At 51.1% G+C, this 57,671-nt stretch carries 41 protein-coding genes; 11 read left to right on the forward strand and 30 right to left on the reverse strand.

Features of this window, described 5'->3' with window-relative positions; all coding sequences use genetic code 11:
* Positions 1-93: 93 nt before the first annotated feature.
* The 3 genes from WMO41_RS07525 to rpoB all read right to left on the reverse strand — a co-directional run bounded on the left by WMO41_RS07525 (position 94) and on the right by rpoB (position 9,373).
* The gene (locus tag WMO41_RS07525; RefSeq protein WP_349229225.1) at positions 94-1,509 is read right to left on the reverse strand and encodes a polysaccharide deacetylase family protein; all 1,416 of its coding nucleotides are present in this window, start codon (positions 1,507-1,509) and stop codon (positions 94-96) included.
* 322 nt (positions 1,510-1,831) lie between these two features.
* Positions 1,832-5,497, reverse strand: a complete 3,666-nt coding sequence (gene rpoC, locus WMO41_RS07530) for a DNA-directed RNA polymerase subunit beta' (protein WP_349229226.1) — start codon at positions 5,495-5,497, stop codon at positions 1,832-1,834.
* 18 nt (positions 5,498-5,515) lie between these two features.
* Positions 5,516-9,373 carry a DNA-directed RNA polymerase subunit beta gene (gene rpoB / locus WMO41_RS07535; RefSeq protein ID WP_349229227.1) on the reverse strand — a complete coding sequence of 1,286 codons (3,858 nt, stop codon included), beginning with the start codon at positions 9,371-9,373 and terminating at the stop codon, positions 5,516-5,518.
* Positions 9,374-9,576: 203 nt separating this feature from the next.
* On the opposite strand from rpoB, the gene WMO41_RS07540 reads away from it, so the two are divergent.
* Positions 9,577-10,023 (forward strand): hypothetical protein, encoded by a 447-nt coding sequence (locus tag WMO41_RS07540; protein WP_177291551.1) that lies wholly within the window; start codon positions 9,577-9,579, stop codon positions 10,021-10,023.
* A gap of 61 nt (positions 10,024-10,084) precedes the next feature.
* Here the strand turns inward: WMO41_RS07540 and WMO41_RS07545 are convergent, their stop codons facing one another.
* The 3 genes from WMO41_RS07545 to WMO41_RS07555 are packed head-to-tail and all read right to left on the reverse strand — an operon-like array spanning position 10,085 to position 12,416.
* Positions 10,085-10,525, reverse strand: a complete 441-nt coding sequence (locus WMO41_RS07545) for a YwiB family protein (protein ID WP_349229228.1) — start codon at positions 10,523-10,525, stop codon at positions 10,085-10,087.
* Positions 10,526-10,530: 5 nt separating this feature from the next.
* A complete protein-coding gene (murI, locus tag WMO41_RS07550; protein WP_349229229.1) occupies positions 10,531-11,352 on the reverse strand; it encodes a glutamate racemase in 822 nt (273 codons plus the stop codon).
* Positions 11,353-11,357: 5 nt separating this feature from the next.
* Positions 11,358-12,416 (reverse strand): D-alanine--D-alanine ligase family protein, encoded by a 1,059-nt coding sequence (locus WMO41_RS07555; protein WP_349229230.1) that lies wholly within the window; start codon positions 12,414-12,416, stop codon positions 11,358-11,360.
* A gap of 118 nt (positions 12,417-12,534) precedes the next feature.
* On the opposite strand from WMO41_RS07555, the gene WMO41_RS07560 reads away from it, so the two are divergent.
* Positions 12,535-13,227, forward strand: coding sequence for a stage II sporulation protein R (locus tag WMO41_RS07560; protein ID WP_349229231.1), 693 nt, complete (start codon positions 12,535-12,537; stop codon positions 13,225-13,227).
* Positions 13,228-13,230: 3 nt separating this feature from the next.
* On the opposite strand, the gene WMO41_RS07565 is transcribed toward WMO41_RS07560, so the two are convergent.
* From WMO41_RS07565 to WMO41_RS07585, 5 genes are read right to left on the reverse strand one after another with little or no spacing between them, the layout of a single operon-like run.
* The gene (locus tag WMO41_RS07565; protein ID WP_349229232.1) at positions 13,231-14,421 is read right to left on the reverse strand and encodes a TolC family protein; all 1,191 of its coding nucleotides are present in this window, start codon (positions 14,419-14,421) and stop codon (positions 13,231-13,233) included.
* A 13-nt stretch (positions 14,422-14,434) separates the two neighbouring features.
* Complete coding sequence (locus WMO41_RS07570) at positions 14,435-15,601, reverse strand: TolC family protein (protein ID WP_349229233.1); 1,167 nt, start codon at positions 15,599-15,601, stop codon at positions 14,435-14,437.
* Positions 15,602-15,629: 28 nt separating this feature from the next.
* A complete protein-coding gene (locus tag WMO41_RS07575) occupies positions 15,630-18,671 on the reverse strand; it encodes an efflux RND transporter permease subunit (RefSeq protein WP_349229234.1) in 3,042 nt (1,013 codons plus the stop codon).
* 27 nt (positions 18,672-18,698) lie between these two features.
* Positions 18,699-19,868, reverse strand: coding sequence for an efflux RND transporter periplasmic adaptor subunit (locus tag WMO41_RS07580; RefSeq protein ID WP_349229235.1), 1,170 nt, complete (start codon positions 19,866-19,868; stop codon positions 18,699-18,701).
* A 52-nt stretch (positions 19,869-19,920) separates the two neighbouring features.
* The gene (locus tag WMO41_RS07585) at positions 19,921-20,550 is read right to left on the reverse strand and encodes a TetR/AcrR family transcriptional regulator (RefSeq protein ID WP_349229236.1); all 630 of its coding nucleotides are present in this window, start codon (positions 20,548-20,550) and stop codon (positions 19,921-19,923) included.
* A gap of 296 nt (positions 20,551-20,846) precedes the next feature.
* Here WMO41_RS07585 and WMO41_RS07590 point away from each other — a divergent pair, with 296 nt between their 5' ends.
* On the forward strand, positions 20,847-21,770 hold the full coding sequence (locus WMO41_RS07590) for a LysR family transcriptional regulator (protein WP_349229237.1): 924 nt from the start codon (positions 20,847-20,849) through the stop codon (positions 21,768-21,770).
* 94 nt (positions 21,771-21,864) lie between these two features.
* Here the strand turns inward: WMO41_RS07590 and WMO41_RS07595 are convergent, their stop codons facing one another.
* The 6 genes from WMO41_RS07595 to WMO41_RS07620 form a co-directional block, all read right to left on the reverse strand.
* Complete coding sequence (locus tag WMO41_RS07595) at positions 21,865-22,908, reverse strand: tripartite tricarboxylate transporter substrate binding protein (RefSeq protein WP_349229238.1); 1,044 nt, start codon at positions 22,906-22,908, stop codon at positions 21,865-21,867.
* Positions 22,909-22,977: 69 nt separating this feature from the next.
* Complete coding sequence (locus tag WMO41_RS07600; RefSeq protein WP_349229239.1) at positions 22,978-24,483, reverse strand: tripartite tricarboxylate transporter permease; 1,506 nt, start codon at positions 24,481-24,483, stop codon at positions 22,978-22,980.
* A gap of 18 nt (positions 24,484-24,501) precedes the next feature.
* Positions 24,502-24,999 (reverse strand): tripartite tricarboxylate transporter TctB family protein, encoded by a 498-nt coding sequence (locus WMO41_RS07605; RefSeq protein WP_349229240.1) that lies wholly within the window; start codon positions 24,997-24,999, stop codon positions 24,502-24,504.
* 345 nt (positions 25,000-25,344) lie between these two features.
* On the reverse strand, positions 25,345-26,601 hold the full coding sequence (locus tag WMO41_RS07610; protein ID WP_349229241.1) for an NAD(P)-dependent oxidoreductase: 1,257 nt from the start codon (positions 26,599-26,601) through the stop codon (positions 25,345-25,347).
* Positions 26,602-26,840: 239 nt separating this feature from the next.
* Positions 26,841-27,764, reverse strand: coding sequence for an alpha/beta hydrolase fold domain-containing protein (locus WMO41_RS07615; RefSeq protein WP_349229242.1), 924 nt, complete (start codon positions 27,762-27,764; stop codon positions 26,841-26,843).
* Positions 27,765-27,807: 43 nt separating this feature from the next.
* Positions 27,808-29,091, reverse strand: a complete 1,284-nt coding sequence (locus WMO41_RS07620; protein WP_349229243.1) for an SLC13 family permease — start codon at positions 29,089-29,091, stop codon at positions 27,808-27,810.
* A gap of 252 nt (positions 29,092-29,343) precedes the next feature.
* Between WMO41_RS07620 and WMO41_RS07625 the strand changes: the two genes are divergently transcribed.
* The gene (locus WMO41_RS07625; RefSeq protein WP_349229244.1) at positions 29,344-30,327 is read left to right on the forward strand and encodes a LysR family transcriptional regulator; all 984 of its coding nucleotides are present in this window, start codon (positions 29,344-29,346) and stop codon (positions 30,325-30,327) included.
* A 15-nt stretch (positions 30,328-30,342) separates the two neighbouring features.
* Complete coding sequence (locus WMO41_RS07630) at positions 30,343-31,239, forward strand: LysR family transcriptional regulator (protein ID WP_349229245.1); 897 nt, start codon at positions 30,343-30,345, stop codon at positions 31,237-31,239.
* A gap of 88 nt (positions 31,240-31,327) precedes the next feature.
* Here the strand turns inward: WMO41_RS07630 and WMO41_RS07635 are convergent, their stop codons facing one another.
* The 5 genes from WMO41_RS07635 to WMO41_RS07655 all read right to left on the reverse strand — a co-directional run bounded on the left by WMO41_RS07635 (position 31,328) and on the right by WMO41_RS07655 (position 37,784).
* Positions 31,328-32,383: a tripartite tricarboxylate transporter substrate-binding protein gene (locus tag WMO41_RS07635; RefSeq protein WP_349229246.1), complete on the reverse strand. Its 1,056-nt coding sequence runs from the start codon at positions 32,381-32,383 to the stop codon at positions 31,328-31,330.
* A 118-nt stretch (positions 32,384-32,501) separates the two neighbouring features.
* Positions 32,502-34,007 (reverse strand): tripartite tricarboxylate transporter permease, encoded by a 1,506-nt coding sequence (locus WMO41_RS07640; RefSeq protein WP_349229247.1) that lies wholly within the window; start codon positions 34,005-34,007, stop codon positions 32,502-32,504.
* A 15-nt stretch (positions 34,008-34,022) separates the two neighbouring features.
* Positions 34,023-34,520, reverse strand: coding sequence for a tripartite tricarboxylate transporter TctB family protein (locus WMO41_RS07645; protein WP_177291574.1), 498 nt, complete (start codon positions 34,518-34,520; stop codon positions 34,023-34,025).
* Between the two features lie 127 nt (positions 34,521-34,647).
* Positions 34,648-35,994, reverse strand: coding sequence for an enolase C-terminal domain-like protein (locus WMO41_RS07650; RefSeq protein WP_349229248.1), 1,347 nt, complete (start codon positions 35,992-35,994; stop codon positions 34,648-34,650).
* A 485-nt stretch (positions 35,995-36,479) separates the two neighbouring features.
* Positions 36,480-37,784 carry a nickel pincer cofactor-dependent isomerase, group 22 gene (locus WMO41_RS07655; protein WP_349229249.1) on the reverse strand — a complete coding sequence of 435 codons (1,305 nt, stop codon included), beginning with the start codon at positions 37,782-37,784 and terminating at the stop codon, positions 36,480-36,482.
* Between the two features lie 174 nt (positions 37,785-37,958).
* Between WMO41_RS07655 and WMO41_RS07660 the strand changes: the two genes are divergently transcribed.
* Both WMO41_RS07660 and WMO41_RS07665 read left to right on the forward strand, forming a co-directional pair.
* Entirely contained in the window at positions 37,959-38,888 is a 930-nt protein-coding gene (locus WMO41_RS07660; RefSeq protein WP_349229250.1) for a LysR family transcriptional regulator, read from the forward strand.
* Positions 38,889-38,968: 80 nt separating this feature from the next.
* Entirely contained in the window at positions 38,969-39,910 is a 942-nt protein-coding gene (locus tag WMO41_RS07665) for a LysR family transcriptional regulator (protein WP_349229251.1), read from the forward strand.
* A gap of 51 nt (positions 39,911-39,961) precedes the next feature.
* On the opposite strand, the gene WMO41_RS07670 is transcribed toward WMO41_RS07665, so the two are convergent.
* Genes WMO41_RS07670 through WMO41_RS07680 form a run of 3 tightly spaced genes read right to left on the reverse strand, consistent with a single transcriptional unit; the run spans position 39,962 to position 43,010 of the window.
* Positions 39,962-40,321, reverse strand: coding sequence for a DUF1667 domain-containing protein (locus tag WMO41_RS07670; RefSeq protein ID WP_118531625.1), 360 nt, complete (start codon positions 40,319-40,321; stop codon positions 39,962-39,964).
* The gene (locus WMO41_RS07675; protein ID WP_349229252.1) at positions 40,315-41,550 is read right to left on the reverse strand and encodes an NAD(P)/FAD-dependent oxidoreductase; all 1,236 of its coding nucleotides are present in this window, start codon (positions 41,548-41,550) and stop codon (positions 40,315-40,317) included. Before WMO41_RS07675 ends, WMO41_RS07670 begins: the two co-directional genes overlap by 7 nt.
* The gene (locus tag WMO41_RS07680) at positions 41,547-43,010 is read right to left on the reverse strand and encodes an NAD(P)/FAD-dependent oxidoreductase (protein WP_349229253.1); all 1,464 of its coding nucleotides are present in this window, start codon (positions 43,008-43,010) and stop codon (positions 41,547-41,549) included. Before WMO41_RS07680 ends, WMO41_RS07675 begins: the two co-directional genes overlap by 4 nt.
* Before the next feature lie 177 nt (positions 43,011-43,187).
* Between WMO41_RS07680 and WMO41_RS07685 the strand changes: the two genes are divergently transcribed.
* Entirely contained in the window at positions 43,188-44,090 is a 903-nt protein-coding gene (locus WMO41_RS07685; RefSeq protein ID WP_349229254.1) for a LysR family transcriptional regulator, read from the forward strand.
* Between the two features lie 119 nt (positions 44,091-44,209).
* Here the strand turns inward: WMO41_RS07685 and WMO41_RS07690 are convergent, their stop codons facing one another.
* Entirely contained in the window at positions 44,210-45,550 is a 1,341-nt protein-coding gene (locus WMO41_RS07690) for an enolase C-terminal domain-like protein (RefSeq protein ID WP_118531620.1), read from the reverse strand.
* A 222-nt stretch (positions 45,551-45,772) separates the two neighbouring features.
* On the opposite strand from WMO41_RS07690, the gene WMO41_RS07695 reads away from it, so the two are divergent.
* Together WMO41_RS07695 and WMO41_RS07700 are read left to right on the forward strand one after the other, a co-directional pair.
* Complete coding sequence (locus WMO41_RS07695; RefSeq protein WP_349229255.1) at positions 45,773-46,693, forward strand: LysR family transcriptional regulator; 921 nt, start codon at positions 45,773-45,775, stop codon at positions 46,691-46,693.
* Between the two features lie 187 nt (positions 46,694-46,880).
* Positions 46,881-48,263, forward strand: a complete 1,383-nt coding sequence (locus WMO41_RS07700) for a GntP family permease (RefSeq protein ID WP_349229256.1) — start codon at positions 46,881-46,883, stop codon at positions 48,261-48,263.
* A 167-nt stretch (positions 48,264-48,430) separates the two neighbouring features.
* Here the strand turns inward: WMO41_RS07700 and nagA are convergent, their stop codons facing one another.
* Positions 48,431-49,732: an N-acetylglucosamine-6-phosphate deacetylase gene (gene nagA, locus WMO41_RS07705; RefSeq protein WP_349229257.1), complete on the reverse strand. Its 1,302-nt coding sequence runs from the start codon at positions 49,730-49,732 to the stop codon at positions 48,431-48,433.
* A gap of 152 nt (positions 49,733-49,884) precedes the next feature.
* Between nagA and nagB the strand changes: the two genes are divergently transcribed.
* Positions 49,885-50,616 carry a glucosamine-6-phosphate deaminase gene (nagB, locus tag WMO41_RS07710; protein ID WP_349229258.1) on the forward strand — a complete coding sequence of 244 codons (732 nt, stop codon included), beginning with the start codon at positions 49,885-49,887 and terminating at the stop codon, positions 50,614-50,616.
* A gap of 536 nt (positions 50,617-51,152) precedes the next feature.
* On the opposite strand, the gene pflA is transcribed toward nagB, so the two are convergent.
* The 3 genes from pflA to WMO41_RS07725 all read right to left on the reverse strand — a co-directional run bounded on the left by pflA (position 51,153) and on the right by WMO41_RS07725 (position 57,549).
* On the reverse strand, positions 51,153-51,908 hold the full coding sequence (pflA, locus tag WMO41_RS07715) for a pyruvate formate-lyase-activating protein (protein WP_349229259.1): 756 nt from the start codon (positions 51,906-51,908) through the stop codon (positions 51,153-51,155).
* A 275-nt stretch (positions 51,909-52,183) separates the two neighbouring features.
* A complete protein-coding gene (gene pflB / locus WMO41_RS07720) occupies positions 52,184-54,436 on the reverse strand; it encodes a formate C-acetyltransferase (RefSeq protein WP_349229260.1) in 2,253 nt (750 codons plus the stop codon).
* Positions 54,437-54,825: 389 nt separating this feature from the next.
* Entirely contained in the window at positions 54,826-57,549 is a 2,724-nt protein-coding gene (locus tag WMO41_RS07725) for a cation-translocating P-type ATPase (RefSeq protein ID WP_349229261.1), read from the reverse strand.
* Positions 57,550-57,671: the final 122 nt, after the last annotated feature.

The raw sequence follows: 57,671 nt of genomic DNA on the forward strand, positions 1-57,671 counted from the left end.
CGCCGGGCTTTTCGAAGCTCGGCGTTTTGTGTTGGATATATAAAATGAGCTGCCGCACGTTAGTGCGACAGCCCCTTTTATCTGTTTTCGTATTTAATTTGCGCTTAACGGACGAAACTGGGAATAACTCTTTCCCGGGATCATACCGCCCCGGTACGAGGCCAATTCGCTGACCGTTACTAACTGGAATCCACGGCTTACCAGCTCTGGAATGATGGTCTCACTGGCATCCCCGGTCGCGTCATACAGATCATGCATCAGAATGATGTCTCCATCCTTTACGTTCTCAAGCACTGTCTGGATCGTCTGGGAAGCATCCCGGGTTTTCCAGTCCAGGGTATCAACGCTCCAGAGAATAGCCGGCATGGAAATCGCGCCTGCTATGTTCATGCCTTCCACGGTTTTCGCTCCGCCACAGGGACGCATCAGCACCGGAGAAATGCCGCAGGCATCCGAAACCGCCTGATTCGTTGCCACCAGCTGATTCGCCAGATCGGTCGGGGATACCTTGGTCATCAGCGTATGGTCAAAGGTGTGGTTTGCTACCTCGCAGCCCTGGGATACCATCTGTTTTAACACATCCGGGCTCTTAATGACCTTCTGCCCCACCATAAAGAAGGTAGCACGGCCACCGTTATCCTGCAGGCACTTTAAGATCCGCGGGGTTACCGTCGGCGACGGGCCGTCATCGTAGGTCAGTGCCACCATTGGCCGGTTCGGATCAATATTTCCCGCATAAACCTCGCTGCCGGTCCGCTTCACTACAGAAATCCGCACACCGTCTACGTGAAGTCCCACGCCAACCGCTCCGGCTTCCGTTCCGTCCGAAACCCAGTCGGTCCATTGGGAATCCTGCAATACACTGTAAAGCACCTCATAATAGGTCCCCAGGTCGCCAGTCAGTTCCATGGCAATGCCCTCCAGCGGCGCGCTGCCAGCTGAATCTCCTGCCTCATTTCCATCTTCCTGCCAGTCCAGCCAGCCGGTGCCGCTTAAGTTCACCCGGTAGCGGATGGTGCCGCTCATGCCCTCCGGCTGTCCGCTTAAGGTTGCGCGAATCGCTGTGATGTAAGAATTTGCCGGTGCCATGCTGTAGGAATTATCCGCGAAGAAATGGCTCCAGCCAACTCCGTTTGCAGCAATTCCATAAATGGCCCCCATATCCGGCAGAGATGCCAGGTATGCCTGCTTTTCCTCGGCAGCCCGGCTTTCCTCCTCTGCCGCAGAAGCGCTCATGCTTTCCTGCAAAGCCGCAGCCTCCACAGCCGCCTTCTCCGCCTTCCGCTTCCGTACCGCCCCGGAAACCGCAGCCACCAGCACTCCCGTCAGAATGCAGATCGCAAGCAGGCCCAGAAGCAGAATCCGTCTGCGGCGGCGCATCAGCTTCATCTTCCGTGCCTTCCTCGCCCGCATCTCCCGGATTTCCCGCTCACTAAGCGGACGTCCCGCCCTCTGGCCAGGGTGCTGCGGTGCGTTTCCACCTGTATTTCTTCCAGAATTCCTGTTCAAATTCGAATTCTCTCCCCCACGTAACTGACTCATACAATACCCATACTTTCTACAAACTGTTACCGATCATGCACCGTACAAACACCAACGCACATTAATCATATCAAACCTCACCACGCATCTGCGCCCCCAAAGTTCTCACACAGCCAATACCGCAGGGCAAGTAAGAAAACGACTTCCGGTATTTTCAGCATATCAAGATGCAAACAACGATATGTGAAAATATAGGAAGTCGTTTTCTTACATGCCTGGACCTTCTGATACTACTGTCAGGCTATATTAACTTTTTGTAACTGTTCAGTACCCTCACAGTTACAACTTTTTACTCTTCGCTGTCGTCGATGTCGAACACTTCCGGAGCCTCGTCCGCCATGTCGCCATCTTCTTCATTGTCTCCGGACAGCAGGATTTCATCGTCATCCTCCAGAGCAATCTCATCCTGCGGCTCTACATCTGTGTTGAGCTTTACAGAACGGTAACGCTTCATACCGGTACCAGCCGGAATCAGCTTACCAATGATGACGTTCTCCTTCAGACCGATCAGATGGTCAACCTTACCGTTGATAGCCGCCTCGGTCAGAACCTTGGTGGTCTCCTGGAAGGATGCTGCAGACAGGAAGGAATCGGTAGCCAGGGATGCCTTGGTAATACCAAGCATAACCTGCTTGCCCTCTGCCGGCTGCTTGCCCTCTGCGATCAGAGCCTCGTTCATCTCGTTGAAGTCCAGAACATCCATGGATACGCCCGGCAGCACATCGCTGTCGCCGCTCTCTTCGATGCGGATTTTCTTTAACATCTGACGAACGATCATCTCAACGTGCTTATCGTTGATTTCTACACCCTGCAGACGGTATACACGCTGTACTTCCTGGATCATGTAATCCTGTACGGCGCGGACGCCCTTGATCTTTAAGATGTCGTGCGGGTTTACGCTACCTTCGGTCAGCTCGTCACCTGCCTCGATTACCTGCTCATCCTGAACCTTGATTCTGGAACCGTACGGGATCAGATAGGTCTTTGAGTTGCCGGTCTCCGGATCAGTAACTACGATCTCACGTTTCTTCTTGGTATCTTTCAGGGTTACAACACCGCCGAACTCGGTGATGATTGCAAGACCCTTCGGCTTACGAGCCTCGAACAGCTCCTCTACTCGAGGAAGACCCTGTGTGATATCTCCACCTGCTACACCGCCGGTATGGAAGGTACGCATGGTCAGCTGGGTACCAGGCTCACCGATGGACTGTGCAGCGATGATGCCGACTGCCTCACCAACCTGTACCGGCTGGCCGGTTGCCATGTTGGCACCATAACATTTTGCGCAGACACCAATGTGAGACTTACAGCTAAGGACGGTACGGATCTTGACAGAGTCACGGCCCATCTTGTTCAGCGCCTTCATAACAGCAGCTGCACGTTTCGGAGTACACATATGGTTTGCTTTTACAACCACTTCTCCAGTCTCCGGATCGGTGATGGTCTCAGCGATGTAACGGCCGGTGATACGCTCCTCCAGGCTCTCGATGGTCTCTTTGCCATCGGTGAATGCCTTGATCTCCATGTACGGGATATCCTTGCCTTCGCAGCAGTCTACCTCACGTACGATCAGATCCTGGGATACGTCTACCAGACGACGGGTAAGGTAACCGGAGTCTGCGGTACGCAGCGCGGTATCGGACATACCCTTTCGTGCACCATGAGCGGAGATGAAGTACTCCAGTACGTCAAGACCCTCACGGAAGTTGGATTTAATAGGAAGCTCGATGGTGTGACCGGTTGTATCTGCCATAAGTCCACGCATACCTGCCAGCTGCTTGATCTGCTTATCAGATCCTCGCGCACCGGAGTCTGCCATCATGAAGATGTTGTTGTACTTATCCAGACCGCCTAACAGGTCTTTGGTCAGCTGGTCATCGGTAGTCTTCCAGGTATCGATAACCTCTTTATAACGCTCTTCCTCGGTGATCAGGCCACGGCGGAAGTTCTTTGCGATGCGGTCAACGGTTGCCTGAGCGTCTGCCAGAAGCTGCGGTTTGGATGCCGGCACGGTCATATCCGCGATGGATACGGTCATGGCTGCTCTGGTAGAATACTTGTAACCGATTGCCTTGATATCATCCAGGGTAACAGCAGTCTGGGTAGCGCCATGCACGTTGATGACTTTCTCCAGAATCTTCTTTAACTGCTTCTTACCTACATGGAAGTCAACCTCAAGTACCAGCTCGTTACCCGGAACGCTTCTGTCAACGAAGCCCAGATCCTGCGGGATGATCTCGTTGAAGATGAAACGGCCAAGGGTAGACTCTACAACACCGGTCTTCTCGGTGCCGTCCGGCATGGTCTTGGTTACTCTTACTTTGATGCGGGAGTGCAGGGTCACAGCAGCGTTCTCATATGCAAGAATTGCCTCGTTCACGCTCTTGAAGATCATGCCCTCACCAACAGCGCCTGGGCGCTCCTGGGTCAGATAGTAGATACCAAGTACCATATCCTGGGAAGGAACGGCTACCGGGCCACCATCAGACGGCTTTAACAGGTTGTTCGGAGACAGGAGCAGGAAACGGCACTCAGCCTGTGCTTCCTGGGAAAGCGGAAGATGTACTGCCATCTGGTCTCCATCGAAGTCTGCGTTGAACGCGGTACATACCAGCGGATGCAGCTTGATTGCCTTACCCTCTACCAGGATCGGCTCGAAGGCCTGAATACCCAGTCTGTGCAGGGTAGGTGCACGGTTTAACATAACCGGATGCTCTTTGATGACATCCTCAAGTACGTCCCATACCTCGGACTGCAGACGCTCTACCATCTTCTTCGCGCTCTTGATGTTGTGCGCGGTTCCGTTCTGAACAAGCTCCTTCATAACGAACGGCTTGAACAGCTCGATTGCCATCTCCTTCGGGAGACCGCACTGGTAGATCTTCAGCTCCGGTCCAACGACGATAACGGAACGTCCGGAATAGTCAACTCGTTTACCGAGCAGGTTCTGACGGAAACGTCCCTGCTTACCTTTCAGCATATCGGAAAGGGATTTCAGAGCACGGTTGCCAGGACCGGTTACCGGTCTGCCGCGGCGGCCGTTATCGATCAGGGCATCGACTGCCTCCTGCAGCATACGCTTCTCGTTGCGGACGATGATGTCCGGAGCGCCAAGCTCAAGCAGGCGGGCAAGACGGTTGTTACGGTTGATGATTCTTCTGTATAAATCGTTTAAGTCAGAGGTTGCGAAACGGCCGCCGTCCAGCTGTACCATAGGACGGATATCCGGCGGGATAACCGGAATTACGGTCATGATCATCCACTCCGGCTTGTTTCCGGAATTGCGGAATGCCTCTACAACTTCCAGTCTCTTGATGATTCTTGCACGTTTCTGGCCGCTGGACTCTTTCAGTTCGCGTTTGAGCATTTCAGACTCTTTCTCCAGATCAATGCTCTTTAAAAGCTCGAGAACAGCCTCGGCACCCATTCCGACACGGAAGTTGCCGTAGCCCCACTTCTCCACTTCTTCGCGGTACTCTTTCTCAGAGAGCACCTGCTTGTACTGCAGGCCGGTCTGACCTGCGTCCAGAACGATGTAGGACGCAAAATACAGAACCTTCTCCAGTACTCTCGGGGAGATATCCAGAATGAGACCCATACGGCTCGGGATACCCTTGAAGTACCAGATATGAGATACAGGAGCAGCCAGCTGGATGTGGCCGATACGCTCTCTGCGGACGCTGGACTTGGTTACCTCAACGCCGCAGCGGTCGCAAATTACGCCTTTGTATCTGATTTTTTTATATTTACCACAATGACATTCCCAGTCCTTACTCGGTCCGAAGATGCGCTCACAGAACAGACCGTCGCGCTCCGGCTTTAAGGTACGGTAGTTGATGGTCTCCGGCTTCTTTACCTCGCCGTGTGACCACTCCAGAATCTTCTCCGGGGAAGCCAGGCCAATTTTGATGGCATCAAATGTCAATGGCTGATAAGTTTCATTTGTCTCAGGCATGAGCGTTACTCCCTTCTATTATTCTTCATCAAAGGAATCGTCGGTGTAGTCGTCAGATTCCCCCTCGAAATCATCGCTGCTGTCATCGTCGCTCTCGACGCCAACCAGCTCGCCATCCTTGAACTCCTGCTGCTGATAGCCGTAGTCGCCAAAGGACTCGTCGCGGTTGTAGCGGCTGTCGCCCTCGATGATGTGACGCAGATCGGTCTCGCCGTAATCTACGTTCTCACCGATTTCAACCTCGGTTCCGTCGTCACGCAGTACGCTTACATCCAGACCCAGGGACTGCAGCTCTTTTAACAGTACCTTGAAGGACTCCGGAATACCCGGCTCAGGGATGTTCTCGCCCTTGATGATAGCCTCGTAAGTCTTCACACGTCCGACAACATCATCGGACTTCACGGTCAGGATCTCCTGCAGCGTGTAGGATGCGCCATACGCCTCCAGAGCCCAAACCTCCATCTCACCGAAACGCTGTCCGCCGAACTGTGCCTTACCACCCAGAGGCTGCTGGGTAACAAGGGAGTATGGGCCGGTGGAACGTGCATGGATCTTATCGTCAACCAGGTGATGCAGCTTCAGGTAGTGCATGTGACCGATGGTTACCGGGCTGTCAAAGTACTCGCCGGTACGTCCGTCACGCAGTCTTACCTTACCGTCGCGGCGGAGCGGAACGCCCTTCCACAGCTCACGGTGCTCCAGATGGGAGCCTAAGTAATCCATAACTTCCGGTTTCAGGGTATCTTTGTATTTCTCTTCAAACTCCTCCCAGGAGGTGTTTACATAATCGTTGGCAATTTCCAGGGTATCCATGATGTCTACCTCGTTCGCGCCCTCGAATACCGGGGTGGAAATGTTGAAGCCCAGTGCCTTACATGCAAGGCTTAAGTGCATCTCCAGGACCTGTCCGATGTTCATTCGGGAAGGTACGCCCAGCGGGTTCAGCACGATATCCAGCGGACGTCCGTTCGGCAGGAACGGCATATCCTCTACCGGAAGTACGCGGGAAACGACACCCTTGTTACCATGACGTCCTGCCATCTTATCACCTACAGAAATCTTACGTTTCTGAGCGATGTAGATGCGGACAGTCTGGTTTACGCCAGGAGCCAGCTCGTCGCCGTTCTCTCTGGTAAATACTTTTGCGTCGATGATGACGCCGTAAGCACCGTGCGGTACTTTTAAGGAGGTATCTCTTACCTCTCTTGCCTTCTCACCGAAGATAGCACGCAGCAGTCTCTCCTCTGCGGTCAGCTCAGTCTCACCCTTCGGGGTAACCTTACCAACCAGGATATCACCGGCACGAACCTCAGCGCCGATACGGATGATGCCTCTCTCGTCCAGGTCTTTTAACGCGTCGTCGCCGACACCCGGAACATCACGGGTAATCTCTTCCGGTCCGAGCTTGGTGTCACGGGCTTCTGCCTCATACTCCTCGATATGAACGGAGGTGTAGACATCTTCCATAACCAGTCTCTCACTTAAGAGAACCGCATCCTCGTAGTTGTAACCTTCCCAGGTCATGAATCCGATTAACGGGTTCTTACCAAGAGCGATCTCACCGTTGCTGGTGGACGGACCGTCTGCAATGACCTCGCCTGCCTCAACATGGTCGTTCTTGTAAACGAGCGGCTTCTGGTTGTAGCAGTTGGACTGGTTGCTTCGTGAGAATTTGATCAGATGGTAAACATCTTTCGCGCCGTTGTCATCTCTCTTGATGATGATCTCGTTGGAAGCGGAACGTTCAACAACGCCGGCATGCTTTGCAACAACGCAGACACCGGAGTCAACCGCAGCCTTGCCCTCGATACCGGTACCTACTGCAGGCGCCTCAGTTCTTAAAAGCGGAACAGCCTGACGCTGCATGTTGGATCCCATCAGAGCACGGTTCGCATCGTCGTTCTGAAGGAACGGGATCATGGAGGTTGCTACGGAGAATACCATCTTAGGAGATACGTCCATTAAGTCGATGGCTCTCTTCTGGAACTCGGAAGTCTCCTCACGGAAACGGCCGGCTACGTTGTTGTTTACGAAATGGCCTTCCTCGTCTAACGGGGTGTTTGCCTGTGCGACAACGAAGTTATCCTCTTCGTCTGCGGTCAGGTATACAACCTCATCGGTTACACGCGGGTTGGCCGGATCGGATTTATCTACAACACGGTACGGCGCCTCGATGAAGCCGTACTCGTTTACCTTTGCGTAGGTTGCAAGGGAGTTGATCAGACCGATGTTCGGTCCCTCAGGAGTCTCGATCGGGCACATACGTCCGTAATGGGTGTAGTGTACATCTCGAACCTCGAATCCGGCACGGTCACGGGACAGACCGCCAGGTCCCAGTGCGGAGAGACGTCTCTTGTGGGTCAGCTCAGACAGCGGGTTGTTCTGGTCCATGAACTGGGACAGCTGGGAGCTTCCGAAGAACTCCTTCACTGCTGCGGTGACCGGCTTGATGTTGATTAAGGACTGCGGAGTGATGCCGTCCATATCCTGGGTGGTCATACGCTCTCTTACCACACGTTCCATACGGGACAGACCGATGCGGTACTGGTTCTGTAACAGCTCACCAACGGCACGGATACGACGGTTGCCCAGATGGTCGATGTCGTCCGGGGTACCGATGCCGCCTTCCAGATGCATGTTGTAGTTGATGGAAGCGATGATGTCTTCCTTGGTAATGTGCTTCGGAATGAGCTCGGTGATGTTCTTATGAACCAGTTTCTTTAACTCTTCCTGGTCATCGCCAGCTTCTTCCAGAATAGTTTTTAATACCGGATAATATACTAATTCCGTAACACCGGCTTCCTTCGGATCGAAGTCCACGTAAGCTGCCAGGTCTACCATTAAGTTGGAAAGGACTTTGTAGTTGCGGTCCTCTGCCTGGATCATAACGAACGGAACAGCTGCGTTCTGCAGGGTGGTTGCCAGCTCTTTGTCGATCTTGGTGCCAGCCTCTGCCAGAATCTCTCCGGTGGTCTCATCTACCACATCCTCTGCCAGAATCTGGCCCTTGATGCGGTTTTTGAAGTGAAGCTTCTTATTGAATTTATATCTGCCGACTTTGGCCAGGTCATAACGACGCGGGTCAAAGAACATGCTGTTTAACAGGCTTTCTGCACTATCAACGGATAACGGCTCGCCCGGACGAATCTTGCGGTAGAGCTCTAACAGGCCATCCTGATAGCTCTCTGCAGTATCTTTTCCGAAGCTTGCCAGCAGTTTCGGCTCTTCGCCGAACAGATCAATGATCTCCGCGTTGGTGCCATAGCCCAGTGCACGCACCAGTACGGTTACCGGAACCTTACGGGTACGGTCTACACGAACGTAGAAGATATCATTGGAGTCGGTCTCATACTCCAGCCATGCACCACGGTTCGGGATTACGGTACAGGTATACAGTTCCTTACCGATCTTGTCGTGTCCGATTCCGTAGTAGATACCCGGGGAACGAACCAGCTGGCTTACGATAACTCGTTCAGCGCCGTTGATTACGAATGAGCCGGTATCGGTCATGAGCGGAAGATCTCCCATAAAGATCTCGTGCTCGTTGATCTCTTCTTTGTCCTTATTGTAAAGTCTTACCTTTACCTTTAAAGGTGCAGCGTAAGTTGCGTCGCGTTCTTTGCATTCTTCGATGTTGTATTTGACTTCATCCTTACATAATGTAAAATCAACGAATTCGAGGCTTAAATGACCTGCGAAATCGGAGATTGGGGAGATATCTTCAAATACTTCCTTTAATCCTTCATCGAGGAACCACTGATAGGAGTCTTTCTGAATCTCAATCAGGTTTGGCATCTCAAGAACTTCTTTCTGTCTTGAGTAGCTCATTCTAACGCTCTTTCCCGATGTTACCGGGCGCATTCTGCTTTTCTCCATTGACGTTTCACCCCTGTTTTCTAATCTAATTTCTGGCATATTTTTGGGCGCAAAAGGCCCAGAACGCCACAATAGTGCACACTCCATAATATCATACGTCTGTCAAGGTGTCAAGTTTTTCCTTGATTTTTTTTGCTGAAAATGCTATACTTTTCGTACAGGTGTGTCCTGTTACACAAAAGAACCTAATGGAGGTATGCCCCATGCAGACTTTTTTAAACGTTTTGCTGGTGATTCTGGTAATCGCAGTGATCGCTCTTGCGGTTCTGTACTTCTTAGGAAGAAAGCTCGAAAAGCGTCAGGTTGAGCAGCAGCAGCTTCTGGAGATGTCCAAACAGACTGTTTCCATGCTGGTCATCGACAAAAAGAAAATGAAGATCAAAGATTCCGGTCTTCCAAAGATCGTTTACGAGCAGACCCCGAAGTACATGCGCTGGGCAAAGGTTCCGGTTGTAAAGGCGAAGGTAGGTCCGAAGGTTATGACCCTGATGGCAGACGAGCGTGTATTTGCATCACTCCCGGTTAAGACCGAGGCAAAAGTGGTTGTAAGCGGTCTTTACATTACCGAGATCAAGAGTGTCCGCGGTGGAGCAATCCCGCAGGCACCGAAGAAAAAAGGTTTCTTTGCGAGATTTAAAAAAGAAAATTAAATCATGAAAGCAAAAAAGAAGAGGTAAGCGCGAAAGCGCCTGCCTCTTCTTTTTTAAGTTTTTATAATTCCAGCTTTGCGCAGCCCTTCGATGTCACATCCAGGACAATGCGGCAGTCGGAAACGTGATCGTAGTTGATATCGAGGGAATACTCCACTTCAACCTTTAAGTGATCATCCTCTTCCTCAAAGCCGATCCGGCTGGTGGTCATCTCCACCAGCATCTCTCCCATGGGGGTGGCATAGTGGGTCTGGGTCTTTTTGTCCACCTCAAACACCATATTGGCAGACACCGGTCCGCTCTTTTTAATCTCCAGCTTCCCAGGAGTCAGCTTCATGGTATTGCGGATGGTTCCGTCCATTCCTTCCATCACCTCATCGTAAATCAGGTAATGCTTGTTATTCTTCCAGAAGTAATCCCCTGCGGTGATCACCTCCACCACGCCCTCGTCGTCCTCCATGGCCTGGAGGCCGCTTAAGCGGATCAGTACGTCTCTTGTCATAACCCTCAGTATTCCTCAATGTTAATCTTCTTGGTTTCCTTTACATCCTCCGGCAGGATGGAGCTTGCGAAATCCGTAAATTTTTCTGCCAGGTCGCTGACGAAAAACTGGTGTTTTTCTCCGGCAAATGGCGCAAACGGATCACGGCTCAGGCCATTCTCCGCAAGAAGTCCCCGAAGTTCAATGGCCGTTTCGTAAGCCGGATTTACCAGCGTCACATCTTCTCCCATCAGGCGCCGCATGGTAGAGCGCAGAAGCGGATAATGCGTGCAGCCCAGCACCAGCGTGTCAATGTATTTTTCCTTCAGCACGCTTAAATAGCGGGACGCAACCTCATCCGTCACCGGATCGTGAAGCCATCCCTCTTCCACCAGCGGGCAGAACAGCGGACAGGACTTTCCAAATACCTGGATACCCGGTTTCATCTTTTTCATAACTTCGGTATAGATGCCGCTGCCAATGGTAGCCTCCGTTCCGATAACACCGATCCGCCCATTACGGGTAGACTCTACCGCAGTCCGGGCGCCGGCATTGATCACGCCGATGATCGGAATGTCCGATTCTGCTGCCACGGTATCCAGCGTCAGTGCCGTTGCCGTGTTGCAGGCAATGACGATGGCCTTGACCTCTTTGGTGCGCAGGAAGCGGATGATCTGGCGGGAATAACGCAGGATGGTGTCTCTTGACTTGCTTCCGTAGGGAACCCGGGCGGTATCTCCGAAATAGATGATCCGCTCATCCGGCAGCTGCCGCATGATTTCTCTCGCTACCGTCAGGCCGCCCACGCCGGAATCAAATACGCCAACCGGCGCGTTTCTGTCAATCATACTGCTTACCTCTCAAATGCCAGGTCGATGAGGCGGTCTACCAGCTCCGGCTTCGGGATGCCTGCTGCCTCCCAGAGCATCGGATACATGCTGATGGCGGTAAAGCCCGGCATGGTGTTGATCTCGTTGAAGATCACCTCGCCGTCGTTGGTGACAAAGAAGTCTACGCGGGACAGGCCGTAGCCGTCTACCGCGTTGAAGATCTTTGCTGCCGCCTCGCGGACCGCTTCCGCGGAATTGCCCGGAAGCTCCGGTCCAATGACGGTACGGGACTCTGCGTTGTTATACTTTGCGTCAAAATCATAGAACTCTGCTGCTGCCAGGATCTCACCGACGCCGGAAGCCTTTACCGGTTTCTGGCCGCCGCCAAGAACCGCGCACTCTACTTCATGGCCCACAATGGTCTCCTCCACCAGAATCTTGCGGTCATGCTTTGCAGCCTCTTTTAAGGCCGCGATCAGCTCCTTCCGGTTTTCTGCCTTATTGACGCCGCGGGAAGAGCCTGCGTTGGACGGCTTTACAAATACCGGGTACTGGAAGTGAGTCTCTACCGCTGCCACCGGGATATCCATATCTTTTTCCATCTCCCAGCGCATCACCGGAACGTATTTTGCCTGACGGATGCCCAGGGTATCTACGATGATCTTGGTGTACAGCTTATCCATGGATACTGCGGAAGCCAGCACGCCGCAGCCTACATACGGGATCTTTGCCAGCTCGAACAGGCCCTGAACGGTGCCGTCCTCGCCATAAAGGCCGTGGAGTACCGGGAATGCCACATCAATCTTCTCTTCTCTGGTCACGCCATTCTCGGTGATCAGGGCGCACTTCCTGGTTGCGTCCGGGGAGATAACGACATCCACCTTGCTCTCTCTCCAGGCACCGGAGCGGATATCCTCCACGCTGTCTGCCTTCACCCAGTGGCCTTCCTCGGTAATGCCGATGAGGAGCAGGTCGTATTTTTCTTTATCTATCTGGTCAATCACATTTGCCGCAGACACACAGGATACTACATGTTCCGAAGACTGCCCGCCAAACAGGACTGCAATTTTCTTTTTACCCATAACAGATTCCCTCTCTTTTCCAAAATATCTGATTAATTATAACATATCTGTCAACACTTAAGAAGTGACAGGGTACACAAGAATACAAAGAATTCCCTGGCAGAAGGAGGCTTTTTCCATGAAACCAAAATTCCGTGCACCTTCAGGTCCGCTCACACCGGATTACGCTCCTGCTGCACGCCGAATCCTGTTCTTATCTCTCCTTCTTCTTTTCCTGCTGCTTACCATGGGAAACCTGCAGAAAAGCCGGGAAGCACTGGCAGACCGCATTGCCCCTTCCATCCTGCGCTTCCACATTCTCGCCAACAGTGATTCCCGGGAGGATCAGGCCGTGAAGCTGGAGGTGCGCAGCTTTCTTCTCGACTATATTCACGACCGGCTGCTGGAAACCGCCGACAGCAAGGAAGCTGTCACCACCTGGCTTTCCGAAAACAAACGCAGTCTGGAAACCGCCGCCGACAGCTTTCTCACAGAGAAACAGGCTCCCTATCAGGCCCGCCTTGATCTGGAGCGCACCTGGTTTCCTACCCGCGTCTACGACGGCCTGGTCGTTCCCTGCGGCACTTACGATGCCGTCCGCGTGATTCTCGGAGACGGAAAAGGGCACAACTGGTGGTGTGTGCTCTACCCGCAGTTCTGCTTTCTGGATGAAGTCTGCAAAGAGATTCCGGAGGAGAGCCGAAAAGAGCTTCAGGAGAAACTGAATCAGGGCGATTATCCCCTGCTTGAGGATCACCGCCCTGATTTAAAAATTCAATTTTTCTTTTTCCCTTATCTGCAGCCGGCGCTGCCATCACACAATGCCGGCTGAATTTTATTCGACTGCTGCCAGGCCCTGAACACCCCAGTTGTAGGTTTCAATAGCCAGGCGCAGCGCGGTATCCGCGCTCTCATAGGAACTCTTTGCCTGATAATAGGAAATTTCGGTTCCAATATAATCAGACTCTCCGAGAAGTCCCATCTGGTACATGCGGGTATACTTGTCATGGGTCTTCTGGGCTGCCTGGAATCCGGCTTTTGCGCCTTCAAAGGCTTCTTTCTGTGTATACACATCGTTATACAGACGTTTCATCTCAATGGTCAGTTTCTGCTCGCCTTCCTCAATAATGCCAAGGCGGCCCTCAATGCTGGCATTGCTGGTACCCTTGGCAGAGGTACGCTGGCTGATCAGCGTAGTATTATTGCCGATGGCCTTCTTCGTGTCCTCTTCCAGGTTCATCTGGTCGATCAGCGACACATCGGTCTCCGGGATCGGAGCCAGCTCCGGGGAAGCATCCGCTGCCCATCCAGTCAAGGTGCAGAGGTTCGGCTTTAACTGCAGCAGTCCGCCATCCAGTGATGCCACGGAGCTCGCCGCGGAAAGCTGATTCGTCTGGGCCGTCAGGACCTCCTGATCGGTAGCCATGCCGAGGGCATGTTTGTTCACCGCAATCTGATACTGCTTTGCGTAAAGCTCCTGCAGTTTTTCCAGTGTGTTGCGCTGCTTTAACAAGGAATCATAGGTGATCATCAGGGACTGAGCCGCTTTCGTAATCTGCTTTTCGCCTTTCTGAATGCTGGCCACAGTTTTCTGGCTGTACAGATCCGTACTGCGCAGACCCGACGCAACCTTTCCAAGGATGATTTCCTGCATGGTGTAATTACCATAATTCATCATATTTCCCTGGTCTTTCGCGTCATCCTTCAGGCGTTTCATATTGCCGCTCAGGCTGTCCAGTTCCTGAATATTGCGGTCGAGCTTTTCTTTCGTTTCCCTCAGGTTTTTCCAGATTTCTGAAATGTTGCTGTTGTAGACATGCACCAGATCCGGGATTTCATCGTATTCCAGCACATTGTCCTGAAGTTTTGCCCAGGTTTCTGCATCATAGGTGTCCTCCGGGTTGCCGGTGACCGGGGCATACGCCGCAAACGCAGTCCCCGGCATTGCCGCAAGAAGCATGGTGCCGGCAAGCACCGCTGCTCCCACGCGTTTCAGATACGCCTTCCGGCTGCAATTTTTTCTCATCCTTCTCACCGCCTTATGATGCATTTGCCAGTCCGTTCAGTACCCACTCATAGGACTGGATTGCCTGAAGCAGGTTATACTTTGCAATCTGAGTCTGGATCACGGCAGAATCGTACGCATACTTTCTGTTCAGATAATCCAGTCTTCCGATCATGCCAAGATGATACTGGCGCTCCGTTGTCTGCATGCTCTTTTCCTGCAGCTGTGCCTGTGCCTCCTTCAGCTCCATGGATGCCTTCGCTGCCAGTACATTCTGATAGCTGCTGGTCACGGAAGCCCCGATGCTCTGGGTATCCTCGCGGATTGTCTTTTCCAGAGTTTCTTTTGTATCGCTGCTCTTTGCGTTTTCCAGTTTCCGCTTGTTTACCTTCATGGTATAGCTGTTCTCCACTGCCTGCTCTTTATCCACTGCAGGATTCATGGATGCGATCCGGTTCAGATCCGGATCCGGCAGCTCGCCGACCTCCGGCCGGTCATCGTGTTTCCAGCCCAGGGCAACAAACAGTTTTTCCTGATTGTTTTCAATGGTATTCTGGTCATCCAGAATTGCCTTGTTGGCATTTCTTAAGTTTTCCTCCGCAGACAGCACATCCACATCGGTTGCCATGCCAAGAGACTGCTGGGTCTGAACACTCTGATAGGTTTCATTTAACAGTTCCTGATTTTTCTGGTCCAGCTCCAGCTGCAGCTGATTTACATAATACGCGATCATCTGCTGCTGCGCATTGGAGGTCAGCATCGCCTCGGCGGAAGCATAATTATAGTAATAAGTCATATAATCATCCACTGCCTCATCGGCTGCTTTTCTCCAGTTATCAATCTGCATCTCGCTGGTTACAATGGCTGTCATGATCGTTGCGTAGGACGAATCATCCACATCCGGGTAGCTCAGGCTCGACTGCAGATCATCTGCCAGTTCCCGGTAACGGTTTGCCCACTCATCATTGCTTTCGCCGTAATCCTTGCGGAACTTGCTTAAGTCAATGGCATTTTTCTGGACGGTCGCATTGTATTCGTGGATCAGGTCCGCAATCTCATCATACTCGATCTTGTTATCCTGTAATCTGGCCCATTCCTCTGCGCTGCGGGAGAACTCCGGGCTGGCAAGCGCCGTCATCGGCGCCGCCGTCATCATCACTCCGGCCAGTCCCAGAGACAATGCCTGTTTTAATCGTTTCATCTAACATCCTCCGAAGCCGTCTGGCTTATTAATCATAATGGGGTTCCGGTTTGCGTTTTGGGCTCATGACCTCATAGTAGATCGGCAGCATTAACAGTGCCAGGATCGTGGAAGCCACCAGGCCGCCCACATCTACCAGGGCCAGACCCTGCATGCTCTTACCGCTGTCGCCGTAGGCCAGCGCCATCGGGATCATGGATACGACCGTGGTCAGGGTGGTCATCAGGATCGGGCGCAGACGGGTCGCGCCGGCCTCGATCAGGGCGGTGTCACGGTCCATCTCCGTACGGTACTGGTTTACGGTATCGACATAAAGAATACCGTTGTTAACTACCGTTCCGACTAACATCAGGAATCCCAGCAGGGATACCATACTGATCGGGCAGTCGGCCAGATACAGAAGTCCGAAGGAACCGATCAGGGAGAACGGGATGGTGGTCATAACCATCAGGGAGAACTTCGGAGACTCAAACTGTGCTGCCATGACTACGAAAATCAGGAAGATTGCCGTAATGATGGCAGTTCCCAGGTTTCCGAACTCCTCCTTCATGCTCTCATCCTGAGAGTTCAATCCACGGGTGATGGTCGGGGTCAGGTGCTTGCTTACTACTTCATTGTATAACTTGTTCTCAATCGCGTCGATCTGGCGGGCATCATCGGTCGGAACATCACCGGTAATGGTCACCTGATACTGCTTATCTTTTCTGGTGATAGTGTTCGGGCTATCCTGGAAGACAATGTCTGCCACATCTGCCAGAGCCACGGAGCCGCCTGCATTGTTTGCAAGGACGATGCCTTTTAATTTATCAATGGTGTCATACTCATCATCCGGGTACTCGACCATAACGCTGACATCCTCACCGTCTACGTTTAAGGTCGTTGCCTCTTTGCCGCCCAGCATGCTGCTGACGGTGCCGGCGATCTGGATCGGGGTGATATTCTCGGCATTGGCCTTCACCGCATCAATGTTCAGCTTGACAACCGGTGCCGCATTCTCCAGGGTACTGTGTACCTTGGAAACCTCCGGGCGCTCTAACAGCTCTTTGGTGATCTGGTCGGATACACTCTTCAGCTCATCGTACTGGGTACCCTGTAAAATGTACTCAATACCGGAGGTGCTGCTGGTCATGGTAGAAGAGGATGCCACATCCATAGAGATGTTCGCGCCTGCGATCTGGTTTAACAGCGGCTTCCACTCTTTGATGACCTCATTGGTCTCGCGCTTTCTGTCATCCTTTAAGTAGGCAGTCAGCGTTGCGCCGGAGCTGGTCATGGCAGACATACCGCTTCCGCCGGACGTTAACATGTAAGAATCCAGGTCTTCATCTGCAGTAACAATCTTCTCAACCTGCTCGTAAATCTTATCTTCCTCTTCCAGAGTCAGGCCCGGACGGGTCTCGATGGTAACGGAAATCTCGCCGGTATCATCGGAAACCATCAGCTCCATACGCAGCTGGGATGCCATCCAGAAGGCAGCCACCAGCAATGCGATGGAAGTGAAGATAACCGTTTTCTTTTTCGGAAGCAGCACCTTCATGATGCTGCGGTAGCCATTCTGCATGGCACGGATAATGCCTCCTACCGGAGAGTCTTCTTTCTCCTGCGGACGGTAGAAGCAGTAACACAGCGGAACGATGGTCATTGCGCTGATCAAGGATGCCACCATACAGAAGATGATGGTAAATCCTAACGGTTTAAACATCTGGCCGGTCAGACCCTGTAACAGAGCCAGCGGCAGGAATACAACACAGGTGGTCACGGTACCGCCGATGATGGACTGCAGCACAATGCCGCTTCCCTCCAGGGCAGCTTCCCGGTAACCCACAATGCCTTTTCCTTTGGTGGAACGGAAACAGCTCTCCAGCACTACGATGGAGTTATCTACCATCATACCAACACCGAGTACCAGGCTCGACAAGGTAACGACGTTTAAGGAGAAGCCCATGGCCTGGATCAGGATCAGGGCAGCCAGGATGGAGATCGGGATGGAAGTACCAACGATCAGGGATGCCTTGAGCTCACCGAAGAACAGGAAGATGATCAGCATGGAAACCACAACTGCCATCACCATGGTCTGCATAACGCTCTTTAAGGAAGAGTTGATCTCATCACTGGTATCACTTACGGTGATGATCTCCAGGTTTTCATCTGCATCCATCAGGTTCTTGATGGTTTTCTTTACTTCTTTGGAAACATCCACCGCAGATGCGCTCTGCTGTTTCTTGATACCGATGGAAATGGTATCCTCGCCGTTATAGCGGGCAATACTGCTTGCGTCCTCTTTCGCCATCTGTACGTTTGCGATATCGGACAGGTAAATGACATTGCCATTTCCCAAAGTCAGAGGAATGGACTTTAATAATTCTTCCGTATCATACTGGGTTCCGGCACTGACGGAAAGCTTCTGTCCGCCCACGATGGTATCGCCGGCCGGATAAGTGAAATCCGCGCTGCCGATGGCAGTAGCTACGGAAGCCAGATTTAAATGATACTGCTCCAGTTTTTCCGGAACCAGCTGTACTTGAATATACTCTTTCTGTCCACCGCTGATGCTGACATCGGTAACGGTGGTGATTTTCTCAAATTCCGGAACAATCTTGTTGTCTACATAGTTATAAAGGTCGGACTCAGCCTTGTTGTTGACCGCCAGGGACACGGTATCCATCTCATCGATGTTTAACTCCATGATCACCGGGGAGTTACAGTCATCCGGGAGATCTCCCTCCAGGGCGTCCATCTTCTTCTTTAAATCATCGTATGCTTCATCGATATCTTTACCGTAATCATACTGGATGATAACCAGAGATACGTTCTCCATGGAACGGGACTGAATGGTATCAACACCGCTCAGAGAACCAATCTCATTCTCGATCTTCGTACTTACCAGATCGTTTACATCCTCCGGGCTGGCTCCCGGATATACGGAATACACGATAAGTACCGGCATTTCCATGGTCGGCATCAGCTCCAGCTTCGCGCCAAGAACAGACTGAAGACCGAACACGATCAGGCACAGGATTACCATGACCACGGTAACCGGCCGCTTCAGGACTGATTTTGTTAATCCCATTGATGTTTTCCTCCTTCTGCTCTCACACTAGTTGCCGCTTGCTGCTGAGGTTTCTGCTGCCTCTGTACCCTCTGCCTGGTCTGCGCCCTGCGCGTCAGCAGAAGTCTCTGCTGCGTTTTCTCCTGCTGCCTGGGTATCTGCCGCAGCGTTCGGATCTGCCTTCTGTACCTGGGAACCCTCATACAGCTCGGAACTCCAGGTGGTGATCACTTCATCGGAAGCGTTGATACCGGAAAGGATCTGTGCCTTCTGAGAATCATATAAACCAACCTCGACCGGAACATAATGAACAGTTCCGTTGTCGTATGTATACACATAAGCATCGCCGCCGGAATAGTAAACGGCGTCAACCGGAATAGTCAGTACATTATCCGCACGGTCAGAAATGACGGAAAGCTTGGTGGTGGAACCAGTCGGAAGCGCGTCACCGTTTTCCACAGAAGCCTTTACCTTAAAGAGTCCGGTGGAATCATCGATCATGCTGCTGACCTCGTTGATGGTACCCTGGTAATCCGTGCCGTTCTTATCTACAGAAATCGGATCGCCCACATGCAGCTCGGCTACCACTTTCTCCGGAACCGAGAAGGTGATGGACTTGCTGCCCTCGCCGGAAATCACGGCCAGAAGCACCTGGGAAGCCACGTTGTCGTGAACCTCAACGTTGCAGGTCTCTACCTTACCGGAAATCGGTGCGGTCACGTTTGCAAACTCCACCTGATAATCATAATTCAGCTTTGCGGAATCGTATGCAATCTGGGCGTTCTTCGCCTGGGTCTGGGCCTGCTCAAATGCCACGCTGGCGATATCGCCTGCCGCAAACAGTGCCTGCTGACGGCCCAGGTTGGTGTTGGCATCGTTCATGGCCTGCTGCGCGGATTCCATCTGGAGTCTCGCTGCCTCCACCTGCTTGGTATCAATCTTGCAAATTGGCTGTCCCTCCTGCACCATATCACCGGCTTTTACGAACACGTCAGTAATCTCACCGGCTGCCTTCGGGTAAATGTAAACCACGTCAGACGGCTCTACCTTGCCCACCAGGCTGCGGTACAGCTCAATGCTTCCCATCTGCGGGTTCTCTACGTTTACTACCGGAATCAGGGTTTCCTCTTCCACCGGCTTCTTGCGCATTGCGCTGATGCCAGCCACAACCGCAATCGCCGCTACTACCACTCCTGCAATTACTACTTTCTTTTTCATAGCTGTCTCCTCTTATTTTCCACTTTTTATGATCGTGATTCTTTCATACTTATTACGAAATCAGGGCTCCATGCTTAATCACTTCCAGGGAATCCAGATAACGTTTCCGGATCTGATCCAGCTGATCCGGCTGCTCATAGTAAAAGCGCACCGCTAAGATCAGGGATGTAACCCCCAGCTGCAACACAACATTCAGTCCCTCCTCCGAACGTCTTGTAAACTGTTCCATGCGGATCCGCTTTGCGAGCCACTGGGTCATTTCTTCTTTTCCCGGGCTTCCCATGGGGGGTCTGTATCCGATTTCAAAGCCCATGGCCCTGGTATTCTCCTGGTAGGAGCAGACATTGCGCACCAGCTCGATCATCTCCTTCGACTCTTCCAGCTTGTGGATCGTAAACTCAAACAGCCACTCCAGCATGCCAAAGAGATCACCGCCATTTCTTTCCAGCTCCCTTTCGCAGCATTCCTGCATCTGTCTTGCATTGTCCTCAAAAATATAGCGGACCACATCCTGCTTATCTTCAAAATAGGTGTAAAAGCTTCCGCGGGAAATATCCGCGTTCTGGATGATCTGGTTGATGGAGGCCTTCTCAAAGGGAACTCGCGCAAATTCCTTGATGGCGGCCTGCCGGATCACCTGCTTTTTCGCTTCCGGAAGACGATAAAATCGTTCCGTAGGCATGTTAAGCACCTCCTCCCCGTTTCTCTTTTGTAAAAATAGTTCATATTGTTTATTTTATGACAATCTGTCACTTTTCAGTGTGACAATGTGTCATATTATAATGACAGCCTGTCACATTGTCAAGAGCTCCGGAAATATTTTATAAATTCTTTACGGTTTTCTAACGTTCTCCGTTAGAGTTCCGTTAAGACCTTTTTGAGAGCCGGCGCATTTTCTCATTTTGCTGTTACAATAAACTTGGAAATCCGTTTCTGAACTATGTGCAACGGTATGAAACAAAAATACGGAGGATGTCTATGGACACCAGACAAATTGAATATATCCTGAAAATTGCAGAAGAAAACAACATCACCAAAGCAGCAGAAAAACTGTTCATCACCCAGTCTGCCTTAAACCAGCAGCTCCTAAAACTGGAACGGGAACTGGGCACCCCGCTCTTCCAGCGCACCAAAAACAAATGGTGTCTGACGGATGCAGGGCGCATCTATGTGGAGGGCGCCAAAAAAATGATGCAGATCAAAAAAGATACCTACAACCAGCTCTACGACGTTTCCCGCCTGCGCAAGGGTCTTTTAAATATTGGCCTCTGCCCCGGCCGGGGGCTTGATATGTTCACTGCCATCTACCCGGAGCTTCACTGCACCATGCCAAACCTCACCGTGCGGCCTCTGGAAATGCGGGTATCCGCCCAGCAGGCTGCCATTGCCTCCGGGGAACTGGATGTAGGCTTTCAGGTTCTTTCCAGATCCGACTGGCAGAAGAACCAGTATGAAGTGCTCGGAAGCGAAGAGCTGATCGCCATCATCCCGGCTGGCCACCCGGTGGCGCAAAAAGCCGCCCCGCCGGGAGAACTCCTGGCCACACTGGATTTAAACGAGCTCCGTTACGAGCCCTTTGTACTGATGGACCGCAATTCCACGCTGCGCAGCCTCTGTGACCAGATCTTTGCCCGGAGCGATTTCCAGCCAAACGTCCTGTTTGAAAGCAACAACACCGCCGGTATTGTATCCCTGGTAAAATCCACCATCTGCTGCGGCATTGTTCCCTGGTACTATACAAGGATTCCATCAGATGAGCTGGCCTGTTTCCGTCTGCCGGGACATCCCACCTGGGACATTACCGTCAGTTACCCCACCACCGGCTACTTAAGCACCGGTGCCCGGGAATTCATCCGGCTCGCCAGTGAGTGGTGGAAAACGATCCAGCCGGATCAGATCTGAACATGATTCTCCTTTAACCCTAAAGGCCCCGCAAAAGCCGCCATCTCCGGCGGGCTTTCACGGGGCCTTTGCTTCTGTTTTGCTGGATCAGCTGTTATTGGTCGATGCTGTCCGCAATTTCCTTGATGGTATTGTAGATCTGCTCATCGTTCTTTGCGGAATCCTCTGCATTTAAGTAGTATGGCATCATATCTACATTTGCAACCGCCTCAGAAGCCGTCGGATCAGCCAGGATCTTCTGTACCAGATCTTCATAGTAGGCAATCACATCGTCTGAGGTATCTGCCGGGAAGTAGAAGGAGAAATCACAGTCCGGATATACCAGATCTATACCCTGCTCCTTTAAGGTCGGGATATCTTTGATCATATCATACCGCTCTTCGGTCGGAGCACCCAGGCAGGTAAACTGGCCTGCAGTCAGATAATCCTTACAGTTGATGTATGCGCCCGGCATCAGGTCAACCTGGCCGGAAAGCATTGCCGCAATCTTATCCGAGTTGGAGCCTACATCCACCAGATCCAGATCAATATCTGCCGCCTTCTCGAAGGCAAGCAGCTCGTAGTAGGTATATGCGCCAACCTCGGTGCATGCCTTTAACTGTCCCGGTGCTGCCTTTGCCGCAGCAATGAACTCGTCTAAGTCTTTATATTTCTCAGAGTTTACATACAGCTGCTGTGCCGGATCCTTTGCAAAGGTCGGGCCCAGCTTGAATGCCGTATAGTTGTAATCGGTAACGCCTGCGATATTGGCAACATTTACCAGATTGTGTCCATACAGAAAGGTCTGTCCGTCCGGAGCAGCTGCCAGGACCTGGTTTGCCGCTACAGAACCAGCTGCACCATTCGCGTTCACAACGATGAAGTCATGGCCGGTCAGCTCCTTTGCATATTGCGCGAATACACGGGCAGAAAGATCTGTGTTTCCGCCTGCGCCTGCAGGAACCACGATGGAAACCGTAGTGCTCGGTTCCCATGCAGAGCCGCCGGTGCTGCCGGAAGCATCTGCCTGACTGCCGTCCGCCGTTGTCGTATTTCCGGCTGCTGCCGCAGTTGTATCCGATGTGCTGCTGCCTCCGCATGCTGCAAGACTAAAAGCCATGGTTCCTGCCATAACGGCCATAACAAGTTTTTTCTTCATAATAAGTAAACCTTCCTCTTTCCGGGGTGCCTGCGCACCCCTTTTTCTTTTATCAGGATTTTTCTGACACTACATGCTCTGTTTTTTGATCTTGTACGCTTTTAATTCCTTCATGACGGTCCATACCAGAACTCCGATGGCAACAAAGAAGAATGCATCAAAGATCGGTCTTGCAAAGAATGCGCCAAAGGACTTGTACTGCATGATGCCTCGTCTTAAGTAGGTTTCCAGCATCTCACCGATCAGGAAGCACAGAACAAACGGAGTAGTCGGCAGGCTGAATTTATGGTATACATAACCTACGATACCGAAGATCAGGATGGACTGTACATCAAAGATCCGGTTGTTGGTCGCATACGCGCCGACACAGCAAAGAACCAGGATCAGCGGAAGCAGGATGTGCTTCGGAACCTTTAATACCTGAACGAAGCCCTTGATACAGGTCCACTCAACCACCAGCATGATCACGGTACACAGCATGCAGGCTGCGAAGATTCCATATACAACATCTGCATTTTTCACGAAAAGCAGCGGGCCTGCAGACAGTCCATGGATCAGGAAGCCGCCTAACATCATTGCGGTAACGCCGTCACCCGGGATACCAAGTACCAAAAGCGGGATCATAGCGCCTCCGATGGTCGCGTTGTTGGCAGACTCAGTTGCTACAACACCGTCCGGGCAGCCCTTACCAAACTCCTCCGGATGCTTGGACATGTTCTTTGCGGTTACGTAAGACAGCATACCAGAGGTAGAACCGCCGATACCTGGCAGAATACCGATACCGGTACCAATCAGGGAAGAACGGAAGAAGTTTGGCAGATGATACACAAATTCCTGCCAGCTAAAGCCAAAGCCTTTTACCTTCTTAATCGGGATGGTTTCTACACGTCCGCCCTTCATGCTCTCCGCGGTAACCAGGATATCCGCGATCGCAAAGATACCGATCAGGGTCGGAAGGGTGTCAAAGCCTGCCATCAGACTGGAAGAACCAAAGGTGAATCGCGGTGTTCCGTCAATCGGAGCCATACCGACCAGGGTAAACATCAGGCCGAACAGACCGGCCAGCAGACCGCGGATCATATTACCGGAAGAAAGGATCGCTACCATCGTCAGTGCGAAGAAGCAGATACCGAAGTTCTCAGCCGGAGTAAATTTCAGAGCGACATCCGCCAGAAGCGGTGCGCAGAAGGTTAAAATAATGAAGGAGAAAATGGAACCCAGAGCCGAGAACACAATGCCAAGTCCCAGAGCCTTCATGGCTTCACCACGTTTTGCCATCGGATGACCGTCAAAACAGGTCGCAATGGAAGATGCCGTACCCGGCATATTTAACAGAATCGCGGAGATCAGTCCACCGGAGATACCTCCGATATAAACCGCTACCAGCGTGTTCATACCCAAAGACGGCGTCATGCTGAAGGTTAACGGCAGCATCAGTGCTACTGCCATGGACGCGGACAGTCCCGGGATAGAACCAAATACAATACCAATCGCAACACCGGCAATCATCATAAGGATGGATACCGGATGTAAAATACCGACAAACGCACTTCCTAAAAGTCCCAATGCCTGCATAATCTTTTGTCCTCCTTATTATAATCGAATCGTAAAAACACCTGCCGGCAGCACGATCTTGAAACCATAACGGAACAGGAAAAAGACTGCCAGGGTAAACACTACATTGATCACGGCCAGACGGATGATATGCTTTCCGTCACGCTCATCATCCGGTGACAGCACCACCATCTGGAACATCAGGTACAGCAGAGTCGAAATGATAAATCCGATCGGCTGCAGGATAAACACATAACACAGAACCAGAATAATACTGGAAATTACACGCTTGTAATCACAGTCCGGAATTTCCGCATGCTCCAGCTCCTTCGCATGCATTTTAAAATTTTTGATGCTTAAAAATGTCAGGATTGCTGCCAGAATAAAGGTAACTGAACCGATTACCGTAGGCATGAAATCCGGTCCGATCTCCATAACTTTGGATTTCGGAAGCATCTGAGCCATGATTACCAGCAGGGCTCCCAATGCCATGAAAAATACGCCAACTACGATGTCTCCGTACTTTTTAAAGAACATACCTCTCATCTCCTTTTTGTTTTTCGGTGCTTTCTTCGCACCTCTTACCTGGATTATAACAACGCATTTTTCAAAATGGAAATTCGCCAAACTGCGATTTCAGAAAGTTTTTCTAAGAGTTTAGATGACGTTAAAAACCAGAATTTTCCATATATTTTCTGTTATGGAAGCATAAAGAAGCCATATAGAAGCCGAAAAAAACCGTACATTTTTCTATACACGCAAAAAACGGCGTATAAATTCAGAATATTCTGAATTTATACGCCGTTCTCTCATTCATGCCTCAACTGCCTGCATCCTTTTGCGTATTTCTGTTATTTCCCGCAATCTCCGCATTTCCTGCTGTTATGCTTCTGTTTTTGCTGCTTCGCTTTCCTCTTCTTTCAACTCGCCGCGCATATACTTATCCATGGCATCTGCCACCATCTTTGCGTAAGCTGTTGCCTGCACAACCGTCTTGGCTCCTAATACCACATCGCCTGCCGCAAAAATGCCCGGATGAGTCGTCTCGCCAAAGCTGTTGGTTACCAGAAGACCGTTCGCCGAAGCCTTTAAACCCTCGGTTGTGTTGACCAGCTTGCTCTTCGGGCCCTGGCTAATGGAAATGATGACGCTGTCGGCCTTCACCTGAACCGGGGTCTTGTCGTAACCGGTCTGATTGCCTTCCTCATCGAACAGGATCTTTTTGAATACCGGACCATCGTCGTTGATTTCCACCGGCTGCCAGCCAAATTCCAGCTGGGCTCCGTCTAACTTCGCATAGGTTGTCTCATGATCACTTGCATTGCTGGTCAGCCCTCTTGCGTACAGAGTTACATGACGGCTGCCTTTGCGCAGGGCTGTTCTTGCCACATCCATTGCGGAGTTGCCCATGCCAATAATGGCCACGGTATTGCCCAGATCATAGGAATCCGGGTTTGCCAGATAGTCGATTGCGAAATGGACATTACCAAGAGACTCACCCTTAATGCCCAGGGTCTTCGGTCTCCACACACCGGTTCCAATGAAGATGCTCTGATAGCCATCCCGGAACAGATCCTTGATTTCCAGCGCCCCACCAATGGTGGTATTTGGGCGGATCTTAATGCCGATCTCTCGAAGCTTCAGCTTATAACGCTCCAGAATGGACTTCGGCAGGCGGAACGCCGGAATGCCGTACTGCAGCACGCCGCCGATCTTATCTCTGGAATCAAAGATGGTCACGCCATAGCCCTTCTTCGCCAGCAGGATGGCGATGGTAATACCAGCAGGACCCGCGCCAATGACGGCAACTTTCTTGCCATTCTTCGGCTGACACGGAATCTGCATTTTATCAAAATAAGTATCGGAAACATAATTCTCAATGCTGCTGATGTGAACCGGCTCGCCCTTACGGCCCAGCACGCAATGACCTTCACACTGGTTCTCATGATTGCAGACCAGGGAACAGATCATGGACATGGGATTGTTCTCAAAGAGCATCTCCCCCGCCTCGTTTAAATTTCCTTCCTTAAATGCCTTGATCATCATAGGGATCGGGGTATGGATCGGACATCCCTGCATACACATCGGTTTCTTGCAATTCAGACAACGGTTTGCTTCATTAATTACATGTACTGCCATAGCTTACTCTCCCTTTTTGTTCTTTTATATTCAACATTTTCTCAACTACGGCTTTATTTTACACCTGCTGTATTCTGTATACAAGTTAAGTTAAAAAGCCAACGAGTATTTTTGAATTTCATACAATGTGCAGATTTCCTATACCCGGAATGCACGAAAAAACGGCTTAAATCCGTGGAATTCAAGCCGTTTTCTGTATGGATTTCAAAACATATGGGGTTGTTAATTAACGAACAGTTTTATTTCAGATACCGATCAAAGAATGCTATCTGCAGCTCCTTGGTAGCATCCTGGAAGAACTCTCTGGTTCCATGGCCTGCGCCCGGAATCACATAGTAATCCACCTTATCTTCCATGCCTGCATCCACAATTTTCTGATACAGACGCTCACTGCTGTCCTCAACCGGCACAAGCGGATCATTGTCGCCGTGAAGGATCTGGATCGGGCACATACCCGGATTCACCATATTCACCGGACTTGCCATTGCTCCACGCTCTTTCATGGTCGCCGGGTCTCCGCCCAACAGGCAGCCGCCATGGGTCTCCTCTACCTTATGCCAGCGGAAGTTCGGATCGGAAAATTTCTTTTCCTCCACTTCCATCAGCGCCGGAATATCCACCGGTCCGAACATGTCACAGCAGGCCTGAACCTTGGAAGAATAACCGCTGCACTCCTCGCTGTCAAAGCCGTCCTGGTTCATAGCTGCCGCTGCAGCCAGATGTCCGCCGGCAGAACGTCCAAAGATTCCAATCCGGTCCGGATCAATCTCAAATTCTGCCGCATGGGCACGGACAAAGCGGATTGCGGTCTTCACATCGATCAGCTGGTCCGGATAATGCCCCTCGGCACTGCTGCGGTAGTAGATAGACACAACTACATAACCGGCATTTGCGAACTCTGTCATCTCTCCCAGCATCAGGTTTTTATCGCAGCCCTTCCAGCCACCGCCCGGAATCCATACCAGCGCAGGCTTTGGGGTGTGATCCTCTTTCGGATCATCCTCACCGACAGCAGCACGCATCTCGCTGTTTCCGTTCTGGAGCAGCACGGAAAGTTTCAGCTCCAGCGGATTGCCTTCCAGATCTTTCACTGTGGAATACACGATGTTATCCATCAGGGTCAGCGCTTTTTTGCTGGTACCCGGGTTAAAAATTGCTTTCATAGTTCATTCTCCTCGTTCATTTTGCCATATCTGTAACTATTCCTTAACCATAAATTGGGAAGAAAATATTGATTCCAATGATCAGTGCCACCAGAGTCAGTGCCAGAAGCGGCAGTGTAAATTTCAATGTCTTCATCGGATTCTGGTTGCCGATACCAAATGCCATCATGGTACCGGAGCAGCCGGTCGGCATAACAAATGCCAGCCATGCGGATACGCAGCAGCAAAGAACTACCGCCTTTACGTTCATACCGCCTGCCAGTGCAGTGGATGCCGCAATCGGGCTCATCAGGGCCATGGTTCCCATGTTGGACATGAAGTTGGTCATCAGTGCGCATGCAACACAGAATACAATACTTACAAACAGTCCGCTCGGATGTCCGCCAAGAATGTTCAGAACGGTCTGACCGATCAGCTCACCGACACCGGTTTTGGAGAGTGCGGTGGAAACAACGCTCATTCCGGCAACCATCCATACCATATCACAGGTCAGGGTCTTCATAACCTCCGGAATTTCCAGTACGCCAAATACGATCAGAACCAGAAGTCCGGCAGACGGGATAACGTTGGTAATATCGCTTCCCAGCTGGTTGGTGAACATGAAGCCCAGCATGATCACGGCAAATACGCCGAAGATCATGTACTCATCTTTTTTAGAGATCGGCGCTGCGTCTTTTACATCTTTTACCTGAGTCTTGTCAAAGGAACCGTTCGGAATCAGGCGGTAGCACAGAACACAGTAAATGGTTCCTACGATCAGCGGAAGAATACCAGCTTTGAAGAAATCGGTAATACACAGATAATCCTCCGGGCCAACCAGTCCCTGATAATAGGAAGTAATGGTTCCCGGCATGGTTGCGCCCATACCGATCGGGAACTTGGAAGTTGCAAGGCAGTTGATGGTTGCAACCAGGAATAACAGTCTGGACGGAGCATACTCACTATCCTCATCAAAGGTCTGGATGAACAGGAGCATAACGGAAATACATGCAACCTGACCCATTAACTGAGACAGAAGAATGGTCATTCCACACATGCCCGCAATCAGAAGCAGGCCGCTCTTGCCCTGCAGTTTGCCCATCACGCCTCTGAGACGGTGGATCAAACTCGTTTTTCCAAGGGCACTTGCCACAACGATCATCGGTGCGATCATCAGCGTGGTACTGCTGGAAAGGCCGGAAAAGGCCGTTTTTAAATCTAACACTCCGGTAAACACAAACAAAACACAGCAGATCATTGCTGTAACGCCATACGGCAGCTTATGGGTCAGAAGCATGACAACCATAAAGACCAGGATACATAATGCCATCATCATCTGTACATTCATCTCAATTTCTCCCTCATTACATTTTCTGATAAAAAAAGATAGACTGCTGGCGCTGTTCATGATCATTGGCCTTACAGGGCACAGCTGTATCTTCTTTTATCTCTCTTGATTATGGAGAAATTGTACCATTTCGTTATAGAATGCACAATCCATCTTTCGCTATATATAATATTACAAAAAACTATACTTTATTGACATTTTGGAAATTATGAGATATTCTCAGAAAAGAAATAAAGGAAAAGGAGACCCACTGTGCAGATTAAGAATATGTCCTATATCATCGCCCTGGCAGAATGCCAGACCCTGTCCGGTGCCGGGAAACGCCTGGGAATTTCGCAGCCCACCTTAAGCGTCTTTCTATCTGACCTGGAACAGGAACTTGGCATGGACCTGTTCATCCGTGACAAAAAGAAACTGCTTCTGACACCGGCCGGACGCATCTATCTGGATGCCGCCAGACGGATTCTGGCCACCCAGGAGCGCACGCTTCAGTCCATCCGGCAGCTTGGTACCGCTGCTCCTGTCGAAATCCGCATTGGGGTTACTCCGCTGCGCGGTTCCGAAATTGCTTCCAAGATTTTCTCCCGCTTTTCTTCAAGGTACCCGCATGTTCGTCTGCGTCTGATGGATGGCTACATGAGCCATCTGAGAAAAATGGTTCTCGACGGCACCTGTTCCTTTTCCCTCGGTACCTGTTTTGATACGGAATCCCCGGAATTCGATTACATTACCCTGTTTCGTGAGGAAGTTGTCATTGTCGTTCCGTCATTCCACCCACTGGCGCTTCGCTGCACAGACACGCACGGAGATCCCACCAAAAGACTACCGCAGGCAGAACCCCTGGAGCTCTCAGACTCTCCGTTTATCCTCATGACCCCCGGCACCAGCATACGAAAAATATCGGATTATATTTTTGCTCAGGCCGGATTTACGCCTACTGTTGTCTATGAAAGCGGCAACAATACCGTTGTACAGAACATGGTTCGCGGCGGTTCCGGAATCGGATTTCAGCCCCGCTCCCTCACACGGCTGAATGACCCGGATATTGCATACCTTTCCCTGTCCCCCCGCGTTTTTCTGGACCTGTGCATCATTCTGAAAAAAGGGACCGTACTGACCGAAAGTGAACGGTACTTCATTTACCTGATGATGCTCAATGACATAGGCGATCCCTACTACACCCCGGATTTCAACGAGGCCGCCCGTGCTATCTGGAACGAATTCCATACGGAATAAGAAAGGAATATTACCATGACATTTCAAACCCTGGATTATATCATCGCGATTGCCGAAGAACGCTCCATATCCCGTGCCGCGGACCGTCTTCTGATCTCCCAGCCCGCCTTAAGCCGTCAGCTGAAACGTCTGGAAGACCGGCTGGACGCAAAGCTTTTCGTGCGGGAGCACAATGAAATGCGCCTGACCGATGCCGGAAAAATCTATGTCAATGGAGCACGCTCCATCCAGAACATCCATGAACATGCCCTGGATGATATTCGCAAGCTTTCCCAGTCCGGCCGGCGACAGATTACTTTTATTTATAATAATATCCTGCTGCCGGACTTTTCCATGGATATTCTCCCGGAATTCCGGAAGCTGCATCCGCACACCCTGATCAGTACCATTGACGGCAATGCCACCATTGCCAAGGATTATCTTTCCAATGGCATGGCAGATCTGGCAGTAGCCGCCACAGGGGAAGCCGCCCACAGCATGCTGGAATTTATCCCTCTCCGGGAAGAAGAACTGATGCTGGCCCTGCCTGAATCACATCCGGCCATCCCGGACTTTCTCCAAAATGGCGTAGATCTCTCCCAGCTGTCAGCCTTCCCTTTCATTCTCAACCAGCATAACAGCTTCTTCCGAAGCCTGGAACACAATATTCTGTCCAGTCTGCCATATGCGCCTGATATTTTGTGCGAGATCAGTGACATTCACGCTTCCGCGAATATGGTAGCCAACAACAAAGGGGCTGCCTTCCTGCCCCGCTCCGTCAGCAGCCAGGTAAGCGGATGCCAGCTGTTTTCCCTTCGCACTCCGGTCACCTTCCAGATTGTGATTGCCTATCCCAAAAGCAATATTCTGACCGGCCCGGTCCGGGACCTGATCCTCCTGCTCTTAAAAAACGCGGAACAGCAAAACAGATGAATTTCCATTTTCCTATAACAAAAATGGGCCGTGTTCCCTTTCGGAAACACGGCCCATTTTTATTTCTGAGTTTTCACGTTCTCAAAGATTACTGCTCAAGGCTGTCAGCAATCTCTTTGATGGTGTTGTAGATCTGCTCGTCGTTCTTAGCAGAATCCTCTGCGTTTAAGTAGTACGGCATCATATCTACGTTAGCAACTGCCTCTGCTGCAGCCGGATCTGCAAGGATCTGCTGTACAAGGTCCTCGTAGTAAGCGATTACATCATCAGAGGTATCTGCCGGGAAGTAGAAGGAGAAGTCGCAGTCCGGATATACCAGATCTACACCCTGCTCTTTCAGAGTCGGGATATCTTTGATGAGGTCATATCTCTCCTCGGTCGGAGCACCCAGGCAGGTGAACTGGCCAGCGGTCAGATAATCTTTACAGTTGATGTATGCGCCCGGCATTAAGTCAACCTGACCAGACAGCATAGCTGCGATCTTATCAGAGTTAGAACCTACGTCAACAAGGTCAAGATCGATGTCTGCAGCTTTCTCGAAAGCAAGCAGCTCGTAGTAGGTGTAAGCACCAACCTCGGTACAAGCCTTTAACTGTCCCGGTGCTGCCTTAGCTGCCTCGATGAATGCGTTCAGATCTGCATATTTCTCAGAGTTTACATATAACTGCTGTGCCGGATCCTTTGCGAAGGTCGGGCCCAGTTTGAATGCAGTGTAGTTGTAATCGGTAACACCAGCGATGTTAGCAACGTTTACAAGGTTGTGACCATACAGGAAGGTATGTCCGTCAGCTGCTGCTGCCAGAACCTGGTTTGCTGCTACAGAACCTGCTGCACCACTTGCATTAACAACGATGAAATCATGACCGGTCAGCTCTTTTGCGTACTGAGCAAATACACGAGCAGAAAGGTCGGTGTTTCCGCCTGCACCTGCCGGAACTACGATAGAAACAGTGGTGCTCGGCTCCCATGTGGAACCGCTCTCGCTTGCTGCTGCCTCTGCCTTGGTCTCGCCCTCAGCTGCTGCCTCGGTCTTCTCCTCTGCTGCCGGAGCTGCGGTGGTCTCAGCCGGCTTGCTGCCGCCACATGCTGCGAGGCTTAATACCATGGTTCCTGCCATTGCTGCTGCAAAAAGTTTTTTCTTCATAATAATACGTTCTCCTTCTTTCCGGGTGTTTGTCACCCTGTTTTTCCCTTTATATATACCCGCCCATACAGGGCGGGGCATATATCATAGTCATACATTACATCAGATCCAGCCTGTTTTATGCTGCCTGTTTCTTCGCTTTGTAAGCCTTTAACTCCTTGGTTACAGTCCATACCAGAACGCCGATTGCGATAAAGAAGAATACATCGAAGATCGGTCTTGCAAAGAATGCACCAAAGGACTTGTACTGCATGATACCACGTCTTAAGTAGGTCTCCAGCATCTCACCGATCAGGAAGCACAGTACGAACGGAGTAGTCGGCAGGCTGAACTTGTGATAAACATAACCTACAATACCGAAGATCAGGATGGACTGTACATCGAAGATACGGTTGTTGGTTGCGTATGCACCGACACAGCACAGAACCAGGATCAGCGGAAGCAGGATGTGTTTCGGAACTTTCAATACCTGTACAAAGCCCTTGATACAGGTCCACTCAACAACCAGCATGATCAGGGTACATACGATACATGCAGCGAAGATTCCGTATACAACGTCTGCGTTCTTAACGAACAGCAGCGGACCAGCAGACAGGCCGTGAATCAGGAAGCCGCCTAACATCATAGCGGTAACGCCATCACCCGGGATACCAAGTACCAGAAGCGGGATCATTGCACCACCGATGGTTGCATTGTTTGCAGACTCGGTTGCTACGATACCTTCCGGATTACCTTTACCAAACTCCTCCGGATGCTTGGACATGTTCTTAGCAGTTACATAAGACAGCATACCGGAAGTAGAACCGCCGATACCCGGAAGGATACCGATACCGGTACCGATTAAGGAAGAACGAAGGAAGTTCGGCAGCCAGGAAATGAACTCCTGCATGGTGAAGCCGAAGCCTTTTACCTTCTTGATCGGGATGGTGTCAAGCTTGCCGCCCTTCATGCTCTCTGCAGTGCACAGGATATCTGCGATTGCGAAGATACCGATCAGGGTCGGAAGAGTATCGAAACCTGCCATCAGGCTGGCATTGCCAAAGGTGAAACGCGGAGTACCATCAATCGGAGCCATACCGATTAAGGTGAACATCAGGCCGAACAGACCAGCCAGTAAGCCGCGGATCATGTTACCGGAGGAGAGGATTGCTACCATCGTTAAAGCGAAGAAGCAGATACCAAAGTTCTCAGCCGGGGTGAATTTCAGTGCAACGTCTGCAAGAAGCGGTGCACAGAAGGTTAAGATAATGAAAGAGAAAATGGAACCCAGTGCAGAGAATACAATACCTACGCCAAGGGCTTTCATTGCCTCACCATTTTTTGCCATCGGGTGTCCATCGAAACAGGTTGCGATGGAAGATGCGGTACCAGGCATGTTCAGCAGGATTGCGGAGATCAGACCACCGGAAATACCGCCGATATAAACTGCTACCAGAGTGTTCATACCCAAGGAAGGTGTCATGCTGAAAGTTAACGGCAGCATCAGCGCTACTGCCATGGAAGCAGACAGTCCCGGGATGGAACCAAATACAATACCAATTGCTACGCCAGCGATCATCAGAAGGATGGACGCCGGATTTAAAATACTTACAAATGCACTACCTAAATATCCTAATGCCTGCATATTCTTACGTCCTCCTTATAAAGTAATGGTAAAGATACCAGCCGGCAGTACGATCTTGAATCCGTAACGGAACAGGAAGAATACTACCATAGTGAAAATGATATCGATCACTGCCAGAATGATGATGTGTTTTTTGTCACGCTCGTCATCCGGAGACAGAACCAGCATCTGCAGCATTAAGAATACCAGAGTGGAAAGAATGAATCCAACCGGCTGCAGAGCGAATACGTAGATCAGAACCAGGATAATACTGGAAAACACACGCTTGTAATCGCATTCCGGAACCTCAGTTCCCTCCAGTTCTTTTGCACGCATCTTGAAGTTTTTAATGTTTAAGAATGTCAGGATTGCTGCCAGGATAAAGGTTACAACACCAATTACCATCGGCATGAAATCCGGTCCGATCTCCATAACCTTGGATTTCGGAAGCATCTGTGCCATTGCGATGAGGCATGCGGATAATACCATGAAAAACACACCTACGACAATGTCCCCATACTTTTTGAAGAACATACCCTTCATCTCCTTTTCTTTTTGTTTATAGCCTACCGCCAAACCCTTTCGGGATTGAGCCAACCTCAGAACCGGCACTGCCCGTTTCAGGCAGTGCCGGCAGTTTCAATCCCGTTTCGGGATTTTCTTACCGTACCAGTGCCGGTTTCTTGGAATCGAACTTCCAGTTCGGGATTAAATACTGCATAGCCATTGCGTCGTCACGGTCGTGAGTCGGCAGGGAGTTGTACAGCTTGTTTGCCTCCATGACGCGGTCCATATTGATGGTAACGCCAAGGCCCGGCTTCTTCGGAACCTGCAGATATCCGTCTACGATCTGCGGAGTATCGTTTAAGAGGTTCTGACCATCCTGCCAGATCCAGTGGGTATCCAGCGCGGTCGGGTTGCCCGGTGCTGCTGCTGCCACATGAGCGAATGCAGTCAGGGTGATATCAAAGTGGTTGTTGGAGTGGCTGCCCCAGGTCAGGCCCCAGTCATTTAAGATCTGAGCCATGCGGACGCTTCCTCCGAATCCCCAGAAGTGCGGATCTGCAAGCACGATGTCCACAGACTTCAATGCTGCTGCATGATAGAACTGTCTCCAGTCGGTTGCGATCATGTTGGTAGCTACCGGCAGGTTTACCTTGTTCTTGAACTCAGCCATGATCTCACGGCTGCTGAATCCGGACTCCGGACCACACGGATCCTCGATATATGTAAGAACGCCTTCCATCGGCTTGCACAGCTCAATGGCCTCTGCCAGGCTCCATGCGCCGTTCGGGTCGATGTTGATACGTCCGTTCGGGAATGCTTTTTTCAGTGCGCGGATTGCTTCCATCTCCTCAGAGCCCTTCAGCACACCGCCCTTTAATTTGAAGTTGCGGAAGCCGTACTTCTCATGAAGAACCTGCGCCTGCTCCACGATGCGCTCCGGTGTCAGCATTTCCTGACGACGAAGCTTGAACCATGGGTCAGAGCTGTCGCTCTCATCTAAGTAGTTCAGCTCCTTTGCTTTGTTCTTGTCGCTGACATAGAACAGATAGCCAAGGGTCTCAACCTGGTCTCTCTGCTTGCCGTCGCCTAACAGCTCGCACATCGGCAGGTCTAAGTACTGGCCCAGTAAGTCAAGCAGCGCACACTCAATCGCCCACTCTGCTTTTACGACGAATTTCAGCTTACTGATATCCAGGCTCTGGATACCCTCACCGTCATCCTCCTTTGCTCTCTTGGAAGCTTTGTGGATGCTGTCCAGGATTGCGCGGTATTTGCCGACCTGCTGGCCGACAACAAGCGGAATGCAGCTCTTTAACGCGTCGCAGGTATAGTCGCCGCCGTGGATCTCACCAATACCGGTGTGACCTGCACTGTCCTTTAAGATAACCAGGTTTCTGGTAAAGTACGGTGCGTGGCATCCGCTTAAGGTCATCAGCATGCTGTCATAGCCTGCTACCGGAATAACCTGCATCTCGGTTACTGTAGGGGTACCTTTGTTCATATTTTTTCCTCCTCTTGCCGGAGCTTAACATTTTTCTGTCATCCGTTTCTCTGTTTCATGCAATTTTTTAACGCAGGATGTAAAAAAAATAGCTCCCATGCAATTTTTCTTTGTTCATTGTTATATCCTAATGATAAAAGTTTCTGAGGAATCTGTCCAATATTTATAAATGATTGCTGCAATTATTTTTCCTAATAGCAGTTCGTGCAAAATCTTATTGGGCTCGCAATTGAGATTGTATCTCATTTAGTACGGTAAGTAAAATTAATTATATTTTGAATATTCTTACTTATATTAAGTCGTCCTCCTGTTTTTATTAAGGCAAGAGACCTCCTGTTCACGATCGTTTTGGCTCTGCAGTCAGAGACTCACCGAACTTATTATATATAATAAAAGTCGGTTTTTCAATACTTTTCACCGCAAAAAGCCTCGATTTCTCGAGGCTTTTGGGCATTTTTCACATTTTCTTTATTATTGAAATCCGATCAGATCTGAGTCAGCAGCGCTCCCTGCTCATCAAATTCCAGTTCCTGTGGCTCATCCAGTGCAGTAACCCCCGGATATCTTCCGTTTTTTACATCCTCATAGTACGCCTCCGAAAGCATGATCTCGCCGATATGAAGCGTATTCTTGATCCGGACGATCCGTGCATGCTCCCGGTCAATCTGGTTTGCGGTGCGGATGCATGCCTGGATGGCTTCTTTATCGTCATAAACAACCGGAGGCATCATACCGGAGCGCAAAACCGTGCTGGTAAAGCAATTCGTATAGATCACATCCAGATCGAGTTTATCAAAAATCCTCTTTGTAATCACATCTGCCAGTCCCATTCCATTTGCATTTCCGTGAGAACTGTCCCGCAGGTCCAGAAAGCAGGTCCGTTTCACCTTCAGACCGCCTTTTCCGAATTCCGTAGACCAGGTACCGGAAATGTTCGGGTCCACGCCGGTTCCGCTGAAATTCTTTCCGATTTCATTAACAACCAGTACATCCGCCTCTTTTACCAGGAGGCTTGGCATATTGGAAAATGCGATTTTCAGAAGCTCAGGCTCCCGCTCAAAGATTTTTTCCGTTGGAATTGCCTCAATCAGCGCAGTCTCGTCGTAGGCATTCTCGACACAGGGAATTGCGAACAAAATATTGGAATTTTCCACTACTACCTTCGCATTTGCCGGAAGATTCCGCGCCATATTTCCGAGCCCGTCACTGTGGACGCTTTCTGCGCCCTTCTGCTTGCCAAGTCCGACTACCATCATCTTGCAGACACCACTCTCATAAGGTCCACGGAAAGCATTGTGAGGCTTGATCCGGCAGGAAACAATGATTCCGTCGGCCTCATGCGCATTTTTATCCTGATAAACCGGTTTCCCATACTCAGAATATCCCAGAAGCACCGTTTCCATGGAAGATCTGATCGGGCATCCCATGGCCTCTTCTGTAATTCCGTAACCGGCAAGAAGCTCTTTCTGGCTCTCTGCCTTTGCTCCGCCATGGCTTCCCATAGCCGGAACGATAAACGGATATGCACCCTTTTCTTTCACACAATCAACGATCGCACGGGTAATCACATTTACATTGGCAATGCCCCGGCTTCCGGCCGTGATCGCGATATTCATTCCCGGCTGGATCCTGGAGCTGATTTCCGGTCTGGAAAGCTGTTCCCTCACAACTCCGGGAATCTGCTCCGGCTCAATCCGGTCTTTCTTAAAGCTCTGCTCCGCCCGGAACATTTTGGGGATTGAAATATCCTTCAACAGATTTGAGAGACTTCCGCCTTTTACTGGTCCCATATGATATTACCTCCTGTATTCATCATGATTTCTGATATCTGATTCTCTCTATTTACTATATCAGCGTCCATTTTAAAAGTAAATTTAAACTTTTTTGCCTTTCCTTTAGTTTTTCTAAATGTTATACTAAAAACATCACGAAATCCGTATCAGCCCGGATCAGAGGAGCTCCGTATGAATTTAAAAGAAATCGAATATATCGTTACCCTTGCAGAAGAAGGGAAGCTGGCTCGCGCCGCGCAAAGACTTTTTATCACCCCATCCGCACTGACCCAGCAGGTCAGCAATCTGGAGCATGAGATCGGTCTTCCGCTTTTTGAGCGTTCCCGAAGCGGCTGGTCTCCCACCAAAGCCGGTCAGATCTACTTAAGCTCTGCCCGCCAGATCCTGCAGATCCGCCAGGAAACCGACCGCAGGCTTCAGGATCTGTCCGACTCCCAGAAAGGAAATTTAAGTATTGGTGTTACTTCCGAACATGGAACCACAACCTTCACCCATATTTATCCGGCCTTTCACAAACAGTTTCCGGAAGTGACCATCAATATCTACGAGGCCAATGTACGCGCCCAGCAGCAGATGATCCGTACCGGCAAGCTGGATCTCGGGATCCTGACACTTTCAGAAGAACAGCAGACGGAGGATCTTTATATTCCTCTGGCACAGGAAGAAATCCTTCTTGCCATTCCCAGTCTGCATCCAGCCTGTAACAAGGCTGTCCCAACTGTGAAAAGTCCCTATCCGGAGCTGGATCCCAATCTGGTCCGCTATGAACCTTTTGCCATGATGTATAAAGAATCTACCATGTATGAAGTGATCTGCCAGGCATTCCGGATATACGGCTTTTATCCGGAAACCCTGTTTTTCGCACAGCGTTCTGCCACAACACTGGAAATGGTGTCTGCCGGGATCTGCTGCAGCGTTGTTCCAAGCTACTTTGCTGCCAGCAGCCATCCGCATGTTTTTGAGCATGTCTCCTACTTTTCCTTTCCCTCACATCCGGTCTGGAACATCTGTGCCAGCCGGAAAAAGGGAAGCTACCTCTCAGCTGCAGCAGACTGTTTCATCCGGCTGTCCCAGGAATACTGGGGAGAGCTTATCCTGTGAAAGCTTTTACTTTCTTTCTCATTTAGAGTATAATAAGAAGCAGCTCATGAATTGTAATACGCACAAATGGAGGTTTTCTTTTGGATGTCAAATACTTAAACTATATTCTGGCCATTGCCAACCGGCACAATATGACGAAAGCGGCAGAAGACTTGTTTGTCTCTCAGTCCTCCCTGAGCCAGTATCTTTCCAGGCTGGAGCAGGAACTCGGCACACCTCTTTTTATCCGGTCCAAAGGTGAGTTGAGCCTGACGCCTGCCGGTGTGCTGTATGTAGAAGCTGCCCAGAAGGTCGTTAAGATCCAGAAGGATCTGTATCAGAACATTGCGGCACTGAGCCAGAAAGGCCGTATCCGTGTCGGAGTCACTTCCAACTGGGGACTTCGCATGCTGACTGAGATCATCCCGTTATTCCGGGAACAGTATCCGGGAATCATCATTGAAATTACAGAAACCAGTCTGCCGGCCTTCAAAAAGGCACTGACTGAAGGCACTCTGGATGTTGGCCTGGCCTCTGACGTAAGCACTGTTCCCTACGGCAGCCTTGTGCAGGTACTTCGCGAGGAAGAAGTATTCCTTGCCATATCCATGTTTCACCCGTATGCGCTGACGCATCCGTCCGGAACTCCGATCACCGCTGAGGAAGTAAAAGCAAACTTTACAGGAGACAACCTTTTATTATCCAAAAAGGGGGCCTCCCTGCGCATGATCGGCGACCAGTTTTTCGATGCCTGCGGATTTGAGCCTGTTGCTGTGTGTGAGACCAACAACATTTCCGCCACACGCAGTATGGTCGCCCAGAATGCCGGTGTCGCATTTATATCCGAGTCCTGCTCTGTCAACCGCAACCACATTGCCTACTACCCTCTCTCCCCAGCCATGAAGCGCTTAAATCTGGTGGTACGCCAGAAGGACTGGGTGTTAAACGAGCCGGAACAGGCCTTTATGGATCAAATCTTAAATTATTTCAAACAGAACACCGAACACCCTTATCTGGCGGAGAAATATTCTATTTCTTTCTGACAGCGAAAGGAGCCGCTTTCGCGGCTCCTTTCGACAAAGCTTTCTCTTCTGTTATTCTGCTTCCACCGTTCTGGTCACAATGACATTGCTTCCCAGTCCCAGCACATTTTCAATCACGACCTCACCCTCATGAACCGGCGCGGTGCGTTTCACTTTTCGGATCTCATTCATAACGTCAAAGATCTTAGCCTTCGGGATCGGCGCACTCAGGCGGACGCTGGCCAGCGGCATCTCACCGCCCTCCACCAGAATGGAGGTTGCGATGTTCCGCATCGGGTTTACCAGCTCCTGCTCTACATATTCATGGCCGCGTTTGCACTTGTTTCCGGTGATGGAATACGGCGCTTCGCTGCCCTCCGCGGTAATCTCACAGCCCTGCGGGCACATAATACAGGTAAAGGTTCTTAACATACCACTCTCACCTCCAGGTTATCCTTCTCATTCAGTTCTTCCGGCTTTAAGGCGATCTGGATCATCTCTGCCGGGAGAGCCTTCGGAAACTTCTTCTGTTTTACCAGGTGGTCACCCTGCCACAGCTCTACGGTACAGTTTCTCACCGGTTTTCTCATACGGAAGGACACCGTTACATTTCCGGTACCGCTGAAGCGGGCTGGGGTCAGCTGTCCTACCATACCGTCTCCTGTGATGGCAAGGCCGCAATCCGGAAGCGCTCCGTCTTTGATGTAGCGGGCTGCTCCGTCTGCCAGCTCCTCTGCCTCCATGGAAACAAAGTCTACCAGGTCATGTACGTGAAGCACGTTTCCTGCCGCGAATACGCCGGGAACGGTGGTCTGGAAGTTTTCATCTACAGACGCGCCCTTGGTTCCATCATCCTGCTTCGCGCCTGCCATCCAGGTCAGCTCATTTTCCGGAATCAGGCCCACGGAAAGGATCAGGGTGTCACACGGATATTCCTTCTCGGTTCCCGGGATCGGCTGCAGCCTGTCATCCACCTCAGAGATGACTACACTCTCGAGACGGTCCACGCCGCGAATCTCCGTTACGGAATGGCTTAAATGCAGCGGAATCTGATAATCATTCAAGCACTGTTCAATGTTTCGCGGCAGTCCGCTGGCATATGGCTGAATCTCAAACACACCCAGCACCTTCGCCCCCTCCAGGGTCATACGTCTTGCCATGATCATGCCGATATCACCGGATCCAAGGATCACGACATTCTTTCCCGGCATGCGGTTCTTTAAATTAATATAAGCCTGAGCCACACCGGCAGTGTACACACCGGCCGGACGGGTTCCCGGAGTGCTGATGGCTCCGCGGGTACGCTCCCGGCAGCCCATAGCCAGAATCACAGCCTTTGCCTGGATCTCCAGCAGTCCCTCCGGAGATGCCGCAAACACCTGCTTGTCCGGTGTCAGCTCCAGCACGGTGGTATCTGTCATATACGGAATACCCAGTTCCTTCACCTGCTCTGCAAAACGTGAAGCATACTCCGGTCCGCTTAAGGTCTCACCAAAACGGGTCAGGCCAAAACCATCATGAATGCACTGGCGCAGGATTCCGCCCAGTCCCTTTTCTCTCTCCAGGATCAGAATATCATGAATACCCTTTTTCCAGAGCTCCAGCGCAGCCGCCAGTCCGGCCGGGCCGCCGCCAATAATTACAACATCTACATTTTTCATTTTACGTCCCTGACCTTTCCTGTGAAAATATAAGAATCCCGTTTGGAGTACCGTACCTCTTCCGGCGCAAGGTGCTTCTCCTGCTCGATCATCTCGGTAATGCGGGTCTCGCAGTAGCCGCCCTGGCAGCGTCCCATGGTGGCGCGGGTACGGTTCTTGATGCCGGTCACGGTGCAGACGCCCAGCGGATTGCGGATAGCATCCAGGATCTCGGCCTTAGTCACGGTCTCGCAGCGGCATACCACCTCACCGTACAGCGGATTTTCTTTGATGGCCGCCATCTGCTCCTCATGGCTCATCTCATGGAAGCGTTTCTTTACCGGACGCACCGGATCAAAGGCTTCATTCTTCTGCGGATGCTCCTCTTTCACTAATAATGCCACAGCACGGCGTGCCAGCGGCAGGGCGCAGGTCACACCCGGAGACTCAATGCCGACCAGGTTTACGGTATGCGGATGCGCACCATCGGACTCTAACAGGAAATCCAGGATTTCTCCGGTTTCCGGATTATAGCGTTTCCAGCGGATGCCTGCAAAGTTCCGGATAAAGTACTCACGTTTCATCTGCTTAAACATCTTGCTGCCGTCACGGAACAGACCATCCATATGCTCCTTGGTTACAACATAATCCTCGCGGTCTTCTGTTACATAGGAATCCGGTCCTACCAGCACATTACCGTCCACAGTCGGGGTTGCATGGGTGGAGAAACCGCCCTTATCATTCGGAGCCGGGTAAACCGGGATGGAAAGGAACTTTCCTGCCTTTTTATCCAGCACATAGTACTCACCCTTAAAGCCCTTTACCGGGTAGTTCGGGTAGCCGAGCATCTCGGAAATCTCCGATGCATACATACCGGCACAGTTGATGACCCATTTTGTCTCAAAGGTATCCTGCTCCGTCTTTACTACCCAGACATCCTTCGCCTCATCCCGGGTAATGCCGGTCACTCTCTGTCCAAAGTGGAACCTGACGCCATTCTGGCAGGCATTCTCTGCAAGACCGATGGTGTACTGCATCGGATCCAGAATGCCGGAGGATGGCACATACATGGCAAACTCACCGCCTGCATTCGGATCAATGCGGTTGATCTCATCTTTGTCGATCATGCGCATGCCCTTGACACCGTTCTGCTCGCCAATGGCCTTGTATTTTAAAATGTTTTCCCGGTCATGGTCGGTAAAACCAACTACCAGCTTTCCGGTACGCTTAAACGGAACGCCAAGCTCCTTTGCCACCTGGTCAAACTCCTGGTTTCCCTCTACGGCGCACTCTGCCTTTAAGCTTCCCGGTTTATAAGTAAATCCGGCGTGGAGCATGCCGGTATTGCGGCTGCTGTTTCCGCATGCCACATCCAGCTCCTTCTCCAGCACCGCAGTCTTCAACTGGTAACGGGATAATTCCCGCGCCACGGCCGATCCGACAACGCCGGCGCCGATCACGATCACATCATAGGACATCATTTTGACCCATCCTCCTCATTTCTCCTGTGAAACTTGTCTTATTGATAATCACATTGTATAATAGCTCTGGACGTCAGTCAAATTTATATAAATAATATTTATGTTAGTTTTTCTAACATTCATTTCAAAGCACGATTCCGGTATTACATATTATTTTTATGTCAGGAGGATTTTCGGTTGGATACCAGACAAATGGAATATATCATACAGATCAGTGAAGAACGCAGCATTACCAAAGCTGCAGAGAAACTTTTTATCACCCAGTCTGCCTTAAACCAACAGCTGCAGAAGCTGGAAAAGGAGCTGGGGCTCCCGCTCTTTGTGCGGACCCGCTCCGACTGGCATCTGACTCCGGCGGGCGAAATTTATGTAAATACAGCAAGACAGATCCTGAATCTGAAAAAGGATGCCTACAGCCAGATCCAGGATTTAAAAGAAAGCGGGAACCGGCGTATCAGCCTGGGACTCATTCCGGAGCGCGGCGTCAATATGTTCACTGCCATCTACCCGGAATTTCATAAAAAATTTCCGGATATCCGGATCGAGCCGGTGGAGTGCAACGTCCGGACCATGCAGAATCTCATCACGCGCAATGAGCTGGATCTTGGGCTTATCACACTGGTGGAATCCCAGAAGGACGACAACACCTATCTTTCCATGGCAGAGGAAGAAATTTTTCTTGCTGTTCCCGCCTCCCATCCGCTGGCTTATCTTGGAAGTACACAGGCCGAGGATGCGCCCGAGATCAGCCTGTCCCGTTTTCTGGAGGATCCGTTTATCCTGATCACCCGCCGGTCCACCATGTTCCAGCTGGAGGAGGCTCTCTTTCGCGAAGCGGGATTCCAGCCCCAGGTCCTCTTTTCCACCAGCAGCAATGTCAGTAAGTACCGCATGGTCCTGGCTGAGGTAGGCTGTGCCCTGCTGCCGCGGATTTTTGCAAAGACAGCTCCGGGGGTTGTCTATTTCCGGCTGGAAGGACAGCCTCGCTGGGAAGTGACCATGTGCTGCCGGAAAGGAGCCTATCTGAGTCATGCAGAGCAGTATTTTCTGGAGCTGTGCCGGGAGTATTGGAGAAAATGACACGCTCCCGCCGCTTGGCTGACATATCATTTCTGATACTTTTATATATACAACTGCAAAAAAGCCATCTTCCAACAATCGTCGGAAGATGGCTTCTTTATTTATTATGAAATATTCAATTACCGAACCATGCACGGTTTCTTGTTATCGAAGGTCCAGCCCGGGATCAGGTACTGCATACCAACAGCGTCGTTACGAGCGCCCTTGCCGTAGCACTTATCCATGTAAAGCTGATGAGCCTTCATGATCTGGTCACGGTCAACCTCTACACCAAGACCCGGCTTCTTCGGCAGCTCGATGCATCCGCCTACGATCTGCATCGGCTCTTTGGTCAGGCGCTCACGGCCCTCCTGCCAGATCCAGTGGGTATCGATACCGTTCATCTTGCCCGGGATTGCAGCTGCACACTGTACAACCATAGCCAGGGAGATATCGAAGTGGTTATTGGAATGGCAGCCCCACATCAGACCGAAGTCGTTGCACAGCTGGCCTACACGTACGGAACCTTCCATGGTCCAGAAGTGCGGATCTGCTAACGGGATATCTACGCTCTGCAGAGCGATTGCATGGCACATCTGACGCCAGTCAGTGTTGATCATGTTGGTAGCGGTCGGCATCATAGTTGCTTTTCTGAACTCAGCCATAACCTCACGGCCGGAGAAACCATCCTCTGCGCCACACGGATCCTCACAGTATGCCAGAACCTTCTTTAAGTCCGGAGCAACTTCCAGAGCCTCTTTTAAGCTCCAGCAGCCGTTCGGGTCAAGGTCTACACGTGCGTTCGGGAATGCTTCCTTGATTGCGGTAACAGCCTTTACCTCTTCCTGAGGAGCTAAAACGCCGCCCTTTAACTTGAAGTCTTCAAAGCCGTATTTCTCGTTGGTAGCCTTTGCCAGTGCCACGATTGCTTCCGGAGTCATAGCCTCCTCGTGACGCAGACGGTACCAGTCGCACTCTGCATCCGGCTCTTCCTCGTACTCAAGATCGGTTTTCTTGCGGTCTCCAACATAGAAAAGATAGGACAGGAAACGAACCTTATCTCTCTGGATTCCGTCGCCCATCAGAGCTGCAGCCGGAACGTTTAAGAACTTACCAAGCAGGTCAAGAAGCGGAGCCTCTACTGCGGTAACTACATGTACGCCTACACGCAGGTCGAAGGTCTGAAGACCACGCTTGTCATCTTTGATGTTAGCGGACAGCCATGCGCGGATCTTGTTTAAGGTCTGCTTGTAATCACCGATGCTGGAACCGATTACGAGATCTTTGATCTGCTCTAATGCAGCAGTGATCTTCTCACCGCCCGGAACCTCACCGATACCCTCGTTACCGGTGCTGTCGGTCAGGATCACGATGTTACGGGTGAAGTACGGAGCGTGCGCACCACTTAAGTTCAGCTCCATGCAGTCATGTCCTGCAACCGGGAAAACTTCCATCTTGGTAATTGTAGGAATTGCGTTCATTTGAATACCCTCCTTGAATAATATATAAATGATATTTTGAAGTTCTTTGTATCTCTTACTGATGCTATCATAGCACCTTCATGCAAATAAGTAAAATTAATAGTTTTTATATTTCTCTTAATAATTTTTCTTGTTTATTTTCTGTTTAGAAACTGTTATAATCAAATGTGCTTTATTTATAGAAGAAACACATACTGCCGCATTTGTTCATGGGAGGTTTGCATGGATACCAAACAAATCGAATACATATTAAAAATCGCAGAGGAGAACAACATCACCAAGGCTGCGGAAAAACTGTTCATCACCCAGTCTGCCTTAAACCAGCAGCTTTTAAAGCTGGAAAAAGAGCTGGGCACACCTCTGTTCCACCGATCACGCACCAACTGGCGCCTGACGGAAGCCGGGGAAATTTATATTGAAGGTGCAAAAGCTGCTCTTCAGATTAAAAATACCACATACAACAGAATCTACGATGTTGTCAGTGCCCGCAAAGGCCATCTGACTATCGGCCTGACACCGGGACGGGGACTTCGCATGTTCACTGCCATTTACCCGGAGCTGCACCGCAGCTTTCCGAACCTGGATGTGCGCCCTATCGAGATGCGGGTCCGGGCCCAGCAGGATGCCATTGCAAAAGGGGAGATTGATGTGGGTCTTATGACCCTCGCACAAAGGGATCAGACCAGCGATACCTACTATCCGTTAAAGCGGGAGGAACTGGTACTGATCATCCCAACCGGGCATCCGCTGGCAGAAAAAGCCGCACCTTCCGGCGAACCACTGGCAACCCTGGACCTGGCCGAGCTGCGCTATGAACCCTTTGTGCTGATGGACAAGACCTCCACCCTGCGTTCCTCCTGCGATCTGCTGTTTGAAAAAGCCGGTTTTGTCCCCAATATTCTGTTTGAAACCAACAATACCAGCGGTATTGCCGCCATGGTGCAGTCTACGCTGTGCTGCGGCATCATTCCACGCTATTATACGCTGGGACTCACCGAGGGCGTTGCCTGCTTTTCCCTGCCGGAACGCCCTTCCTGGGAAATTGTCATTTCCTGCCAGAAAAATGGTTACTTAAACTCCGGTGCACGGGAATTCATTCGGCTCGCACGGGAATACTGGGAAAATTCAGCGCCATTATTTTAAGAAGAAATATTAATTATTTTAAGAGTTGGCTAAGTACAGTTAATTTTACTTATGTATTATTTTTCGTTATAATGCCTCTTGTCATAATTTTATCACTTCGTTCGCAGCCTTGCAACAGAAGCTTTGCGAATGCATCCCCCATATTTGATGCATACGAAGTGAACACATTACAGAAAGAGGTATGAATATGTCACATGAAACCCAGATGCTGCTTGGCCTGTTCTTAGGCATCGCGATCATGATTTTCCTGGTTATGAAGACCAAGACCCACACCTTCATCGCGCTGCTGCTTGCTGCACTGATCACAGGTCTGATCGGCAAAATGTCCCCGTCTGATGCCATTACCGCAATCCAGGATGGCTTCGGAAACACCTTAAAAAGTACCGGTATCATCATCGGCCTCGGCGTTATGATGGGCGGTATCCTCGAAAAAACCGGCGCTGCAGAGCGTATGGCCTACTCCTTCATCAAGAAAATCGGAAGCGGTAAAGAGGAGCTTGCCCTTGGTATCACCGGATGGCTGGTTTCCATCCCGGTTTTCGCGGATTCCGCAATCGTAATTTTCGCGCCGTTATGTAAGGCAATGTCCCGCGTAACCGGTAAATCCGTTATCGCTCTGGCTCTGGCTCTGGCCTGCGGCCTGCAGTGTACCCACGTAATGGTTCCGCCGACTCCGGGTCCGTTAACTGCAGCCGGAATGATGGGCGTAGATGTTGGTCAGATGATCATCGCAGGTGCCCTGATGTCTGTTCCGATCCTCATTGCGGCTCTGCTGTATGCACACTGGGTCGGCAAAAAGATCTACCAGATCCCGCGTGAGGATGGTACTTACGACCGCAAGGAGTTCAAAAAAGAGTACTTAAAATCCATGGATCAGTTAGATGAGATCATGGGCAGCAAACAGCTTCCGGGCCTGGGCGAATCCCTTGCTCCGATCCTGATCCCGCTGGTACTCATCCTGAGCAAGACCGTTTGCGATTTCGTAGGCGTTGACAAAGAAAGCTTCATCTACAGCATCATTACCCTGGTAGGTTCCCCGATCGTAGCACTTGCTCTTGGTACCACCATTGCTGTTTACGGCATCGGTAAAGATATCCCGAAGGATAAGCTGATGAACATCATGGGTGACAGCATCAAGGATACCGGTATGATCATGCTGATCACCGGTGCAGGCGGCGCTCTTGGAAACATCATCAAAGTCAGCGGAATCGGCGATGTACTCGGTGCTACCGTAGTTTCCTGGCCGATCCCGGCTATCCTGATTCCGGTTCTGATCGGTGCCCTGATGCGTCTGGCTCTTGGTTCCGCAACCGTAGCAATCACCACCGCAGCATCCCTGACTGCTCCGCTCATCACAACCCTGGGCTTAAATCCAGTTCTGCTGGCACAGGCTTCCTGTATCGGCGCGATCGCATTCAGCTACTTCAACGACAGTGGCTTCTGGGTATTCAATGGTATGTTCGGCTTAACTGAGATCAAAGACCAGCTCCGCTGTAAGACAGCCGTATCCTTCGTCATGACAGGTGTCGGTATCGTAGAGCTGCTGATCTTAAATATGATCTGGAAATAAACCTTACTTTATAATGAAGCAAAAAAGAACCTCGTCCGATGGAAACATATCCATCAGGCAAGGTTCTTTTTTGTATCTTGTCATTTTCTATTCTTAGTAAGCAGCACGCACCGCAAAGCTTTTCCGTGCTCCGTCCGCCTTAAAGTCTTTCACCCTGTGACGCTCTTTTAAAGAAATGGCAGCTGACCGTCCTTGATCACCATTTTCAGGTCCAGGTCTTCATCCAACAGGACAATATCTGCCTTCTTTCCGGCGGAAATGGAACCATAGGTATCATAAACACCCAGACACCGGGCCGGGTTGGCTGTTGCGCAGGCCACTGCCGTTTCCAGCGGAATCTCCATGACCTTCACTACCGTGCGCATGCAGTCCATCAGATTGGTCACGGAACCGGCCAGCGCACCGCCATCCACCAATGTTGCCCGGTTTCCGTTCACGCTGACATCCAGGCCGCCCAGCGTGTAAGTACCGTCCGGCATTCCGGTGGCCCGCATGCTGTCACTGATCAGGATCATCCGGTCCGCTCCCATCATGGTAAAGGTGGCCCGCACCACTGCCGGATGAATGTGTACGTTGTCACAGATAATCTCAGCCATCACATGTTTGCTGTCTGCCACTGCACCAATAACGCCCGGAGCCCGATGGGTAAAGGCCGGCATGGCATTATACAGATGTACCGCATGGTTCGCCCCGGCAGAGAATGCCGCCATGGCCGTATCATAATCTGCATTGGTATGCGCCAGGGAAATATTCACGGAATCTTTCATTTCCTGAATAAAAGCAACTGCCTCACTGCTCTCCTCCGGCGCAATGCCGATGAATTTCACCAGACCCTCTGATGCTTTCAGGAAACGTTTTGCAATCTCCACATTACAGGGAACAATGTTTTTCTCATCCTGCGCACCCTTCTTGGCCGGACTGATGAAGGGGCCTTCCATATTCAGGCCGAGAAGATCTGCCTCCGGGAGTTCCAATTTTCCTTCTGGCATCCCGTCTGTTTCCTGTTCTGCCCTCTGCACATTTTGGCCTGCTGCCGCATTCATTGCCCTGTGTTCGTCCTGCGCCCGCTTATATGCCGCTGCATTCCGCAATATCTTCTCCAGCTCCTCCACCGGCAGCGTCATGGTAGCCGGAGCAATAGCCGTGACTCCAACTGAAGCCTCATACTGTGCAATCTTTTTCAGCGCCTCCGGCGTTCCATCGCAGACATCTGCCCCCACGCATCCATGGAAATGCAGGTCAATAAGACCCGGAATGGCATAAGCGCCTTCCCCATCCACCACGACCTCTTCCGCTTCTTCGTCCTCCGGGAATCCGTTTCCTGAAGGCTCCGTTTCCGGAGCTTCTGCGGCAGTCTGTCTCTTCTCCCCATCTGCGCGTACCTCTGTGATCCGGTCTCCCAGAACCACGATTTCTCCAGGTACAAATTTCTGTTCTTCTGTGTAAACCTTTACATTTTTAATGATCATGCGTATGCACCCCCTATGGGCGTAGTATAGTTGACTCTGGGCAGAATTACAATAGTTTTTGCTGAACTGTTTTTTCTATTGTATTTCCGCAGAAAACCGATATACTTAAGGTGGAAGGGGTATTTTACAATAATAAGGGGGTATTACTTACTATGAACATCTGCAAAGCAAAAAACTATCAGGACATGAGCCGCAAAGCGGCCAACATCATCTCCGCACAGGTTATCATGAAACCGCACTGTGTATTAGGCCTGGCTACCGGCTCTTCCCCGATCGGCACCTACAAACAGCTTATTGAGTGGTACAACAAGGGCGATCTGGATTTTGCCCGGGTTATGAGCATCAACCTGGATGAATACAAGGGATTAAGCCCGGAAAACCCGCAGAGCTACCGCTATTTTATGAACACCAACCTGTTCGACCATATCAATATTGATAAAGCCCGCACCTTTGTGCCAAACGGTCTGGAACCGGACCCGGAAAAAGCATGTGCGGAATATGAAGAGATCATCCGCAAGTCCGGCGGCATAGACTTACAGCTTCTCGGACTTGGCCGCAACGGCCACATCGGTTTCAACGAACCGGCAGACGCCTTTGCCCGCGAAACCCACTGCGTCAACCTGACCGAAAGCACCATTGATGCCAACAAGCGCTTCTTCGAGTCTGAAGACGATGTTCCGAGACAGGCCTACACCATGGGCATCGGAAGCATCATGAAGGCCAGGAAGATTCTGGTGGTAGTCAGCGGCGAAGACAAAGCCGACGCCTTAAAAGCCACCATCTGCGGACCTATCACTCCGCAGGTACCGGCATCGATCCTGCAGCTGCATAATGATGTCACGATTGTGGCAGATGAAGCGGCCTTAAGTAAAATGGATATCTAAATAACAATTAAATCATGTTCATGAAAGGTCCGAAGCAGGCCGGGGCGGTATCCCGCTGCGCAAAATAGAAGTGCCGTGTTCGGACGATGTGGCTGACAGCCGTTTGCGGATAGTCGGACAAGATGTCCGCCTCCCGAAAACGTCAGTCGCCACATAGCCGGACACATTGCACTTCTATTTATGCTACGCAGGATACCGTCCTGGCCTGCTTCTGCTTTCCTGGCTATTCTACGGTAATAAAAAACACAACCAGAATGGTACTGGTAAAAAGCTGGAAATCATGGCTTTTATCAATACCGTTCTGGCTGATTTTATTTCTCTCGTAGCGGAGCCAATACAGTAGAAGCCGGTTATCCCGGCATTCCGCGGAGCAAAATATGGGTATACGTGTCCGGCTATGCAGCGACTGGTGTTTGAGGAAGGCGGACATCTTGTCCGACTATCCGCAAACAGCTGTCAGCTGCATCGTCCGAACACAATACCCATATTTTGCGCAGCGGTATGCCGGGATTACCGGCTTCGGACCTATATTGGTTTTAATCCGCTTTCCTGATCCCCAGAATCTTCTCCGCCCGCTCCACTTCTTCTTTTGTCGGAGCCGGTACGCCCTCCAGCGTATACGGGATTCCCAGGTTCTGCCACTTAAACAGTCCCAGACTGTGATACGGCAGTATTTCTACCTTTTTCACGGTCTTTAACTCGTCAAGCATACTGCGCATGGCCTTAAGATCATCTTCCTGATCGGTGAGCCCAGGTACCAGCACATGGCGGATCCACATATCTTTTCCGGTGTCGGAAAGATACCTTGCCAGATCCAGAATGTTGTCATTCGCAACACCCGTCAATTCTTTATGGCGCACGCCGTCCATCTCTTTGAAATCCAGCATGACCAGATCCGTCAGCTCCATTAATTTCCGGAACTTACCAAAGAACGGCTCTTCCCTGGTGAAGGGATTGCCTGCGGTATCCAGTGTGGTGTGAATGCCTTTTGCCTTTGCCAGTGCAAAGAACTCCAGCAGGAAATCGATCTGCAGAAGCGGCTCGCCTCCGCTGACGGTAATACCGCCATTGTTCTTCCAGTAGGTGCGGTAGCGGTAAACCCGGTTAAACAGATCCTTCGCGCTCCACTCCTCGCCGCCAGACATGCTCCAGGTCTCCGGATTGTGGCAGTAACGGCAGCGCATGCGGCAGCCCTGCAAAAATACAACGGTGCGGACGCCCGGTCCGTCTACCAGACCAAAGGTTTCCAGGGAATGCACGTGACCCACCAGTGCTTTTTTCTCGGTATCCATGAACTCAACCTCCTGATTTTCTATATCTCTTCGTTAAACAATGTTTCTTTTCCGTTTTATTTTGAAATCTGATCTCCAGGAATTACCCTGAAAATCAGAAAACACTCCGGTCTGGAGCCAAGGAAAACGTTCCATGACTCCGCCGGAGTGTCTTTCCATATCATTCAGGAAACACGCCGGTGACGCGTTTTCTGTCTGCTGCGGATCCACTCCATAAAACAGTTTCTGCTTTTTGCAGCGAATCCATTCAGCTGTATCGGACGTTTGTCCGTAAATTACATGGCAGCGTGGCAGGTTCTGGAGATTACATCCATCTGCTGCTCTCTGGTTAAGTCGATGAACTTAACTGCATAACCGGATACACGGATGGTGAAGTTTGCGTACTCCTCTTTCTCCGGATGCTCCATAGCATCGATCAGCTTCTCGGTACCAAATACGTTTACGTTTAAGTGGTGAGCGCCCTGATCGAAGTATCCGTCCATAACCTGTACCAGGTTGTCAATACGCTCCTGAGCGTCGTGGCCCAGTGCATCCGGGTTGATGGTCTGGGTATTGGAGATACCATCCAGAGCCCACTCGTACGGAAGCTTTGCAACAGAGTTCAGGGAAGCCAGAAGACCGCTCTTCTCTGCGCCGTAGGATGGGTTTGCACCAGGAGATAACGGCTCGCCTGCTCTTCTTCCGTCTGGCATGTTACCGGTTGCCTTACCATATACAACGTTAGAGGTAATGGTCAGGATAGAGGTAGTAGCCTCGGAATTTCTGTAGGTGTGGCGTTTCTTTAACTTCTCAAGGAAGGTCTTTAACAGCCATACAGCGATGTCATCTGCACGGTCATCATCGTTACCGTAACGCGGGAAGTCACCCTCGGTCTCGAAGTCCATGATCATGCCTTCCTCATCACGGATAGCCTTTACCTTAGCGTACTTGATTGCGCTTAAGGAGTCAACTACGTGAGAGAAACCAGCAATACCGGTTGCGAAGGTACGGCGAACGTCGGTATCGATCAGAGCCATCTCAGCTGCCTCATAGAAGTATTTATCATGCATGTACTGGATCAGGTTTAAGGTATTTACATACAGACCTGCCAGCCAGTCCATCATAACATCGTATTTCTTAATAACCTCATCGTAGTCAAGATACTCGGAGGTGATCGGTCTTAACTCCGGACCAACCTGCTCTCTGCTCTTCATGTCGCGGCCGCCGTTCATAGCGTACAGCAGGCACTTAGCCAGGTTTGCGCGTGCGCCGAAGAACTGCATCTCTTTACCAGTCTGGGTAGCAGATACGCAGCAGCAGATGGAGTAGTCATCGCCCCATACCGGCTTCATCACGTCATCGTTCTCGTACTGAACAGAGCTGGTGTTGATGGAGATGTGCGCTGCATACTTCTTGAAGTTCATCGGCAGAGCGGAGGAGTACAGAACAGTCATGTTCGGCTCCGGGCTCGGTCCCATGTTCTCTAAAGTGTGCAGGAAACGATAGTCGGTCTTGGTTACCATAGAACGGCCATCTACGCCGATACCGCCGACTTCCAGGGTAGCCCATACTGGGTCACCGGAGAACAGCTGGTTGTAAGACGGGATTCTTGCGAACTTCACCATACGGAATTTCATTACCAGATGGTCGATCAGCTCCTGTGCCTCAGCCTCGGTAAGGGTACCGTTCTCAAGGTCACGCTCAATGTAAATATCAAGGAAGGTAGAGATACGGCCAACGCTCATTGCAGCACCGTTCTGGGTTTTAACTGCGGACAGATATCCGAAGTACAGCCACTGAACAGCCTCTTTTGCGGTCTTAGCCGGCTGGGAAATATCGTAGCCGTAAGACTGAGCCATAACCTTCATATCCTTCAGAGCCTTGATCTGCATGGACAGCTCTTCTCTCTGGCGGATGATGTCGTCGGTCATGGTGCCATCGCCACAGTTAGCGAAATCATTCTGCTTCTCCTGGATCAGGAAATCGATACCGTACAGAGCAACACGACGGTAGTCGCCTACGATACGTCCACGGCCGTAGGTATCCGGAAGACCGGTAATGATCTTGTTGTGACGAGCCTTCTTCATCTCAGGAGTGTAAGCATCAAATACGCCCTGATTGTGGGTGCGGCAGTACTCGGTGAAGATCTTGTGAAGCTCCGGATCCGGCTCATAACCGTAGTTCTGGCAAGCCTGCTCAGCCATCTTGATACCGCCATACGGCATGAAAGCTCTCTTTAACGGCTTGTCGGTCTGAAGACCAACGATCTGCTCTAAGTCCTTATCAGCCTCGCTGATGTAGCCCGGGCCATGGGAAGTGATACCGGAAACGATGTGGGTATCCATATCCAGAACGCCACCTTTTGCGCGCTCCTCTTTCTGCAGACCCTGCAGGATTCCCCACAGTTTGTCGGTAGCCTCAGTCGGGCCAGCCAGGAAAGACTCATCGCCGTCATACGGCTTGTAGTTATGCTGGATAAAGTCACGGGTGTTTACTTCCTCTTTCCAGAGGCGGCCGTCAAATCCATTCCACTGATCAAAGTTAGTCATTTGGTGTTTTCCTCCTTAAAATTGTACTGTGTTTTGAATACTGTATACATGCGTGCCAGAAAAAAATATAACCTCTCAAATATTTTGCCATCTGATTAGTTACATCGTCTGTCCGTCATCTGCCGCTGTCTGTTTTGGGGGATCAGCAGCTTCTCTGTATACATCAATACCGTCATGTTTTGTTAAAATCATAACGATTCATTCTATAGCAGGCCATTCATCTGACCTGCATATAGAATATCATATTTTTTCTAAATTGCAAGCGGTATATTTGCGTTTTTTTCTCAATATATTCCGGGTATCTGTTTTTATACAATCAGCCTTTTTGTTAGGTTGAATGACTATTTTTTTGCCAAATGTATCCCTTCTTTAGTTAAAATATTATCTTCCTATGCGGCCGCTTCTCCCAGCATCTTCACTGCCTGAATCAGCAGCGTTGGCACAAACGCGCAGACCAGCACCGTTGCCAGCTGCCGTGCGCTCAGATCTGCCACCGCAAACAGCACCTGAAGCCCAGGCAAAAACAGCACTGCCGCCAGGAGCAGTGTTCCCGTTTCAAATGCCATCACGCTCCACATATTGCTCCGGATTCCAAGGTTTAAAAGCGAATGGCCGCTCCGGCAGTTAAATCCGTGAAACAGCCGGGCCAGAGTCAGGGCGGAAAATGCCATGGTGCTGGCTGTCCCGGCTCCTCCAGTATCCATTCCCACGTGATAGGCCGTCATCGTACACACCGCGATCAGCATTCCCTGCACCACAATCCGGAACAAAAACGCGGCCGTCAGAATTCCCTCCTTGGGATCCCGCGGCGGCTGGTCTAAAAGTCCCTCCTCCTGCGGCTCCATGCCAATGGCAATGGCCGGCAGCGAATCCGTCAGCAGATTAATGAACAAAAGATGCACCGGCGCAAAGGGCATCGGCAGAGCCAGAAGAGACGTGTACAGCACGCACAGAATACCGGCCATATTGCCGGACAACAGAAACTGCACTGCATTGCGGATGTTCCGGTACACATTCCGGCCATTGGCCACCGCCTTGATCATGGTGGCAAAATTGTCATCCGTCAGGATCATGGAGGCCGCATCCTTGGATACCTCGGTTCCCATGATTCCCATGGCAACCCCTATGTCCGCTTTTTTCAGGGCCGGCGCGTCATTCACGCCGTCCCCCGTCATGGCGACAATCCTTCCCTGCCGCTGCCAGGCCTCCACAATGCGGATTTTATGCTCCGGTGAGACCCGCGCGTAAACCGAGATGGAGGCCAGCTTTCTATCCAGCTCCCCGTCTGTCATCCGCTCCAGCTCCTGCCCGGTTACGGTCAGGTCCCCCGGCTCCAGAATGCCGGTTTTTTCTGCTACTGCCAGAGCCGTAACCGGATGATCTCCCGTGATCATAACCGGACGGATGCCCGCTTTTTTCGCCATCAGTACCGCCGGTTTTGATTCCGGCCTCGGCGGATCCAGCATGGCTGCCATCCCCAGAAAAATGCAGGAATCCTCCATTTCCACACTGCAGGCCTGCATCTGCTCCAGGGGCCGGTACGCCACCGCCAGCACCCGAAGTCCGCCGGCTGCCCAACGCTCATTCTGCTGCCGGATCTGTTTTTTCTGTTCCGGCGACAGGGACCTTATCCCGCTCTTTGTAAGGATCTGGTCTGTCCGTTCCATAAGAATATCCGGAGCGCCTTTGGTAAACAGGACACAGCTTCCATCGCAGCGGTGCAGCGTACTCATCCGCTTTCTCCCGGAATCAAAAGGAAGCTCCCCCAGGCGCGGCATCTCCCGGCGCAGCGCCTCCGGTGAAACATCGGCCCGCAGTGCCATGGCCAGAAGTGCTGCTTCTGTCGGATCCCCCGTGCAGGTCTCCCCCTGTACCACCGCGTCATTATCCAGAACCGCCCCATATAAAAAATACCGCTGGACCGGATCATACAGTCGCAATTGTCCGGGCTGCAAAACCCTTCCATCCACCAGTACCTGTTCCACCGTCATGCGATTCTGGGTCAGGGTTCCGGTCTTATCGGAGCAGATCACCGACACGCAGCCCAGGCTCTCCACCGCTTTCAGATCCTTGATGATGGCGTGTTCCCGAGCCATCTGCTGCGTTCCCATGGCCTGCACAATGGTCACAATGGAGCCAAGCGCCTCCGGAATGGCCGCCACCGCCAGCGCCACCGCAAACATCAGAGATTCCAGAATGCCGGTTCCCCGGTACAGGCTCAGCCCGAAGACCAGCGCGCAGATTCCAAGAATCAGTGCCGCCAGATGCGTGCTGAACTGATCCAGGCTCACCTGCAGCGGCGTTTTCTTCTCCTTTGCCGTGTTCATAAGCCGGGCAATCTTTCCAAGTTCCGTCTCCATGCCGGTGGCCGTCACCACAAACACACCGCGGCCGCCCGTCACCAGTGAACCGGCAAAGACCATGTTGTACTGGTCCCCCAACGGAATTCCTGCCGGTTCTTCCCCTCCTGCCACGCCATCTCGTTCCCGAGGCTTTCTCCCCGCCATTTTTGCAATTTCCATGCCAGCCTTTTCCGTCCTGTTTTCTCCAACCGCACGGTTCCTCGGTCCGGTGCCAATCACTCCCGCCCGTTTTTCCACCGGAAGCGATTCTCCGGTCAGCGAGCTTTCATTCACCTGCAGATTGTAGCATTCCAGCAGACGGCCATCTGCCGCCACCAGACTCCCCGCATCCAGCAGCACAATATCTCCCGGCACTACCTTCGCCGCCGGAATTTCCTGACTTTTTCCATCCCGCAGCACCTGCGCGGCCGGCGCGGACAGTTTCTTCAGGCTTTCCAGAGACTTTCTTGCCTTCTCATGCTGAATCGTTCCCAATACCGCATTCATGGTGATTACCGCAAAAATAACAGCCGCACTCTCCCCGCTGCCGGAAAGAACGGAAATGGCAGCCGCCGCAATCAAAATCAGCACCAGAAGATCCTGAAACTGTTCCAGAAACACCTGCCAGAGCTTTTTTCCGGCATGTTCCTGCAGCACATTTTCCCCAAACTGGCCACACCGCATCCTGGCCTGACCAGACGAAAGTCCGCCGTGACTGCTCTCCATCCCGCGCAGGGTTTCCTCTGCCGTCATCTGATACCATGTTTTCATTCTGCCACCGCGCTCCCGGAAATTTTCAGGTTCCGCGCGTTCCCCCCATGCCCGAAACCATTCTGCTCTATCATATGCAAAAGCCCGGTCATTCAGTACTTATTTGCCGTTTCCTATGCGAA

The organism is Ventrimonas faecis, from assembly GCF_040096075.1.
In the GTDB taxonomy this organism is placed as follows: domain Bacteria; phylum Bacillota; class Clostridia; order Lachnospirales; family Lachnospiraceae; genus Brotaphodocola; species Brotaphodocola faecis.

Bases quoted from the DNA above. Each gene is read 5' to 3' on its own strand.
- rpoC (WP_349229226.1), bottom strand. From the start codon at position 5,497: ATGCCTGAGACAAATGAAACTTATCAGCCATTGACATTTGATGCCATC.
- rpoB (WP_349229227.1), bottom strand. From the start codon at position 9,373: ATGGAGAAAAGCAGAATGCGCCCGGTAACATCGGGAAAGAGCGTTAGA.
- WMO41_RS07540 (WP_177291551.1), top strand. From the start codon at position 9,577: ATGCAGACTTTTTTAAACGTTTTGCTGGTGATTCTGGTAATCGCAGTG.
- WMO41_RS07545 (WP_349229228.1), bottom strand. From the start codon at position 10,525: ATGACAAGAGACGTACTGATCCGCTTAAGCGGCCTCCAGGCCATGGAG.
- murI (WP_349229229.1), bottom strand. From the start codon at position 11,352: ATGATTGACAGAAACGCGCCGGTTGGCGTATTTGATTCCGGCGTGGGC.
- WMO41_RS07555 (WP_349229230.1), bottom strand. From the start codon at position 12,416: ATGGGTAAAAAGAAAATTGCAGTCCTGTTTGGCGGGCAGTCTTCGGAA.
- WMO41_RS07560 (WP_349229231.1), top strand. From the start codon at position 12,535: ATGAAACCAAAATTCCGTGCACCTTCAGGTCCGCTCACACCGGATTAC.
- WMO41_RS07565 (WP_349229232.1), bottom strand. From the start codon at position 14,421: ATGAGAAAAAATTGCAGCCGGAAGGCGTATCTGAAACGCGTGGGAGCA.
- WMO41_RS07570 (WP_349229233.1), bottom strand. From the start codon at position 15,601: ATGAAACGATTAAAACAGGCATTGTCTCTGGGACTGGCCGGAGTGATG.
- WMO41_RS07575 (WP_349229234.1), bottom strand. From the start codon at position 18,671: ATGGGATTAACAAAATCAGTCCTGAAGCGGCCGGTTACCGTGGTCATG.
- WMO41_RS07580 (WP_349229235.1), bottom strand. From the start codon at position 19,868: ATGAAAAAGAAAGTAGTAATTGCAGGAGTGGTAGTAGCGGCGATTGCG.
- WMO41_RS07585 (WP_349229236.1), bottom strand. From the start codon at position 20,550: ATGCCTACGGAACGATTTTATCGTCTTCCGGAAGCGAAAAAGCAGGTG.
- WMO41_RS07590 (WP_349229237.1), top strand. From the start codon at position 20,847: ATGGACACCAGACAAATTGAATATATCCTGAAAATTGCAGAAGAAAAC.
- WMO41_RS07595 (WP_349229238.1), bottom strand. From the start codon at position 22,908: ATGAAGAAAAAACTTGTTATGGCCGTTATGGCAGGAACCATGGCTTTT.
- WMO41_RS07600 (WP_349229239.1), bottom strand. From the start codon at position 24,483: ATGCAGGCATTGGGACTTTTAGGAAGTGCGTTTGTCGGTATTTTACAT.
- WMO41_RS07605 (WP_349229240.1), bottom strand. From the start codon at position 24,999: ATGTTCTTTAAAAAGTACGGAGACATCGTAGTTGGCGTATTTTTCATG.
- WMO41_RS07610 (WP_349229241.1), bottom strand. From the start codon at position 26,601: ATGGCAGTACATGTAATTAATGAAGCAAACCGTTGTCTGAATTGCAAG.
- WMO41_RS07615 (WP_349229242.1), bottom strand. From the start codon at position 27,764: ATGAAAGCAATTTTTAACCCGGGTACCAGCAAAAAAGCGCTGACCCTG.
- WMO41_RS07620 (WP_349229243.1), bottom strand. From the start codon at position 29,091: ATGAATGTACAGATGATGATGGCATTATGTATCCTGGTCTTTATGGTT.
- WMO41_RS07630 (WP_349229245.1), top strand. From the start codon at position 30,343: ATGACATTTCAAACCCTGGATTATATCATCGCGATTGCCGAAGAACGC.
- WMO41_RS07635 (WP_349229246.1), bottom strand. From the start codon at position 32,383: ATGAAGAAAAAACTTTTTGCAGCAGCAATGGCAGGAACCATGGTATTA.
- WMO41_RS07640 (WP_349229247.1), bottom strand. From the start codon at position 34,007: ATGCAGGCATTAGGATATTTAGGTAGTGCATTTGTAAGTATTTTAAAT.
- WMO41_RS07645 (WP_177291574.1), bottom strand. From the start codon at position 34,520: ATGTTCTTCAAAAAGTATGGGGACATTGTCGTAGGTGTGTTTTTCATG.
- WMO41_RS07650 (WP_349229248.1), bottom strand. From the start codon at position 35,994: ATGAACAAAGGTACCCCTACAGTAACCGAGATGCAGGTTATTCCGGTA.
- WMO41_RS07655 (WP_349229249.1), bottom strand. From the start codon at position 37,784: ATGGGACCAGTAAAAGGCGGAAGTCTCTCAAATCTGTTGAAGGATATT.
- WMO41_RS07660 (WP_349229250.1), top strand. From the start codon at position 37,959: ATGAATTTAAAAGAAATCGAATATATCGTTACCCTTGCAGAAGAAGGG.
- WMO41_RS07670 (WP_118531625.1), bottom strand. From the start codon at position 40,321: ATGTTAAGAACCTTTACCTGTATTATGTGCCCGCAGGGCTGTGAGATT.
- WMO41_RS07675 (WP_349229252.1), bottom strand. From the start codon at position 41,550: ATGAAAAATGTAGATGTTGTAATTATTGGCGGCGGCCCGGCCGGACTG.
- WMO41_RS07680 (WP_349229253.1), bottom strand. From the start codon at position 43,010: ATGATGTCCTATGATGTGATCGTGATCGGCGCCGGCGTTGTCGGATCG.
- WMO41_RS07690 (WP_118531620.1), bottom strand. From the start codon at position 45,550: ATGAACGCAATTCCTACAATTACCAAGATGGAAGTTTTCCCGGTTGCA.
- WMO41_RS07695 (WP_349229255.1), top strand. From the start codon at position 45,773: ATGGATACCAAACAAATCGAATACATATTAAAAATCGCAGAGGAGAAC.
- WMO41_RS07700 (WP_349229256.1), top strand. From the start codon at position 46,881: ATGTCACATGAAACCCAGATGCTGCTTGGCCTGTTCTTAGGCATCGCG.
- nagA (WP_349229257.1), bottom strand. From the start codon at position 49,732: ATGATCATTAAAAATGTAAAGGTTTACACAGAAGAACAGAAATTTGTA.
- nagB (WP_349229258.1), top strand. From the start codon at position 49,885: ATGAACATCTGCAAAGCAAAAAACTATCAGGACATGAGCCGCAAAGCG.
- pflA (WP_349229259.1), bottom strand. From the start codon at position 51,908: ATGGATACCGAGAAAAAAGCACTGGTGGGTCACGTGCATTCCCTGGAA.
- pflB (WP_349229260.1), bottom strand. From the start codon at position 54,436: ATGACTAACTTTGATCAGTGGAATGGATTTGACGGCCGCCTCTGGAAA.
- WMO41_RS07725 (WP_349229261.1), bottom strand. From the start codon at position 57,549: ATGAAAACATGGTATCAGATGACGGCAGAGGAAACCCTGCGCGGGATG.